The organism is Arthrobacter sp. PAMC25564, assembly GCF_004798705.1.
GTDB lineage: Bacteria > Actinomycetota > Actinomycetes > Actinomycetales > Micrococcaceae > Arthrobacter.
The window spans coordinates 1377717-1434604 of the sequence record NZ_CP039290.1 but is presented as its reverse complement, the minus strand read 5'-3'; the positions used below and the strand labels follow the sequence as shown (position 1 = coordinate 1434604).

Annotated in this window: 48 protein-coding genes (2 of these 48 cut by a window edge); 19 read left to right on the top strand and 29 right to left on the bottom strand. The window is 68.7% G+C overall.

Annotated features, from left to right (window positions below; translation table 11 throughout):
- Window positions 1–1046: the 5' portion of an FAD-dependent oxidoreductase gene (locus tag E5206_RS06485; RefSeq protein WP_136321785.1), read on the bottom strand. The gene continues 412 nt to the left of window position 1, outside the view; only the first 1046 of its 1458 coding nucleotides appear in the window; it begins with the start codon at window positions 1044–1046; its stop codon lies beyond the left edge, outside the window.
- A 132-nt stretch (window positions 1047–1178) separates the two neighbouring features.
- Between E5206_RS06485 and rarD the strand changes: the two genes are divergently transcribed.
- On the top strand, window positions 1179–2198 hold the full coding sequence (gene rarD / locus E5206_RS06480) for an EamA family transporter RarD (RefSeq protein ID WP_136321784.1): 1020 nt from the start codon (window positions 1179–1181) through the stop codon (window positions 2196–2198).
- Window positions 2199–2307: 109 nt separating this feature from the next.
- Entirely contained in the window at window positions 2308–3840 is a 1533-nt protein-coding gene (locus E5206_RS06475) for a bifunctional diguanylate cyclase/phosphodiesterase (protein ID WP_136321783.1), read from the top strand.
- Window positions 3841–3874: 34 nt separating this feature from the next.
- On the opposite strand, the gene E5206_RS06470 is transcribed toward E5206_RS06475, so the two are convergent.
- Entirely contained in the window at window positions 3875–4762 is an 888-nt protein-coding gene (locus E5206_RS06470) for a universal stress protein (RefSeq protein WP_136321782.1), read from the bottom strand.
- Window positions 4763–4951: 189 nt separating this feature from the next.
- On the opposite strand from E5206_RS06470, the gene E5206_RS06465 reads away from it, so the two are divergent.
- On the top strand, window positions 4952–5770 hold the full coding sequence (locus E5206_RS06465) for a hypothetical protein (RefSeq protein WP_136321781.1): 819 nt from the start codon (window positions 4952–4954) through the stop codon (window positions 5768–5770).
- 4 nt (window positions 5771–5774) lie between these two features.
- On the opposite strand, the gene gabT is transcribed toward E5206_RS06465, so the two are convergent.
- Together gabT and E5206_RS06455 are read right to left on the bottom strand one after the other, a co-directional pair.
- A complete protein-coding gene (gene gabT / locus E5206_RS06460; protein WP_136321780.1) occupies window positions 5775–7130 on the bottom strand; it encodes a 4-aminobutyrate--2-oxoglutarate transaminase in 1356 nt (451 codons plus the stop codon).
- Between the two features lie 80 nt (window positions 7131–7210).
- Window positions 7211–8641, bottom strand: coding sequence for a gamma-aminobutyraldehyde dehydrogenase (locus E5206_RS06455; RefSeq protein ID WP_136321779.1), 1431 nt, complete (start codon window positions 8639–8641; stop codon window positions 7211–7213).
- A gap of 141 nt (window positions 8642–8782) precedes the next feature.
- Between E5206_RS06455 and E5206_RS06450 the strand changes: the two genes are divergently transcribed.
- The 4 genes from E5206_RS06450 (at window position 8783) to E5206_RS06435 (ending at window position 13122) form a co-directional block, all read left to right on the top strand.
- Complete coding sequence (locus tag E5206_RS06450; RefSeq protein WP_136321778.1) at window positions 8783–10225, top strand: PucR family transcriptional regulator; 1443 nt, start codon at window positions 8783–8785, stop codon at window positions 10223–10225.
- Window positions 10226–10426: 201 nt separating this feature from the next.
- Window positions 10427–11722, top strand: a complete 1296-nt coding sequence (locus tag E5206_RS06445) for an MFS transporter (protein WP_136321777.1) — start codon at window positions 10427–10429, stop codon at window positions 11720–11722.
- Window positions 11719–12399: a FadR/GntR family transcriptional regulator gene (locus tag E5206_RS06440; RefSeq protein ID WP_136321776.1), complete on the top strand. Its 681-nt coding sequence runs from the start codon at window positions 11719–11721 to the stop codon at window positions 12397–12399. Before E5206_RS06445 ends, E5206_RS06440 begins: the two co-directional genes overlap by 4 nt.
- Before the next feature lie 144 nt (window positions 12400–12543).
- Entirely contained in the window at window positions 12544–13122 is a 579-nt protein-coding gene (locus tag E5206_RS06435) for a hypothetical protein (RefSeq protein WP_136321775.1), read from the top strand.
- 97 nt (window positions 13123–13219) lie between these two features.
- Here the strand turns inward: E5206_RS06435 and E5206_RS06430 are convergent, their stop codons facing one another.
- From E5206_RS06430 to E5206_RS06370, 13 genes are all read right to left on the bottom strand, one after another.
- Window positions 13220–14209 carry a DNA topoisomerase IB gene (locus E5206_RS06430; protein WP_136321774.1) on the bottom strand — a complete coding sequence of 330 codons (990 nt, stop codon included), beginning with the start codon at window positions 14207–14209 and terminating at the stop codon, window positions 13220–13222.
- A 148-nt stretch (window positions 14210–14357) separates the two neighbouring features.
- On the bottom strand, window positions 14358–15824 hold the full coding sequence (locus E5206_RS06425; protein WP_136321773.1) for an FAD-dependent oxidoreductase: 1467 nt from the start codon (window positions 15822–15824) through the stop codon (window positions 14358–14360).
- Between the two features lie 98 nt (window positions 15825–15922).
- Window positions 15923–17194 (bottom strand): uroporphyrinogen-III C-methyltransferase, encoded by a 1272-nt coding sequence (cobA, locus tag E5206_RS06420; protein WP_136321772.1) that lies wholly within the window; start codon window positions 17192–17194, stop codon window positions 15923–15925.
- A 264-nt stretch (window positions 17195–17458) separates the two neighbouring features.
- Window positions 17459–17755 carry an antibiotic biosynthesis monooxygenase gene (locus E5206_RS06415; RefSeq protein WP_136321771.1) on the bottom strand — a complete coding sequence of 99 codons (297 nt, stop codon included), beginning with the start codon at window positions 17753–17755 and terminating at the stop codon, window positions 17459–17461.
- A gap of 196 nt (window positions 17756–17951) precedes the next feature.
- The gene (locus E5206_RS06410) at window positions 17952–18887 is read right to left on the bottom strand and encodes an ABC transporter permease (RefSeq protein ID WP_136321770.1); all 936 of its coding nucleotides are present in this window, start codon (window positions 18885–18887) and stop codon (window positions 17952–17954) included.
- Window positions 18877–19602 carry an ABC transporter ATP-binding protein gene (locus E5206_RS06405; RefSeq protein WP_136323994.1) on the bottom strand — a complete coding sequence of 242 codons (726 nt, stop codon included), beginning with the start codon at window positions 19600–19602 and terminating at the stop codon, window positions 18877–18879. The genes E5206_RS06410 and E5206_RS06405 overlap by 11 nt, the downstream gene beginning before the upstream one ends.
- A gap of 44 nt (window positions 19603–19646) precedes the next feature.
- A complete protein-coding gene (locus tag E5206_RS06400) occupies window positions 19647–20816 on the bottom strand; it encodes an ABC transporter substrate-binding protein (protein ID WP_136321769.1) in 1170 nt (389 codons plus the stop codon).
- A gap of 229 nt (window positions 20817–21045) precedes the next feature.
- Entirely contained in the window at window positions 21046–22053 is a 1008-nt protein-coding gene (locus E5206_RS06395; RefSeq protein WP_168709278.1) for a GTP pyrophosphokinase family protein, read from the bottom strand.
- A gap of 149 nt (window positions 22054–22202) precedes the next feature.
- Window positions 22203–23609, bottom strand: coding sequence for a GTP-binding protein (locus tag E5206_RS06390; RefSeq protein ID WP_136321767.1), 1407 nt, complete (start codon window positions 23607–23609; stop codon window positions 22203–22205).
- The gene (gene cysD / locus E5206_RS06385) at window positions 23610–24572 is read right to left on the bottom strand and encodes a sulfate adenylyltransferase subunit CysD (protein ID WP_240690002.1); all 963 of its coding nucleotides are present in this window, start codon (window positions 24570–24572) and stop codon (window positions 23610–23612) included.
- Window positions 24569–25336, bottom strand: coding sequence for a phosphoadenylyl-sulfate reductase (locus E5206_RS06380; protein WP_136321766.1), 768 nt, complete (start codon window positions 25334–25336; stop codon window positions 24569–24571). The genes cysD and E5206_RS06380 overlap by 4 nt, the downstream gene beginning before the upstream one ends.
- The gene (locus tag E5206_RS06375; protein ID WP_136321765.1) at window positions 25333–27081 is read right to left on the bottom strand and encodes a nitrite/sulfite reductase; all 1749 of its coding nucleotides are present in this window, start codon (window positions 27079–27081) and stop codon (window positions 25333–25335) included. Before E5206_RS06375 ends, E5206_RS06380 begins: the two co-directional genes overlap by 4 nt.
- Before the next feature lie 73 nt (window positions 27082–27154).
- Entirely contained in the window at window positions 27155–27910 is a 756-nt protein-coding gene (locus tag E5206_RS06370) for a CbiX/SirB N-terminal domain-containing protein (RefSeq protein ID WP_136321764.1), read from the bottom strand.
- A gap of 60 nt (window positions 27911–27970) precedes the next feature.
- Here E5206_RS06370 and E5206_RS06365 point away from each other — a divergent pair, with 60 nt between their 5' ends.
- Window positions 27971–28624: a trimeric intracellular cation channel family protein gene (locus tag E5206_RS06365; RefSeq protein WP_136321763.1), complete on the top strand. Its 654-nt coding sequence runs from the start codon at window positions 27971–27973 to the stop codon at window positions 28622–28624.
- A 31-nt stretch (window positions 28625–28655) separates the two neighbouring features.
- Window positions 28656–29084, top strand: coding sequence for a hypothetical protein (locus E5206_RS06360; protein WP_136321762.1), 429 nt, complete (start codon window positions 28656–28658; stop codon window positions 29082–29084).
- Between the two features lie 146 nt (window positions 29085–29230).
- On the opposite strand, the gene E5206_RS06355 is transcribed toward E5206_RS06360, so the two are convergent.
- From E5206_RS06355 to E5206_RS06340, 4 genes are all read right to left on the bottom strand, one after another.
- The gene (locus tag E5206_RS06355) at window positions 29231–30067 is read right to left on the bottom strand and encodes a DUF559 domain-containing protein (protein WP_136321761.1); all 837 of its coding nucleotides are present in this window, start codon (window positions 30065–30067) and stop codon (window positions 29231–29233) included.
- Window positions 30068–30259: 192 nt separating this feature from the next.
- Window positions 30260–31360, bottom strand: coding sequence for a polyprenyl synthetase family protein (locus tag E5206_RS06350; RefSeq protein ID WP_136321760.1), 1101 nt, complete (start codon window positions 31358–31360; stop codon window positions 30260–30262).
- Entirely contained in the window at window positions 31357–32757 is a 1401-nt protein-coding gene (locus tag E5206_RS06345; RefSeq protein ID WP_136321759.1) for a geranylgeranyl reductase family protein, read from the bottom strand. The genes E5206_RS06350 and E5206_RS06345 overlap by 4 nt, the downstream gene beginning before the upstream one ends.
- Before the next feature lie 12 nt (window positions 32758–32769).
- Window positions 32770–33555, bottom strand: coding sequence for a demethylmenaquinone methyltransferase (locus tag E5206_RS06340; protein ID WP_240689999.1), 786 nt, complete (start codon window positions 33553–33555; stop codon window positions 32770–32772).
- A 121-nt stretch (window positions 33556–33676) separates the two neighbouring features.
- On the opposite strand from E5206_RS06340, the gene E5206_RS06335 reads away from it, so the two are divergent.
- The 4 genes from E5206_RS06335 to E5206_RS06320 all read left to right on the top strand — a co-directional run bounded on the left by E5206_RS06335 (window position 33677) and on the right by E5206_RS06320 (window position 38098).
- Window positions 33677–35068, top strand: coding sequence for an isochorismate synthase (locus E5206_RS06335; RefSeq protein WP_136321757.1), 1392 nt, complete (start codon window positions 33677–33679; stop codon window positions 35066–35068).
- Between the two features lie 296 nt (window positions 35069–35364).
- The gene (locus E5206_RS06330; protein ID WP_136321756.1) at window positions 35365–36318 is read left to right on the top strand and encodes an ABC transporter substrate-binding protein; all 954 of its coding nucleotides are present in this window, start codon (window positions 35365–35367) and stop codon (window positions 36316–36318) included.
- Between the two features lie 35 nt (window positions 36319–36353).
- Window positions 36354–37325: an amino acid ABC transporter permease gene (locus E5206_RS06325; RefSeq protein WP_136321755.1), complete on the top strand. Its 972-nt coding sequence runs from the start codon at window positions 36354–36356 to the stop codon at window positions 37323–37325.
- A complete protein-coding gene (locus E5206_RS06320; RefSeq protein WP_136321754.1) occupies window positions 37322–38098 on the top strand; it encodes an amino acid ABC transporter ATP-binding protein in 777 nt (258 codons plus the stop codon). The genes E5206_RS06325 and E5206_RS06320 overlap by 4 nt, the downstream gene beginning before the upstream one ends.
- 380 nt (window positions 38099–38478) lie before the next feature.
- Here the strand turns inward: E5206_RS06320 and E5206_RS06315 are convergent, their stop codons facing one another.
- The 6 genes from E5206_RS06315 to E5206_RS06290 form a co-directional block, all read right to left on the bottom strand.
- Window positions 38479–39432 (bottom strand): type IV toxin-antitoxin system AbiEi family antitoxin domain-containing protein, encoded by a 954-nt coding sequence (locus E5206_RS06315; protein WP_136321753.1) that lies wholly within the window; start codon window positions 39430–39432, stop codon window positions 38479–38481.
- A gap of 770 nt (window positions 39433–40202) precedes the next feature.
- Window positions 40203–41984, bottom strand: a complete 1782-nt coding sequence (menD, locus tag E5206_RS06310) for a 2-succinyl-5-enolpyruvyl-6-hydroxy-3-cyclohexene-1-carboxylic-acid synthase (protein WP_136321752.1) — start codon at window positions 41982–41984, stop codon at window positions 40203–40205.
- Complete coding sequence (gene argS, locus E5206_RS06305) at window positions 41981–43810, bottom strand: arginine--tRNA ligase (RefSeq protein WP_136321751.1); 1830 nt, start codon at window positions 43808–43810, stop codon at window positions 41981–41983. Before argS ends, menD begins: the two co-directional genes overlap by 4 nt.
- Window positions 43811–43984: 174 nt before the next feature.
- Complete coding sequence (locus E5206_RS06300) at window positions 43985–46099, bottom strand: PhoX family phosphatase (RefSeq protein ID WP_136321750.1); 2115 nt, start codon at window positions 46097–46099, stop codon at window positions 43985–43987.
- A 54-nt stretch (window positions 46100–46153) separates the two neighbouring features.
- Window positions 46154–47047: a hypothetical protein gene (locus E5206_RS06295; RefSeq protein WP_136321749.1), complete on the bottom strand. Its 894-nt coding sequence runs from the start codon at window positions 47045–47047 to the stop codon at window positions 46154–46156.
- A 38-nt stretch (window positions 47048–47085) separates the two neighbouring features.
- The gene (locus E5206_RS06290) at window positions 47086–48033 is read right to left on the bottom strand and encodes an o-succinylbenzoate synthase (RefSeq protein WP_240690138.1); all 948 of its coding nucleotides are present in this window, start codon (window positions 48031–48033) and stop codon (window positions 47086–47088) included.
- Between the two features lie 329 nt (window positions 48034–48362).
- Between E5206_RS06290 and E5206_RS06285 the strand changes: the two genes are divergently transcribed.
- Window positions 48363–49211, top strand: a complete 849-nt coding sequence (locus tag E5206_RS06285; protein WP_136321748.1) for a response regulator transcription factor — start codon at window positions 48363–48365, stop codon at window positions 49209–49211.
- 550 nt (window positions 49212–49761) lie between these two features.
- Here the strand turns inward: E5206_RS06285 and E5206_RS06280 are convergent.
- Window positions 49762–51003 (bottom strand): glycoside hydrolase family 32 protein, encoded by a 1242-nt coding sequence (locus tag E5206_RS06280; RefSeq protein ID WP_136321747.1) that lies wholly within the window; start codon window positions 51001–51003, stop codon window positions 49762–49764.
- Window positions 51004–51062: 59 nt separating this feature from the next.
- Here E5206_RS06280 and E5206_RS06275 point away from each other — a divergent pair, with 59 nt between their 5' ends.
- From E5206_RS06275 to E5206_RS06255, 5 genes are all read left to right on the top strand, one after another.
- Window positions 51063–52046 (top strand): phosphatase PAP2 family protein, encoded by a 984-nt coding sequence (locus tag E5206_RS06275; RefSeq protein ID WP_136321746.1) that lies wholly within the window; start codon window positions 51063–51065, stop codon window positions 52044–52046.
- Between the two features lie 147 nt (window positions 52047–52193).
- Window positions 52194–53414: an aminotransferase class I/II-fold pyridoxal phosphate-dependent enzyme gene (locus tag E5206_RS06270; RefSeq protein ID WP_136321745.1), complete on the top strand. Its 1221-nt coding sequence runs from the start codon at window positions 52194–52196 to the stop codon at window positions 53412–53414.
- The gene (locus E5206_RS06265) at window positions 53411–54004 is read left to right on the top strand and encodes a carboxymuconolactone decarboxylase family protein (RefSeq protein ID WP_136321744.1); all 594 of its coding nucleotides are present in this window, start codon (window positions 53411–53413) and stop codon (window positions 54002–54004) included. Before E5206_RS06270 ends, E5206_RS06265 begins: the two co-directional genes overlap by 4 nt.
- Window positions 54005–54271: 267 nt before the next feature.
- Window positions 54272–54976 (top strand): helix-turn-helix domain-containing protein, encoded by a 705-nt coding sequence (locus E5206_RS06260; protein WP_136321743.1) that lies wholly within the window; start codon window positions 54272–54274, stop codon window positions 54974–54976.
- Window positions 54954–55784 (top strand): hypothetical protein, encoded by an 831-nt coding sequence (locus E5206_RS06255; protein ID WP_136321742.1) that lies wholly within the window; start codon window positions 54954–54956, stop codon window positions 55782–55784. Before E5206_RS06260 ends, E5206_RS06255 begins: the two co-directional genes overlap by 23 nt.
- Before the next feature lie 202 nt (window positions 55785–55986).
- On the opposite strand, the gene E5206_RS06250 is transcribed toward E5206_RS06255, so the two are convergent.
- A protein-coding gene (locus E5206_RS06250; RefSeq protein ID WP_136321741.1) for an MFS transporter crosses the window boundary here: on the bottom strand, window positions 55987–56888 show its 3' portion. The gene runs 313 nt beyond the window's last position; the window shows 902 of its 1215 coding nt (coding positions 314–1215); its start codon lies off the right edge, out of view; the stop codon is at window positions 55987–55989.

Genomic DNA, 56888 nt, shown 5'->3' with positions numbered 1-56888 from the left:
AGCTCGTCCAGCGGTGAGCCGTGGTAGCCGATGGCCCGGTAGACGGCCTGCACCGGGTAGTCCAGGAACTCCCCCGTGCCCTTGACATTGCCGGTGCCGTCCAGTTGCATCCGCTCGAACTTGATGCCGGCGACCTTGCCGGAACCGGCGGTGTTGCCCTCGGCGTCGTGAATCTCGACGGGGCTGTGCAGGAAGTGCAGGTGCAGCCGGCGGGAGGACGGCTCCTCGGCCTCGGCGTGTTCCTCCACGAGCCAGTTGGTGAGGGTGTTGACCATGGTCTTGATCTGGTTGTTGCTGCGGATCGCCTCGTCCGAGGCCTCGTCGAACTCGAAGTCCTCCGGGTACAGGACGATGTCCACGTCCCTGGCATGGGACAGTTCGCGCAGCTCCAGCGGGGTGAACTTCACCTGGGCCGGGCCGCGGCGGCCGAACACGTGCACATCCGTGACCGGGGAATCCTTGAGCGCCCGGTAGACGTTGTCCGGAATTTCCGTGACGAGCAGCTCGTCGGCGTGCTTGACCAGCATGCGGGCCACGTCCAGTGCCACATTGCCGTTGCCGATCACCGCGATTTCCTTGGCGTCCAGCGGCCACTCGCGCGCAACGTCAGGGTGCCCGTCATACCAGGAGACGAAGTCAGCCCCGCCGAAGGATCCTTCGAGGCCGATCCCCGGAATGTCCAGGTCCGCGTCCTTGATGGCACCGGTGGAGAAGATCACGGCGTCGTAGAAGGCGCGGAAATCATGCAGGCTCAGGTCCCTGCCGTAGGTGACGTTGCCCAGGAAGCGGATGTCGCCGCGGTCCAGGACCTTGTGCAGGGCGTTCACGATGCCCTTGATCCGGGGGTGGTCGGGGGCCACGCCGTAGCGGATCAGCCCGTACGGGGCCGGGTACGCCTCGAAGAGGTCGATGCTGACCTCGAAATCCCCGTCCTTGACCTCGCTGGACTTGGTCAGGATGTCCGCGGCGTAAACGCCCGCCGGTCCGGCGCCGACAATCGCAACACGGAGGGGACGTCTGGACGTGGATTCGGCCGAGTTGGACACCGGGAGCCCTTCTGGAACGAGGAAATGCGCGGGACAGGTTGCGCACAGTGTCCCATTGTAAATGTCCGGGCCATATACCGGGCCATAGATGGGTGCAGGAATAGTGGCCTCAGGGGTGGTGTTATTGATCTTGTGCGTAAACCCGATGGTTCCCTCTCCCCCGCCCCGCCGCCCACGGTAACCGCGGGAAGTCCCTCGTCCCGGCCCCCGGCTGCGCTCAAGGCCGTTGACAAGGACACGACGGCGGGGATCCTGTTCGGCATCGGGGCCTACGGGCTGTGGGGGCTGCTCCCGCTGTACTTCTTTGTGCTGGCACCGGCCGGCGCCGTCGAGATTGTGGCCAACCGGGTGGTCTGGTCCCTGCTGTTCTGCGTCCTGCTGATCACCATCACCCGCTCCTGGCGGGTGCTCGGCGCCGCGTTCCGGAACCGCACGGTGATCGTCCCGCTCTCCGTCGCGGCCGGATTGATCGCGGTGAACTGGCTGACGTACACCTACGGCGTGACCACCGGCCAGGCCGTGGAAGCCTCGCTGGGCTACTTCATCAACCCGCTGGTCTCGGTGCTGCTGGGCGTCTTCGTCCTGAAGGAGAAGCTGCGGCCGCTGCAGTGGGCCGCCGTCGGAATCGGTTTCATTGCCGTGGGCGTCCTGACCGTCTCCTACGGCAAACTCCCCTGGATTGCCCTGACCCTCGCGCTGAGCTTCGGACTGTACGGCTTCGTCAAGAAGCGCGTCGGCCCCCGCGCGGACGCGGCCACGAGCCTCTCGGTCGAGACGATCGTGCTCGCACCGCTGGCTGCGGCCACCATGATCTTCCTCGGAGCCAGCGGAACAGCCACGCTGGGCGCCAACGGCGCCGGGCACTTCTGGCTGCTGGCGGCGTCCGGCGTCATCACCGCCGTGCCGCTGCTGTTCTTTGGCGCCTCGGCGCGCCGGCTGCCGATGACGACGATCGGCCTGCTGCAGTACGTCGCCCCTGTACTGCAGTTCATTGTGGCGCTGGCCGTGTTCAAGGAAAGCATGACGACAGACCGCTGGATCGGCTTCGGCGTCGTCTGGCTGGCGCTCCTGTTACTGACGGTGGACATGCTCGCCGCCGCGCGGAAGAATTCGGTCATGCGGAAGCTGGCGCGGGCCGGCGCCGGAACCTGACCGGCCAGGCGGCCGGTGGAATAATGACGTGATCGTTGAACCCTGAGTCGGAAACGAGGAATGCCGGTGCCGGATACGGACGTCAGCTCTGCGGGAGGGCCGGCGGGCGATGCCGGGGGCTGACGATGACCGCCGCCTCGAGGAACTCGTGGACGGCATTGTCATTCTCTCCTCCGGCGATCTCTCCCACCGTTTGCAGCTGTCCCCGGCCAGGGATGGCATCGACGCCGTCAGCACCGGAATCAACCTGCTCGCCGAAGAACTCCAAAGCATGTACGAAAGCCTCGAAGTACGGGTGGCCGAACGCACCGCGCTGCTGGAGGCGGCCAAAGCGGAACTCCGGCGGGTCATCGACACCGACGAACTGACCGGCCTGGCCAGCCGCTCGCTGCTGCGCGAAAAAGTGTTCGACGCCGTGGCCTCGGCCGACGCAGGCAGGCAGCCCGCGCTCATTCTCCTGGACCTGGATTCCTTCCGTTTGGTCAACGACAGCCTGGGCTACGCGGCCGGCGACGCCGTCCTGCGCGAGGCGGCCCTGCGGCTGAAGACGGCAGCGGGAGCGCAGCATGTCATCGCCCGGCTAAGCGGCGACGAGTTCGCCGTCCTGGTGGTGGACCAGGAGCCGGATGCCGTACTGCACCTCGCGTCCCGGCTGAGCGAAGCGCTGAAGGACAGGATCCTTGCCGGCGGCATCGCCCTGTCCGTCACGGCTGCAGGCGGTGTACGGTACGGGGAACCTGGCCTTCGTGGCGATGAACTCCTCCGGGACGCCCACATTGCCATGCACGAGGCAAAGAAGCGCGGCCGGGACAACATCCTGGTCTTTTCCAGCGCCATGCACGAGGCTGCCAAACAGCGGGTCCATCTGGTGGCAGAACTCAGGACGGCGCTGGCCTCCGACCAGCTCGAACTGGAATACCAGCCGATCGCGGACCTGCGCACGGGCCGGATCGCCGGGGCCGAGGCCCTGATCCGCTGGCGCCACCCGTCGTTGGGGCTGCTGTCCCCGGATGTGTTCCTGGCCGCCGCCGACGAGGGCGGCCTCACCGTGGAAATCGGCCACTGGGTACTCCGGAACGCCATCGCCCAGACGGGCCGGTGGATGGGCGCCCCCGGGCTTCCCCAGGACTTCAGCACGCACGTCAATCTCGCCCCGGCCGACCTGCACCATCTCGATCTGGCCCCGTACATTCAAGGGCTGCTGCTGCAGCATCGGGTGGCGCCGCGCCAGATCACGATCGAGATCACCGAGACGGCAATCATGAGGGGCGGCCCGGAAGTCGCCGCCACCATGGGCTCGCTCAAGGAATTGGGGGTGCCGATTGACATCGACGACTTCGGTACCGGCTACTCCTCCATCAGCTATCTGCGCGGCCTTCCGGCCAGCCAGGCGAAGATCGACAAGTCACTCATTGACGACCTGGCGACCGACGGCCAGCAGGAACAATTCGTCGCGGCAATCCTGCAGCTGATCCATTCGGCCGGGCTTGGCGCCGTGGCGGAGGGAATCGAACGACGCGAGCAGGCCGAGAAGCTGCGGCAGTTGGACTGCGATTTTGCCCAGGGGTATTACTTCAGCCGGCCGCTGCCGGTACCGGCCATGACGGATCTGCTGGCCCTGCACCGCAGCAGCGCTGCTTGAGATCGTCCCTGCTCCGGCGCCGGTCCGGCCGGCGTCAGTCCGCCGGATAGGTATCCAGGGGCTCGTAGTCACGCGGGACCACGACCATGGGAACGGGAAGGGCACGGAGCATCTTGTTGGCGGTGCTGCCGATGAACAGCTTGTTCTTCTCGGCCAGGCGGGACGAGCCCACGATCATGATCTCCCCCTCATCCCATTCGAGGTCGTCGATCGCTTCCTCGAAGGTCCGGCCGTGCGCGACTTCAACACTGACCTTGTGCCCCGCCGGGAGCCGGTGGGCGGCGGCGGTCAGCACGGTGTTGGCGTGGATGTGGGCGGCGTTGACCGCCTCTCCGCCGTCCCCTTCGGCATCCAGTTCCACGAGGGAGACGAGCCGCAGCGGCACGCCCTGGCGTTTGGCGGCGTCGATGGCCGCGTCGATGGCCGCGTCGGCGCCTACGCGTTGGCCCACGGCGAGGGTCAGGCGTGTGATCGGCTCCGTGCGCCGGTAACCGCGCGGGGCAAGGGCAACCGGGGCCGGGGCGGCGTGCAGCAGGGCGGTGGCCACGCTGCCCACGGTGTGCCGCTTGAACAGTCCGTTGCTGGCGGCGCCAACCACGATCAGTCCGGCCTGGTAGTCCATTGCCGCGTCGATCAGCCCGCCCGCGTGCGAGTCTGCGTGGCGGACGTGGAATCGTGCCTCGACGTCCTTGGGCACGAGGGCAAGGCCTTGCCGTTCGGCGCTGAGCAGTTCCTGCTCCGCGGCGCTCAGGGGTCTTGCCTCCTGATCCGAAGCCACCGGGTTCAAAGCAACGTAGGGCGCGTGACGGTCCACCACGTAGACCAGGTCAAGGTGTGCGTGCTGGGCGCGGGCCAAGGCGGACGCCAGTGCGACCGCGTCGGCGCCGCACTCGTTCGTTGTGTAGCCAACTACGTATCGCATCTACGAACCTCTTATGGGTCTGGGCAGATCCCGGCGTTGCTCCGGAGGTTCCGGGCGACGACGGCCGGTCTGCGTTCCTGCAGTGGTAGGAAGACTCTAACCCAGCGCGGCCTTGAATAGTTCGTGACTTTTGGCCCTGAGCTGGGCAGTCTTCCCCGTTTAGGCTGGGACCGTCGAGGGGAGCTCATCATGGGCGCGGTCACCAGCCAAAAAACCAGCCAAAAAACCGGCCGCAACGCCTGCCGGAGCATCGGGACACGGACCACCGGGTTGGGGTTGCTCACGGCGCTGCTCCTCACGGGCTGCATTCCATCCACCCCGCAGCCCGGTTCGAGCAGCCAGGCCACGGCTCCGGGCTCCGCTTCGGCAACGTCCACGTCGTCTGCAACGCCGGCTGCCACGGTGCCCGCGGATTCGGACGAGACGGCACCCCCGCTGTCAGGCGACACGGTGATTTCCTCCACGATCACCCACGACTGGTCCTGGCCGGGGCAGGGCACACCGTTCCGGACGGCGCACCAGAACCCGGTGCCGATCGCTCCCCCGCCGTCCACTCCCCTGCCGGCGCTCTACACCATCGGGGCGGGCCGGCACCCCTCCGACAGCCCACCCTATGACCAGCTCAGCTTCCGGTTCGTCGGCGGCTTCCCCAGCTACGACGTCGAGTTCGTCCCCGAACTTCTCGCCGACGGCAGCGGGCTGCCCGTTCCGCTGCCCGGCAGCGGAAGCATCCTGAAAGTGGCGTTCCACGGCGCCCAGGCCCACACGGCCGACGGCATGGCAAGCTCCATCAAGAGCTCGCCCGCGGCGTCGATCGGCTACCCGGCCCTCACGGGCTACGCCCCGGCCGGCGACTTCGAGGGTGTGCTCACCTTCGGGATCGGCGTCGGCCGTCCGATGGGCAGCGTTCCGCAGACGAAGGTGCGCGTGTACGAGGTCGAGAAGATCGAGCAGGGCCAGCACCTGTACGTCGTCGCGGTCCAGCTCGACAGCACAGCGTGGAAGTAGGCCCTCAGGCGTTGGCCTTGACGGCCGCGGCGAGGACCTCGAGGCCATCCAGCAGCAGCTCGTCGCTGATCACCAGCGGCGGCAGCAGCCGGATGACATTGCCGTAGGTGCCGCAGGTCAGGATGATGACGCCCTCCTTGAGGCAGGCGGCGGCGACGGCCTTGGTCAGCTCGGGGTTGGGTTCCTTCGAGCCGGCCTTGACCAGTTCGATGGCGAGCATGGCACCGCGGCCGCGGACATCCCCCACCTCGGGGGCGTCGGCAGCGAGTTCGCGCAGCTTCTCAAGGGCGATGTCCCCGAGGTGCCGGGCGCGGGCGTTGAGCTCGTACTGTTCCATCGAGCCGATGGCGGCCAGGGCCGCGGCACAGGCAACCGGGTTGCCGCCGTAGGTGCCGCCGAGGCCGCCCGGGTGGACGGCGTCGAGCAGTTCGGCGCGGCCGGTGATGGCGGAGAGCGGCATGCCGCCGGCGATCCCCTTGGCCATCGTGATGATGTCCGGGACAACGCCCTCGTGGTTCACGGCGAACCATTCACCCGTGCGGCAGAACCCGGACTGGACTTCATCGGCGATGAAGACGATGCCCTTGTCCTTGGCCCAGGCGGCAAGCGCCGGCAGGAAGCCCTGGGCCGGGACGATGAAGCCGCCCTCGCCCTGGATCGGTTCGATGATGATCGCGGCAACCTGATCGCCGCCGATCTGCTTTTCGATCATGCTGATGGCACGGCTGGCGGCCTCGGCACCGGTGATCTGCGGGTTTTCCTCACGGAAGGGGTAGCTCATCGGCATGCGGTAGACCTCGGGCGCGAACGGGCCGAAATTGGTCTTGTATGGCATCGCCTTGGCGGTCAGCGCCATGGTCAGGTTGGTGCGGCCGTGGTAGGCGTGGTCAAAGGCGACGACGGCGTCGCGGCCGGTGGCCAGGCGTGCCACCTTGACGGCATTTTCCACCGCCTCGGCGCCGGAGTTGAAGAGCACCGTGCGCTTCTCGTGGTCACCCGGGGTGAGGCGGTTCAGCTGCTCGGCGACGGCGACGTAGCCTTCGTAGGGCGTGACCATGAAGCAGGTGTGCGTGAAGTGCTCCACGGCTTCCTTCACGGCGCCGACGACGGCCGGGTCTGAGGCGCCGACGCTCGTCACGGCGATGCCTGAGCCGAGGTCGATGAAGGAGTTGCCGTCGACGTCCTGGATGATGCCGCCGTCGGCGTCGGCGACGAACACCGGGACGCTGGAGGCAACGCCGGAGGCGACCACGGCCTTGCGGCGTTCGGTCAGGGCGAGGGACTTGGGGCCCGGGAAGTCGGCCTGGACCCGGCGCTTCTGCTCAAGCCGGTAAACGATGTCATTTGCGGTGGTGGTCATGGGAAAGCCTTTCTAAGCGTGAAGTGGACGGCGAAGCCAGGTCAGGCGGCAGCGTTATGCGGCAGCGCCATGCATCTGCGTCAGGCGTCCAGCGCACTCATAACGTGCTTGATGCGGGTGTAGTCCTCGACGCCGTACATGGACAGGTCCTTGCCGTAGCCGGACTGTTTGAAGCCTCCGTGCGGCATTTCGGCGGTGAGCAGGATGTGGGTGTTGATCCAGACGGCCCCGAAGTCCAGGTCGCGGCTCAGGCGCATGGCGGTGCCGTGGTTGGAGGTCCAGACGCTGGAGGCGAGGGCGTAGTCGACGTCGTTCGCCATCTCCACTGCCTCTTCCTCGGTGCTGAACTTCTGCACCGTGATGACCGGGCCGAAGGCTTCCTTCTGCACGATGTCGTCGCTCTGTTTGGCTCCGGTGACGATCGTGGGCTCGAAGAAGAAGCCCTTGTCGCCGGCCTGGTGGCCGCCGGTCTCGATCCTGCAGTTCTCCGGGAGGGACTCCACCAGGGCCTTGACCGTGTTGAAGTGGTTGACGTTGTTCAGCGGGCCGAAATAGTTGTCCTCGTCATTCTGCGAGCCGGTGCGGAGGGTCTTGGTGTGTTCCACGAGGGCCGCCACGAGATCGTCGTAGGCGGAGTCCTGGACCAGCACACGGGCGATGGCGGTGCAGTCCTGGCCGGCGTTGAAGAAGGCGAATTCGGCGATGGCCGCTGCGCTCTTCTTGATGTCGGCGTCGGCAAAAACGACCGCCGGGGCCTTGCCGCCGAGCTCCAGGTGGGCGCGCTTGAGGCCCTTCGCCGCTCCCGAGGCGACGGCGATGCCGGCCCGGACGGAGCCGGTGATGGAGACCAGGCCGGGGACCTTGTGTTCCACCATCAGGGCGCCGGTCTCGCCGGTGCCGAGCACGACGTTCAGCACGCCGGCCGGGAAGATCTCCCCGGCGAGGCGGGCCAGGACGAGGGTGGATTCCGGGGTGGTATCCGAAGGCTTGAGCACCACGGTGTTGCCGGCGGCGAGCGCGGGGCCGATCTTCCAGATCGCCATCAGGAAGGGGTAGTTCCACGGCGCGACCTGGGCGACGACGCCGATCGGTTCGCGCCGCACGTAGGAGGTGTGGCCTTCGAAGTACTCGCCGGCGGACTTGCCCTCCATGATGCGGGCGGCCCCGGCGAAGAAACGCAGCTGGTCGGCCCCGGCGGCGACTTCCTCGGAGGCGATCAGCGAGCGGACCTGGCCGGTGTTGCGGTGCTGCGCCTCGACGAGCTCCTCGCTGTGCGCCTCGACGGCGTCGGCGAGCTTGAGCAGCATCAGCTGCCGCTGCCCCGGCGTCGTGTGCTTCCAGCTCCTGAAGGCGTCCTTGGCGGCGGCCATGGCGGCGTCGACGTCGGCCAGCACCGAGACGGGTGACTTCGCCACCACGTCACCGTTCGTGGGATTGACGATGTCCAGCATTCGGGTGCCGGCCGGCGTGACAAACTCGCCGTTGATGAAGTTCTGCAAGGTTTGAACCACGGTGTACAACCTCTTTCGCGCTGGGGGCCCAACTGGACTGCTCCGAGCCTATTCCAGCGGCCAGCCCCAGGGAATAGGCACCTGCACACCGTTGCCGTCATTCTTTAGTGCGCTTGACCAGCGTCCGGCTATCCTGAATCCATGCCCATTTCACTCGCCGCCCTGCTGGGGGTCCCCTCCCTCAAGCTCACCAAGGCCGGCCTCGCCGAGACCACCTGGCACCAGGACATCCTGTGGGTCGCCGTCGCCGAGCAGGAGGACCCGCAGCGCTTCCTGAACGGCGGGGAACTGGTCCTCACCACGGGCATGCGGCTCAGGAGCGCCCCGGAACAGCGCCGCTTTGTCCGCCAGGTCCAGCGGGCCGGCGCCGTAGGGATCGGCTTCGGGACCGGGCTGACGCACGACGCTGTGCCGCCGGCCCTGGTGGCCGAGGCCAACCGCTGGGGCCTGCCGATCGTGGAGGTGCCCTACGAGACCCCCTTCATCGCCATCAGCAAGCTCGTGGCGGACGCCCAGGCCGCGGATCACGTCGGCAAGCTCGAACGCCTCATCGCCGGGCACCAGATCCTGGCCCGCGCCCTGCTCACCGGCGGCGGCCTCGCCGAGCTCCTGAAACACCTGGGCTCCATGCTCCGCACCCAGATCGTGCTGACCCAGTTCACCGCCCAGCTTTACAACAGCGTGCCCGGCCATCCTGCCCCCACGGCCCAGGGCTGGGCGTCCTACCCGATCCCCACCGGGCGCCGCGATGCCTGCACACTGTGGGTGCAACAGCCGTTCGAGGACTCCGGGATCGTGGGCTACGCGCAGAACCTGATCAGCGTCGAGCTGAACAACATGGTCAAGCAGCGCCAGGCCCAGCGCGCCCTCGCCGGGCAGGTCCTGGAGGACGTGATCCACGGGACGCTCGAGCCCAGCGAGGCCACCCGGCGGCTCGCGGGCGTCGGCATCAACAGCACCCGCAAGAACGTGGTCCTGCTGGCCGAGTCCGCGGCACACCACAAGCAGCTGGCAACGTCCTCGCTGCCGCAGCCACTGGAGGCGGCGGTGAGTGCCGCCGTCGGGAAGGACCTGATCTGCGTGATCCACGACGACGGCAGCGGCGCGGGCGTCCTCGCCAAGGGCCTCAGCGACCATCTGGCCGAGGCCGGAATCCACGCCACGATCGGCATCGGCGGGGCCTACACGAAGCCCAACGGGCTGCGCTGGAGCTACTTCGAAGCCCGCGACGCGGCCAGCCACGGACTGCCGGTCAACGAACCCGAGCGGCTCAGCCTGACGTCACTGCTGCTGGCCAGCGAGGATGTGCCGCTCGCGGACATGGCCAATGAGTCGCTGAACCCGCTCCGCAGCTTCGACGCCCTGCACGGGGCCGAACTCATGGCCACGCTGGAGAGCTATCTGAACAACAACGGCTCGGTGGCCGCCGTCGCCGAGGACCTCACGCTGCACCGCAACACGGTCCGCTACCGGCTGGCGCAGATCACCGAGCTCACCGGATACGATCCGGCCCAGACCCCGGACCGGGTGCAGCTCTGGCTGGCGCTGGCCGTGCAGCGGCTGGGGACGCGCCACCCGGGCTGACCCTCCGCCGCCCCCTCCGGACCGAAGCAACGCGGGGTCACGTACGGCCCATGCCGGGCCCCGGGATGGGCGCTATCTGACCCCGCGTTGCCGTTCTGTCTCCGTTCTGTCGCCGTTCTGTTGCCATCCAGCGGCGGTCTTGCCGGGAGACATCTGTCACCAAAACGTGCCGATCAAACATCAAACGTCTAACCTTTAGGCATGACAGGCACGACGGCGGCTTCCGCCCACCCCGACTCAGCAGCCCCCTCCGCCCCGCTGCGGATCCGCACGCGCACCGTCGCCGTATTCGGAACGATTGCAATTGTGCTGATCGGCCTCAACCTGCGGGCCGGCATCAGCGGGGCCTCCGCACTGTTCCACGACCTCCAGCAGGTCCTCGGCTACGGAGCCTTTGTCGCCGCCGTCGTCCCATCGATTCCCACGCTCTGTTTCGCGGTTGCCGGGGCCGCCACATCCTGGCTGACCAGGCTTCTCGGCGTCGAAAAGGCGATCCTGCTCTCGCTCGTTATGCTCGCCGGCGGCCTGCTGCTCCGCGGCCTGCCCTCGACCGGCATGCTGGTGGCAGGCACGGTGGTCGGCATGTCCGGGCTGGCAGTGTGCAATGTGGCCATGCCCTCCTTCATCCGCGAGTATTTCGCGGACCGGACGTCGCTGATGACGGGTCTGTACACGATGACGATGACCACCGGAGCCACCGTCACCTCCGTCCTGATCGTGCCGATGGCCCAGCAGCTCGGCTCGCCCTCGGCCGGGCTGGGTTCCATCGGCATCCTGGCCCTCGCCGCCTGCCTGGGCTTCCTGCCGATTGCGCTGCACGCGCACCGCCATGCGCCGGCGGTGAAGGCCACGCATGTGTCACCGTGGCCGCTGCTGCGGACCCGCACCGGGCTCATGATCACCGCCGGCTTCACCCTGCAGGCCCTCCTGGCCTACTCCGTACTGAGCTGGTTTCCGTACATGCTGGCCACGGAAGGAGTCAGCGCCTCCGAAAGCGGCCTCATGTTCGGCCTCATGCAGCTCGTCTCGGTCCCGGCCGGAATGGTGCTGATCGCTATCGGTTCGCGCCCCAGGATGCTGCGCCCCGCGTTCTACCTGGCGTCCGTCGCCACCGTGCTGGGTGTCACCGGCATGCTCCTGCTGCCGGCCAGCATGGCTGCCCTGACCGCGGTTCTCCTCGGCGTCGGGCTTGGCATCTTCCCGCTCATCATGGTGATGATCAGCCGCAGCGGCCGAAACACCACCGAGACCACCGCACTGTCCACGCTCGCCCAGTCGGCGGGTTACCTGCTGGCGACTGTCGGGCCGTTCGGCATGGGCCTGCTGCACAGCGCTACCGGCAACTGGACCCTGCCGCTGGTCCTGCTGCTGGCCGTGGCCGTGGGCCAGGTCGCCGTGGGGCATCTGCTGACGGTCCGGGCGAAGAAGCCGCAGGCCGGCAGCCACCAGGTCCAGGGCCGGCCCGAAGCCCAGCCGCTGGGAGGAGTGCGGCGATGACACTCTCGACTTCACACCGGCCGCCGCTGGTGGAGGAAATCACGGCCAAGCTCCGGGAACTGATCCATTCCGGGGAATGGCCGCTGCAACGGCGCATCCCGGCCGAACCCGAACTGATGGCAGCCCTCGGCGTCTCCCGCGGCACGCTCCGCGAGGCAATCAAGGCGCTGGCGCACAGCGGAATGCTGGAGGTCCGCCGCGGCGACGGGACCTATGTCCGGGCCACGAGCGAGATCTCCGGCGCCGCCCAGCGGATGTACCTGGACCACACCCAGGGGCACATCCTTGAAGTCCGGGTGGGCCTGGATACCCAGGCGGCCCGGCTGGCCGCCCGCCATGCCACGGCCCAGGACATCGCCGCCATGCGCGGGCTGCTCGCCGCACGCCGCACAGCGTGGCTGTCCGAGGACTTTGCCGGCTGGGCCCGCGCCGACTGGGACTTCCACGTGCTGGTGGCCCAGGCATCGGGAAACCCGCTCCTGCATGAGCTGTACCTCAGCTTCGGCGCTGTCTTCCACAACGACCTCCTCCGCCAGCAACGCCGCGGCGGCTTCGACGGCCTCCCCGCCGCAGGCCACGGCCAGCTGGCCGACGCCATCGAGGCACACGACGAGCTTGCCGCCGTCGACAGCGTCAACCGGAACCTGAACTCCTGCGCGGAGTGGATCCAGTACTGACGGCCTTCCGGGGGAACCCGGGGGGGTCCTTGTCTGCGTCCTTGTCGACGCACAGCGTTGGAGCTATCGTTATTTAGCCCCGGCAATGCTTCAGCAGCCCGCTCGTCCAGGGTGGTCCAGGGTTCAGGCCCACAGAGGTAAGCCATGAGTTACATCGCAGTAAGCAGGCGTACAGCCAGACGACTCGAATCGGAAAAAGCCACCAGGCGCCTCGTTGTCATCCTGTGCGTCGCCGCGGCGGCGGCCTGGCTGACCTCGGTGCTGATGGCCGCGTCAATGCACGTCGTCGGCCTCCCCCACACTTATGCACTGATCGCCCACATCCTGGCCATGGTCGTCTCCTTCGGGGCCATCCTCCTGGTGGACTGGCACGGCTTCCTGTGGCTCATCGGCAGGCGCGAGCTGGCCGAGACGATCCGGCTCGACGGGGCCGCCACCCCGCTGATCTGGGGCGGACTGGCCGGCATGCTGGCCAGCGGAATCTTCCTGAATCCGCATCTGACCAGCGCCATGACCGACGTCAAGCTGGCCGCCGTGCTGGTCCTGACCCTCAACGGCATCATGCTCATCCCGCTCATGAGGCGGCTGGCCCATCTGCCGCCGACTGCATCCTTCCTGGACCTCACCCCCGGCCAGAGGTTCCATATGCTCTCCTGCCTGACCATCTCGCAGGTCTGCTGGTGGACGGCCATTGTCATCGGGTTCATCAACGCGGAGTTCTGAATTCCCCGGCCCGCACCGTCATCCCCGGACCGGCACGTCATCCCGGGACCCGCACCGCCATCCCCGGACCGGGCCGCTCCGCGCAGCCCAGCACAGCTCAGCGCAGGGGGACGACCCCGCCTTCGCGGTACAGCAGCGCCCGCAGCTCGGATTCCGCCGAGTCCAGGCGCTTCGGGTCGATGGTCTCGCCGGCCGCGAAGTGGTCCAGCAGACGGGGATCCACGTAGCTCTTCCGGGCGATCGACGGCGTGTTGCCCAGCATCGCGGCCGCATCCTGCATCGCCCGGCTGATGGCGCGTTTCCGGGCCGAGACCTGTCGCTGCGGGCCGCTCTGCGCCAGGCTGACGGCCGCGGCCACGGTGCCGCGCAGGGTGCGGAAATCCTTGGCGGTGAAGTCCTCCCCGGTCCGTTCCTTCACATAGGCGTTGATCTCCGCGCTGGAGACCGGGTACCAGGCCCGGCCGTCCTTATAGGCCAGCAGCCGGGCGTTGCCGCCGCGTCGCTTGAGCAGCCGCACGATGGCGGCCAGGTCGGCGTCGTCGATCCGCGACTCCCAGGTCTTGCCGCTCTTGGCCGGGAAGCTGAGGCGCAGTGCGTCCTTGCGCACCGCCACGTGGGCGCAGAGCAGGGTGGCCAGGCCGTGGCTGCCGTTCTCGTTCGTGTACCGCTCGGAGCCCACGCGCAGGGACCCGCTGTCCAGCATCCTGAACGCGGCGGCCAGCACCCGCTCGCGCGTCAGCCCCTCCGAACGCAGGTCCATCGTGACGAGCCGGCGCGCGGCCGGCAGGGTTTCGGCGAGCCGGAGGGCACGGCTGAACTTCAGCCGGTCCATCCGTTCCCGCCAGCTCGGGTGGTAGATGTACTGGCGCCTCCCGACGGCGTCGAGCCCGGTGGCCTGGATGTGCCCGTTGTCGTAGGGGGCAATCCAGACGTCCGTCCAGGCCGGCGGGATGCCGATGCCCTCCAGCCGGTCCCGGACCGGCCCGGGCGGCAGGGTGGACCCGTCCAGGTCCTTGTAGCTGAACCCGGTCCCGGACGGAACCCGCCGGCAGCCGCGGCCGGACGCGTTGCTGTGACGGAGTTTCATGACGGTAAGCCTACTGACTACAGCCCTGCTTTGCGCCAGGACCCAAGCAACGCGGGGTCACCTACGGCCCATAAACCCCTGTGGGATGGGCGCGGAGTGACCCCGCGTTGCGGTGGGTTGAAGGGGGCGTTGCGGTGGATTGCGGGGGTCAGAGCTGCGCTGCCACGCCGCTGCGGGAAATCCCGACCATGTCCTCGCGCGGCACCACCTTGATGCGTTCGCGGGCGACCTCAACGCCGTGCGAGCCGCCGCCGGCGGTGGCCTTCTCGCCGAGGGCCCGCTCGTGCGCGTCCAGTGCCAGCCAGCCTTCCCAGCTGGTGTACTGCACGCCGCGGGACGCCAGGAGCTCGACGATCGTCTCCGGCGCCGGTGCCGCGGCGGGCGGCAGGTTTTCGCGGTCCTCCAGCAGGTACGTCACGGTTTCCAGGGCGTCGCCCTTGGTGTGCCCGATCAGGCCCACCGGTCCGCGCTTGATCCAGCCGGTGGCGTAGATGCCCGGCACATGGGTGCCGGCGGCGTCCATGACGCGGCCGCCGTCGTTCGGCACAACCCCCTTGCTGTGGTCGAACTCGACCTCGGGCAGCGAGGATCCGAAGTACCCGATCGCGCGGTAGACGGCCTGGACGGGGTAGTCCACCAGTTCGCCGGTGCCGCGGGCGTTGCCCGTGCCGTCCAGTTCGGTGCGCTCGAACCTGATGCCGGCGACGCGGCCGGGGGCGTCGGCGTCGTCGTATACCTCGACCGGGCTGTGCAGGAAGTGCAGGTGCAGGCGGCGTGAGGCCGTCAGCTCGGAGAGGTCCTCGGGCTGTTCGGCGATCCAGTTGGTGAGCGTGCCCACCATGGTCTTGGTCTGGTTGTTGCTCTGGATCTGGCGGTCGGATTCGGCGTCGAACTCGAAGTCCTCGGCGTAGAGGATGATGTCCACGTCCTTGGAGTGGGAGAGTTCGCGCAGCTCGAGCGGGGTGAACTTGACCTGGGCCGGCCCGCGGCGGCCGAAGACGTGGACGTCGGTGACCGGGGAGGCTTTCAGCCCGGCGTAGACGTTGTCCGGGATTTCGGAGACGAGGAGGTCGTCGGCGTGCTTGGAGAGCATGCGCGCCACGTCCAGGGCCACGTTGCCGTTGCCGATCACCGCGACTTCCTTGGCGTCCAGCGGCCAGTCGCGGGACACATCCGGGTGTCCGTCGTACCAGGAGACGAAGTCGGCGCCGCCGTAGGACCCCTCAAGCTCGATGCCCGGGATGTTCAGGTCCGCGTCCTTGATGGCGCCGGTGGCGAAGATGACGGCGTCGTAGTGGGTGCGGAGATCCTCGAGCGAGAGGTCCGTGCCGTAGTCCACGTTGCCGAAGAAACGGATGTCGCCGCGGTCCAGGACCTTGTGCAGGGCGTTGACGATGCCCTTGATGCGCGGGTGGTCGGGGGCGACGCCGTAGCGGATCAGTCCATAGGGTGCCGGGTAGCGGTCGAAGAGGTCGATGCTCACGGTGAGCTCGCCGCTCTTGACGGCCTCGCTCTTGGTCAGGATGTCCGCGGCGTAGACGCCGGCCGGGCCGGAGCCGACGACGGCGACGCGCAGCGGGCGGGCGGCTGTTCCTACGGGGGTGTTTGTTGACACGGCTGTGTTCCTTTTTTCTGTCACGGCCCGACTGACTCGCAGTTGTTGTCGTTATGAGGGCTCATAAGGACAACAACTGCGAGCCAGTTGGGTGGGGGCTACGGGGTCAGGACGCGGGTACTTGCGGTGCGCGGGCTGTTCGGGGAGGTCGTGCTGTAGTCGGCGGTCTTGAAGTGCGACGGCGCGAACGGGCTGACGCGGACGACGTCGCCGATCACGATCACGGCGGGATTCGCGACGCCGAGGGCCTCCGCCTGGTCCGCTATGGTCCCGAGCGTTCCGATGGTCACCCGCTGGTTCGGCAGATAACCATTCTCTACGATGCCAACCGGCGTCGCCGCTGGCAAACCGGCACGGCCCAGGGCGGCCGCGGAATCGCGCAACTGCCCCACGCCCATGAGCAGGATCACGGTGTGGTCCGCCCGGGCCGGGACCTCGGAGAGCTCCTCGTGGCCGGTGACCACGCTGAATCCCTTGGCCAGCCCGCGGTGCGTGACCGGGATGCCGGCGGCGGCGGGGACCGAGATCGCCGAGGTGACGCCGGGCACCACTTCAACATCGACGCCGTGCCGGCGGCAGAATTCCGCTTCCTCGCCTCCCCTGCCCAGGACGTACGGGTCCCCGCCCTTGAGCCGGACCACGCGGTGTCCGGCGAGGGCTTCCTCGACCAGGATCCCATTGATCTCGGACTGCGGCACCGGGTGGTGGCCCGGGGTCTTGCCGACCTCGATCACGCGGACGTCCGGGGCGAGTTCGCGCAGGAGTCCGCGCGGGCCGAGGCGGTCGGCCACCACGACGTCGGCCTGGCCCAGAAGCCGCCGGCCGCGCACGGTGATGAGTCCGGTGTCGCCGGGTCCGCCGCCCACGAGGGCTACACTTCCGGCGGCGGGCCGCCGCCGGCGCAGCGGCAGGTCGCCGGTTTCCAGGGCGGTGGCGACGGCGTCGCGAAGGGCCATCGCGCGGCGCGGGTCTCCCCCGGCGTTCACGGCGATCTGGACGTCGTCGACGACGGCGACGGCGGGCGTCCAGGCGGCGGAGGATTCGTGGTCGGAGGCGTTGACGCACCAGATCCGCTGCGCCTCGGCGTCGGCCGCCACCCGGGTGTCCACCGCGGGATCGCCGGTGGCGGTCTGGATGAACCAGGCGTCGTCGACGTCCGAGGGTCGGTAGCCGCGCGGCTCCCAAGCGAGGAGCCCGGCGTCGGCAAGGTCCTGGAGCGCGGCGGAGGCCACCGGGGCCACCACGGTGACCCGGGCCCCGGCGTCGAGCAGTCCCCTGGCGCGGCGCGTGGCGACCGGCCCGCCGCCGACCACCAGCACGGGTCGGCCGAGGAGGCGCAGTGCCGTGGGGTAAATGTCCTGAATTGCCATGAATCGACGATAGGGCCGCGTCACAGAGCGGAACAACGGTTGGGAAACACCAGTTCACGCAAGGTAACGCCACGTCACATAGTTGTCGCGGGTCCGGGAGGGGTTTGGGGGCAGTTCCTGGGCACCGGGGAACACCGGCCGCCGTGGGGTACGGGGAGCGGTCCGGGGGCATTTTGACGGCCGCGGCAGCTAATTCGGAGTCAAATACCGGCGTGTCGGTGTCAAAGTGCCCCCGCTCCGCCACCGTCTCCGCCGCTCCTGTGCCTACTTCACGGCGATGAGTTCAATCAGCTTGATGTCCGGGTCCTTGGCGAGCATGGCGGGACCGTGTTCGCCGAGGGCGGCGGGGATGGCGCCGTGCAGGTGGGCCTGCCGGTCCTCCTCGGTATCGAAGGTGTCGAAGATGCCGAAGGTGTTCTCATTGACCCGGAAGGCGTACCAGGTCCGGGTACCGGGTTCGTTGAGCACAATCTCGCGCCCCCCGTTCAGGAAGTCCCAGACCTCCTGCTCCTTCCCCGGCTTGGCTTCGACCAGGGCCAGCACACCAAATTTTGCTGCCACAGCTATCTCCTCGGAATCGGGCTGGATCGGCCGCACACCGGCCTATAGGCGTGAGTGTAGGCCGGTACCGGGACCCGGACAAGGAGCCGTGGCAAAAGCAACGCGGGGTCATCTACGGCCCATAAACCCGGGGTTTATGGGCCGTAGATGACCCCGCGTTGCTTGGGGAAGGAGGACGGTTAGCGGGTGGCCGAGCTTACCGGGTGCTGCCGGCCAGGAGGCCGCGGCGCCGGAGCAGGCGCTTTTCGATCGGCGCGAAGACGATCAGTTCGATCAGGATGCCGACGGCGAGGATCAGCAGGATGGCGGCCATCACGGTGGTCATCTCGGAGAGGACACGGCCCTGGTCCAGGAGCGAGCCGAGGCCGAAGCCGATCGACCCGCCGACCGCGATGATCTCGGCGGCCATGAGCGAACGCCAGGAGAAGGCCCAGCCCTGTTTGAGGCCACTCAGGTAGCCGGGGAGGGCCGCCGGGAGGATGATCTGCAGCGCGAGCTGCAGCCGCGACGCGCCCAGGACCTTTCCGACGCTGCGGTATTGCGGCGGGATCTGGTCCACCCCGGATATCAGGCCGTTGATGATGGACGGAATGGCACCCATGAACACCACGAAGTACACGGTGGCGTCGGTCAGTCCGAACCAGATGATGGCGGCCGGCACCCACGCCACGGAGGGCAGCACCTGCAATCCGGAGATCAGCGGACCGAAGGCCCGCCGCAGCGGTGCGACCTGGGCCAGCAGCAGCCCGACGGGAGTGGCGATGGCCACGCTGATCAGGAAGCCCACCACCCCGCGTTGCAGCGAGGTCCAGATGGCTTCCTGGGTCTTCCCCTCCCCCCAGAGTGTTCCGAGCTGGCCAAGGACGTCCAGCGGGCCCGGTACGAGGTCGCGCCGCTTGATTCCCAGCGACACATAGACCTGCCAGGCCACCAGCAGGACGGCCAGGGCGGCGACCGGCAGCAGGATCCGGCTCCAGTCGATCCGCGCCTTGCGGGCGGCGTCGGACTGCAGCGAGTCCAGGCCGGATTCGAGTTCGCGGAGGTCCGCCGAACCAGTGGAGGAACGGGTCAGCGCCGCGGTGACATGGCGGGTCTCCGTAGGTTCCATCAGGGGAGTTTGCTTACTTGGCATGGCGTCGGATCTCCTCGCGTAGCCGGGCGGTGATGATGCCCGTCAGCTGGCCGGCAAGCCCGGCATCGGTGCGGTGCTCCTCGCTGACGTTCCATTCCTGCACCACGCGGCCGGGCCGCGAGGAGAGCAGCAGCACACGCTGGCCCAGCCGGACGGCTTCGCGGACGTTGTGGGTGACAAAGACGATGGTGCGGCCGGTTTCCTTCCAGATCCGCTCCAGCTCGTCGTGCAGCAGGTCGCGGGTGATCGCGTCCAGGGCGGCGAACGGCTCGTCCATGAGGAGCAGCTGGCGGTCCTGGGCCAGGGACCGTGCCAGGGCCACGCGCTGGCGCATCCCGCCGGAGAGCTCGTGCGGGCGCTTGTCCCCCGCCCCGCCCAGGTGCACGAGGTCCAGGAGTTCATCGGCCTTGAGCCGCCGCCCGGCCTTCCCGACGCCGCGCAGTTTCAGGGCTAGCTCGATGTTTTCCCGGGCAGTCAGCCAGGGAAAGAGGGCTGCGTCCTGGAACATAAAGGCGGCGCCGTCGCTGGGCACTTCCAGGGCTCCCGACGTCGGGGCCTCCAGCCCCGCCATGATGTTCAGCAGGGTCGACTTGCCGCAGCCGGACGCACCGAGCAGGGCCACGAATTCGCCCTGCCCGATGCTGGCGTTGACGTCGTCCAGCACCGGGGCGCCGTCGCCGAAGCGCTTGCCCAGGTGTTCCAGTACGACTGGCATGGTCACGTCCTAACTGTTGTGGCGGATTGCTGGAGGTCAAGGAGCTAGTCCTTGCCGAGCCCCTGCGCGGAGGTCTTCTTGCCGGTGACCGCGTTCAGGGCCGTGAGGTCGAAGATGCCGTTGATGTCGGCCTGCTTGGTGGTGCCGGCGTCGACGCCGTCCTGGAGCAGTTTCTTGTAGGTTCCGGCGAGCGGATCAACCGTGAAGACGATGTTCTTCAGCGAGCGGTCGATGACGTCGGCCGGCAGGGTGGCCCCGGCGGATTCCTTGAGTGCGGCGTTCAGGACGCTGGCCTTCTCGGCGGCGGGGGCGGTGTTGAGCCAGTCCACGGATTCGGCGTGGCCCTTGAGCAGCGCCTTCACGGTGGCCGGGTGTTCGGCCGCGAACTTCTTGTTGACGATCAGGACGGTGGTGATGAATTCGCCCTTGTCCCACAGGTCTTTTTCGTCGACGAGGACCTTGGCGCCGGCCTGGAGCACCAGGCGGGAGGCCCAGGGCTCCGGCAGCCACGCGCCGTCGAGCTTTCCGTCCTGGAACAGCTTCAGCGTCTGGGCGTTCTCGGTGGGGTTGATGGCGACGTCGCCGCTGCCGTCCGTTGCGGTCTTGTAGCCCTGCTTGCCGAGCCAGGCGCGGAGGGCGACGTCCTGGGTACCGCCGAGCTGCGGCGTCGCCAGCGTCTTGCCCTTGAGGTCCGCCGCCGAGTTGATGCCGGGCTTGACCACCAGTTGCGCCCCGCCGGACGCGGCGCCGGCGATGATGCTGATCGATTCGCCATTGCTCTTGACATAGGAGTTGATCGCCGGGTTGGGGCCGATGTAGGTGGCGTCGATGGCGCCGGCGTTGAGGGCCTCGATCGCGGCGGGGCCGGCGTTGAAGACCTGGGTGCTGAGCTTGGTCCCGCCGAGTTCCTTGGCGATGAATCCTTTGCTGACGCCGACGAGGGCCGGGGCGTGCGTGATGTTGCCGAAGTAGCCGAGCTTGAGTTCAGCGGCCGGATTGGCGTCGGCAGTGGCCGGGGCGGGAGCCGCCGCGGCTTCATTGTTACGGGACACGCTGGAGGCCACGGCGGCGCCGATGCCGATCAGCAGGACGAGCCCGGCTGCGAGGGAAATCTCAAGGGTGCGTTTGCGTTTCGGCTTGCCGGACCCGCCGGCGACGATGCGGGTGGTGCCCGGTGTGGGCTCGTTGGGCGTGGGGTTCTCGGGGGATGACATTCGTGAAGTCCTGTTCTGGGGTGTGCGAGGGCCGGGTGGAGGTTCAATTCCGGCGACATCGCCCCTGGAATTCCTGGCGGGGGCCGCTGGAGGGCCGTTCCGTTCTAGTCATTGACCCACCATAGGGAGTGTCATAAACGCGGATCAATGGCCCGGAAACCCGGGGTCATGCGGGTTCATGCAGCGTCATATTCGTCAAGCTCCGGGCTGGCAAGCCTGCGGCGACGGATCAGTCCCGCATGCGCTCCAGCCGGTACGTCAGCTTCGCTTCCCGTTTGGAGTCGTCCCCCAGGGATTTGGTGCGGGAAATGTAGTCGACGCCCCAGGTCTTCAACAGAAAGTCGTCGGCAATCCGGACGTGGCCGGGGGGAAATTTGTAGTCCATTCTCTTGGCCACGCCGGACCAGTCGGCGGCGCCGAAGAGCTCCTCGGCGTCGGCCACGGTCCGCACGCCGTTGGCGGCCAGCAGGTCCCCCAGCCAGTCATACTGGCGGGCCTGGCTTCTGGGGTGTTCCGGCAGCAGCCGCGCGAGCATGTCAAGAAGGATTTCCCCGGTGAGCTCGGTGGCGGGGTTCGCGGCGAAGTCAGCCGCGCCCTCGGCTTGACGGCGTTTGACGATGTCGTTGATCGCCGAGAACTGGGCGTCGGCGAGTTCAATGAGCGTTGACGCCATGGTGAACGCGCGGTCGACTTCCGCGTTGGCCTCGGTGAGGCCCTTGTAGCGGATGTCATGTTCGAAGGCGGCCCACGCATGCTGCAGCATGGTCCGGATCTGGACTTCGAAGCGCTCCCCGATGAACGTCTGGCAGCCGACGGGAACGTTCTCGGCCGGGACTTCGAGGATGAGGTGCCTGCCGGCGTAGCCAATCTGGCCGTTTCGCCGCTGGGAGCTTGTCTTGTCGTCGTCCTCGCGGCACCTGAATTGCCCCTTCAGGGCCGTTGCAACGTCCGCGATGTCGGGTTCCAGGAACATGATGACCCGGACACCAATGAGGTCGTTGAGCTGCTCGAGGCCGCGTTCATACTTGAATCTGCCGTCGGCAGTGAGCCGGTCGAGTTTTCCCTTGACGGAACCGGGGTCCTTGACCCGGGCCTGCACGGTGTGATGGTTCAGGCCGTCGTCCCTGAGCCGGGCGCGGATAGCGTGCCCGATTGCTTCGGAAGCTTCATTCAGCCGCGGCAGCAGCGCACCATACTGCTCCAGGGAGCTGGCAACAACTGACTCATGATCTTCCAACAGATCCCCCTCGGATCACCGTGCCGATCCTGTACCCAGCAGGGTATCCGAGGCCGCCGGTTTCAGCTACTGCCGGAAGGCTCCGGTCCGGAAGGCTCCGGTCCGGAGCCTTCCGGCGCGGAGCCTTCCGGCGCCGAGCATCCCACGGGTCAGATCGAGTAGCGCTCGTCCTCATGGTCGCCCGGGTGGTCGCCGACGAGGCCGGCGGCGAGGGTGTTGCCGTCCAGCGGGTCGATCACCAGGAATGCCCCGGTGCGGCGGTGATGCAGGTAGTTCTCCAGCGGGAGCGGAGCCGCGAGCCGCAACTGGGCGTGGCCGATGTCGTTCAGTTCCAGCGTGGTCGTGGGCTCCAGCTGGAAACTGGCGAGGTCCAGCTTGCCCGTCACGTTCCGGACCAGCGCCTGCACGGTCCTGGTGCCGTGCTTGACCAGCACCTTGGCGCCCTCGCGGAGCGGCTTGGGCGAAAGCCAGCACAGCGCGGCGTACAGATCGGCCGAGGCCTGGCGGATTGTCCCGGCCGCCGCGATCGTGTCACCGCGCGCGACGTCGAACTCATCGGCCAGGCGCAGCGCCACTGACTGCGGCGCCACGGCTTCGCTGAGCTCGGCGCCCGCGAAATCGATCCCGGTCACCGTGGTGGTGCGCGGGGCCTGGCCGGGCGTCAGGACGCTGACGGTATCCCCCAGCTTCACCGAACCTTCGGTGATCTGGCCCGCGTAGGCACGGTAATCCCGGTACGCCCCGGCATCGAGTCCGCCGGCGAGGGCGTCGGGCGCCAGCGCGCCCTGCGGCCGGATAACCAGCTGCACCGGGAAGCGGAAGCTCTCCAGCTCGCTCTCGAGTTCGTCCGCGGCCGGCAGCGCCTCGAGGACTTCGAGCAGGGCCGGCCCGCCGTACCAGGGCGTCCGGGCCGAGCGGTCCACGACGTTGTCGCCGTCGAGCGCGGACACTGGAATGACGAGGAGGTCCGTGACGCCATCGGACCCGAGCCCGAGTTCGCGGCCGACCCGCTGCACGTCCGCCTCGATCCCGCGGAACACGGCCTCGCTGAAGTCCACCAGGTCGATCTTGTTCACGGCCACGATCACGTGCGCCACGCGCAGCAGCTGCAGCACGGACAGGTGCCGGCGCGTCTGCTCCAGGACACCCTTGCGGGCGTCGATGAGCACGACGACGGCATCCGCCGTGGACGCGCCGGTCACCGTGTTCTTGGTGTACTGCACGTGCCCGGGGCAGTCCGCGAGGATGAAGCTGCGGCGGTCCGTGGCGAAGTAGCGGTAGGCGACGTCGATGGTGATGCCCTGTTCCCGCTCGGCGCGCAGGCCGTCGGTGAGCAGTGCCAGGTCGATGCCGCCCTTCTCGCCGCCAAAGCCGCGGTCGGACGAGGTGCGGGCAACGGCGTCGAGCTGGTCCGCCAGGATCGCCTTGGAATCGTGCAGGAGGCGGCCCACCAAAGTGGACTTCCCGTCGTCGACCGATCCTGCGGTGGCGAAGCGGAAAAGAGTTGTGGGCAGGACTGTTTCCAGGTCCGCCGGGAGAACTGCTTCGGTGGTCATTTAGAAGTACCCGTCCTTCTTGCGGTCTTCCATGGCGGCCTCGGAGATGCGGTCATCTGCCCGGGTGGCGCCACGTTCGGTGATGGTGGAGGCGGCAACTTCAATGACGACGTCGCGCACGGTGGCGGCATCCGATTCGACGGCGCCGGTGCAGGACATGTCCCCGACGGTGCGGTAGCGGACGGTCTTGGTGATGACCTGCTCATCCTCGCGCGGCTGGGAGACCTCGCCGACCGCGCGCCACATGCCGTCGCGGGCAAAGACTTCGCGGTCATGCGCGTAGTAGAGGCCCGGCAGGTCGATGCCTTCACGCTCGATGTAGCGCCACACATCCAGCTCGGTCCAGTTGCTGATCGGGAAAGCCCGGACGTGCTGGCCCACGGTGTGGCGGCCGTTGTACAGGTTCCACAGCTCGGGCCGCTGGTTGCGCGGGTCCCACTGGCCGAACTCGTCCCGCAGGCTCAGGATCCGCTCCTTGGCCCGGGCCTTGTCCTCGTCCCGGCGGCCGCCGCCGAAGACAGCGTCGAACTTGTTGCGCTGGATCGCGTCCAGCAGCGGCACGGTCTGCAGCGGGTTGCGGGTGCCGTCGGCACGCTCGGCCAGCTCGCCGGAGTCGATGAACTCCTGGACGCTGCCGACGACGAGCTTCAGTCCCAGCCGCTCGACCGTGCGGTCGCGGAATTCGATGACCTCGGGGAAGTTGTGGCCGGTGTCCACGTGCAGCACGGGGAACGGCACCTTGCCCGGCCAGAAGGCCTTCGTGGCCAGGTGCAGCATCACCACGGAGTCCTTGCCGCCGGAGAACAGCAGCGCCGGCTTCTCGAACTCGGCCACGACCTCCCGGATGATGTGGATGGCCTCGGACTCAAGGGTGTCCAGGCTGGAGAGTCTTGCCGGGGCTTCGCCGCCGATTGCCGCGGAGGCGTAGCCAACCGCCGTCGTCGTTGTGCTCAAGTTGCTCATACGTGTAGTCCGCATTCTGTCTTGTCGGTTCCTGCCCAGCGTCCGGCGCGGGGGTCATCGCCCGGCGCCACCTTGCGGGTGCAGGGCTGGCAGCCAATGGACGGATAGCCCTGCGAAAGCAGCGGGTTGACGGGAAGGAGGTTGTCGTCGGAGTACTGCACCAGCTGGTCGAAGCTCCAGGCCGCCAGCGGGTTGACCTTGACCAGGCCGTTGGCTTCATCCCAGGTGACGAGCGGGGTGTTGGTGCGGGTGGGGGCCTCGTCGCGGCGGACTCCGGTGAACCAGAGCTCGTAGCCGGCGAGGGTGCGGCGCAGCGGCGCCACCTTGCGCAGCGCGCAGCACTGGGCGGCGTCGCGGGCGAAGAGGTCCTTGCCCAGTAGCCTGTCCTGCTGTTCCACCGTGTTCTCGGGGAGGACATCGACGACGTTGACGCGCAGGTTGGCGGCGACCTCGTCGCGCGTGGCGTAGGTTTCCGGGAAGTGGTAGCCGGTCTCGAGGAACAGCACGTCGACGCCGGGGAGCTGGTCCGCGACGAGCGCCGGCAGCACGGCGTCCGCCATGGAGCAGGCGACGGCGACGGCGGGCAGTTCGAAGTTCCGCTCCACCCAGGCGATGACGTCCCGGGCCGGGGCATCCCAGCCGAGCTCGGCGGCGCCGGCCTCGGCAAGTGCCTTGAGCTCGTCATGGGAGCGTCGGCCCGAGGGGCCACGGCCACCGGGGTCCCCGGCCGAGCTTGCGAGGTTGGGGAGTGGCTGGGGATTCATTGCAGGTCCCCCTCATCGGCGGCGAAGGCCCATTCGGCGAAGGTCTGGCCCTCGCTGTGCTCGGCCACGAATTTGCGGACCACGCGCTCGACGTAGCCGGGCAGTTCCCCGGCCGTGACCTTGAGGCCGCGGACGGTGCGCCCGAGGCCTGCCTCCTCGCGGCTGCTGGAAGCCAGCCCGCCGCCCAGGTGGACCTGGAAACCCGGGGTGGGGTCGCCGTCGGGCGTGGGAAGCATCATGCCCTTGAGCCCGATGTCCGCCGTCTGGATGCGGGCGCAGGAGTTGGGGCAGCCGTTGATGTGCAGGGACAGTGCCTGGGGCAGTTGCTTGTTCTCGACGAGGTCGGCCAGGCGGCGTTCCAGTTCGGCGACGGCGGTGGCCGCGGTGTCCTTGGTTTCAACGATGGCCAGCTTGCAGTATTCGATGCCGGTGCAGGCGATGGTGCCGCGGCGGAACACGGACGGGCGGGCGGAGAGGCCCAGGGCGTCGAGCTCGGCCACGAGCGGTTCCACCTGGTCCTTGGGCACGTCGAGGACGACGATCTTCTGGTGCGGTGTGGTGCGCAGGCGCCGGGAGCCGCAGGCTTCCAGGGTATCCGCGAGCCTGACCAGCTGGCTGCCGGAGAGGCGGCCGGCCAGCGGGGTGGCACCGATGAAGAACTTGCCGTCCTTCTGTTCGTGCACACCGATGTGGTCGCCGGGGGCGGAGGGCTTGGGCGCTGCGGGGCCGTCGTTGAGTTTGTAGCCGAGGTATTCGTCCTCGAGGACCTGGCGGAATTTCTCCGTGCCCCAGTCGGCGAGCAGGAACTTCAGCCGGGCCTTGGTACGCATGCGCCGGTAGCCGTAGTCGCGGAAGATGCTGGTCACGCCGAGCCAGACGTCGGCGGCCTGGTCCGGCTTGACGAACGCGCCGAGCCGCTTGCCCAGCATGGGGTTGGTGGAGAGCGCGCCGCCCACCCAGAGGTCATAGCCGATCCCGAGCTCGGGGTGGACCATGCCCACCAGGCCGATGTCGTTGATCTCGTGGACCACGTCCTGGCTCGGGTGGCCGGTGATGGCGGTCTTGAATTTGCGCGGCAGGTTGGCCAGTTCGGGGTCGCCGATGAACCGTTCGGCGAGTTCGTGGATCAGCGGCGTGGGGTCGATGATCTCGTCCTTGGCGATGCCGGCCACCGGGGAGCCCAGGATGACGCGCGGGACGTCGCCGCAGGCTTCCGTGGTGGACAGGTCCACGGCCTCGAGGCGGCGCCAGATTTCCGGCACGTCCTCGACCCGGATCCAGTGCAGCTGGATGTTCTGGCGGTCGGTGAGGTCGGCCGAGTCGCGGGCGAAGTCGACGGAGATCTGGCCGATGACGCGCAGCTGCTCGGTAGTGAGGGCGCCGCCGTCGATCCGGACCCGCAGCATGAAGTACTTGTCCTCCAGCTCGTGCGGCTCGAGCGTGGCGGTCTTGCCGCCGTCGATCCCGGGCTTGCGCTGGGTGTAGAGGCCCCACCAGCGGAAGCGGCCGTGCAGGTCCGTCCCGTCGATGGAGTCGAAGCCGTGCTTGGAGTAGACGGACTCGATACGCTCGCGGACGTTGAGCCCGTTGTCCTCCTGCTTCCAGGTTTCGTTGGCGTTCAGCGGCGCGGTGCCGTCCACTTTCCACTGCCCGTGCGGCTTTGCGGCGGGGCGGGAGGCGGGGCGTTTGCTGCGGCCTGCGGCAGCCTGGTCCGGGGACGCTCCGGCTAGAGCTGTATCAGTCATGGATCGACTTTAGGCGGCCCGTAATGCCGTCACAAAGGGCCTGAAACGGGGAGTCACCTAGGGAAATATTTCGTCACGAACCCCCCGAGGGCCTTGAACTGGAGGGGCGGGCGTGCATCGCGAGGGCCGCGTCGTAACGTTCCAGGGCGATCTCCGCGAGCACCGGCGAGGGCAGCAGCGGCGCCGTGACCATGTCCGCTCCCGCCTTGGCCAGCTGGTCGTGGAAGAAACCCGGGGCGAGCAGGTAGGAGGCGATGACCACGCGGCGCCGGCCCGCGGTGCCCTCCGTATCGCCCGCTGCACCGTCCGCTGTGCGGAGCGCCGCGACGGCCTCGGGAACCGAGGGCTTGGCCGAGGCGCCATAGCCGGCCACGATCCGGTTGGGCCGCAGCGCCCGCAACTGGGCGGCGAGTTCCTCGACGTTCTGCGCGGCGGAGGGGTCGGAGGAACCGGCAGCAGCGAGGACGACGGCGTCGTCGTCCGTGACGCCGGCCTCCCGGAGGCGCGCATCCAGCAGGGCCGCCAGCCGCGGGTCCGGCCCCAGCGGGGCTGCCGCGAGCGTGTCCGGGCGGCTCCTGACGGCCCGGGCGATGTCCACCTTGACGTGGTACCCGACGCTGAGCAGAAGCGGGACAACGACGGCCGTCTCCCCCGCCGGGAGGCCCGCCACCACGGCCGGCAGTCCGGGATCCTGCACATCGACGTAGGCTTCGCGGACGTCGAGGCCCGGGCGCAGGACGGCGATGCCGTCCCGGAGGGCATTGACCTCCGCCGCGCCGGGGACGCTGGAGGTGCCATGGGCGCAGGCGATCAGGATGGGCCTATTCATAGCCGTTAGCGTAACCTTGGAGCCGCCCCATCCGCCCCCTGCTATCGACCGGGACGTCCCATGAGCTTCTCCTTCAGCGTTGTCCTGGTCTGGCTGGACCTGGCCGGCGTGTTCTTCTTCGCGGTCTCGGGTTCGCTGCTCGCGGCGAAGAAGCAGTTCGACATCGTCGGCTCGCTGATGCTGGCCTCGGTGGTCAGCCTGGGCGGCGGCGTGATCAGGGACATCATCATCAACGCCGGCCCGCCCGCAGCCCTCACCAACCCGGTCTACCTGGCGCCGCCGCTCGTCGCCACGGTCCTGGTGTACTTCCTGTTCTCCGGCCTCCAGCGCTTCACCTCGCTGCTGATCCTGTTCGACGCCGGCGGCCTGGCACTGTTCTGCATCACCGGGACCCTGAAGGCGCTGGCCGAGGGGATGCAGCCCATTGCCGCGGCCCTGCTGGGGATCGCGACCGCGGTGGGCGGTGGCCTGCTGCGGGACATCACCGCCAACGAGGTGCCCCGGCTCTTCGACCCCAAGGACATCTATGCCCTGCCGGCGTTCGCGGGGGCGGGCCTGACGGTGCTGCTGTCCGTCTCCGGGACCTTCAACGCGGTGACGGGGAGTGCCGTGGCCGCCGTCGTTTTCGCCTTCCGCATCATCGCCTGGCGGCGTCATTGGCATGTTCCGCTGGCGGTCCGCGGCTGGCACCGGCTCGGCCCGGACGCGTCCTGATGCACGGCCCGGGATTGGCTAGGATAAGAGCATGACTGACATGTTCCTCGAGAAGTTCCGCGCGCTTGTCCCGAAGTATCTCGAAGACGAATGGCAGGAAGAGGATGGCCTCCAGGCCGAAGAGCTGGACGCCGCCCTGGCAGAACACCAGTTCCAGGTGCCGCTGGTCCTGAAGGAGTTCTACCAGGCCGTCGGCGGCTGCGATGACCTCATGGAGGCCTACCACTACTTCTGGGACCCCGAAGAGCTCGAAGTCGATGACGAAGGCTTCCTGATGTTCCTCGAGGACGAGGAGGAACAGTTCACCTGGGGATTCCGCGTGGGCGACCTCAGCGTCCCGGACCCGATTGTGTACCGCCGCAACAACGCCCGCGGCCAGTGGAAGAGCGAGGAAGGCACCTTCTCCGAGTTCGTCTTCGACATGTTCGAGTGGGCCTTCAACGACGAGGACGAGGACTAGGGTCCCGTCCGGGCTGCTTCCTCCGGCTGCTTCCTCCGGGCGGCGCGTGCGGTGCGGGGGCACTTCGACGGAGACACGCCGCCTCCTGGCCGGGATCTGGCGGCTGAGGGCTTCAAAGTAGCCCCGGACGGCAGCTGCGAGCATGATCAGGGATGGAATGCACCCCTGCGCCACAGCTCCAGCACCGCCAAGACTTCCGCGACCATCCGCTCAGGGTGATGGACGACGTCGGCGTAGCCGAACCTCAGCACGAGGTACCCGCCGACGACGCTCGCATTGTTCCGCCACCGGTCTTTCTTCACCTGCAGCGGCTCGAGATGTGTCTCCCCGTCAGTTTCCACCACAAGGCAATCCTCGATCAGGAAGTCCACCTCCCCCACACCCGGAATCTGCACATGCCTCCGAAGGTGCAGCCCGGCCCGGCGGAATGCGGTGTTGGCCAGGACCTCCAGCAGGGAATCGGCCCGCGGGATGACCAGGTCCAGCACGGATCGGGCCCGGCCGTTCCGGTTGCCGCCAAGCTTGCCGCGGAGGAACTCAAGGCTGATGTCGCCCCGGCCGACAGCGCACTGGACCATCACGAGGGCCTGCAGTTCCGGCAGGCAATGCAGGGCATGCAGGAGGACATCCGCCAATCCCGCAACGGGCAGCCAGTCGTGGCGGGCGTGGCGGCACCTGCCATGGACAACGGCACCCGCGGGTACGGCGCGATGCCCGAGGCAAAGATGCAAGGTCTGGGCCGGGACCAAAGTCCACAAACCATAGCTTGGTGCCGCCGAGATGCAGGTCAGCAGGCCCTTTAGCTCGCGCGCGGCCCGGTAGGTACTCGGGTCCTGCGGCAGCCCGTAGTGCCCGCGGCGGAACCTCACGATGGCCCCGGCCGCGAGGGCACGGTCAATGTCGCGGCGGCTGAACCCGGCACGCAGGATTCCTGCGGTGGCGGCTGTTCCGCCCCGCGCGGACAGGAAAGAGGTGAGCTTCATTCCCCCAAAATGCCTCGTCGACCGCGCGGCGTGAGGGCTCTACCCAGGCCATGTGGATAACTCGGCACAACCGCCGTCGCGGTCAGGGGGCACTTTGGCCCGGACACGCCGTCGTCCTGCCGCAGTAGAGCCCGAATCGGGCCCAAAGTGCCCCCGGATCGCAGCCGAAAAGCACACCCTCCGGCCGGGAAACTAGCTGGCGCGGTCCACCACGGCCAGCGCGAAGCTCGTCAGCGACGCCTTCACCACGCCTTCGGGCAACGGGGCGAGGGCGGCAATGGCCTCGTCGGCCCAGGCCCGGGCCACCACCCAGGACTCGGCGGTGACGGGGTGTTCGCGGAGCCCGGCCACGGCCGCGGCCAGGGCCTCGTCCGAGCTGAGGTCCCCGTCGATCAGTTTCAGGAGTTCGACGGCGGACCGGTCACCGTTTTCGGCGGCCTTGCGCAGCAGCAGGACCGGCAGCGTCGGCACACCCTCGCGCAGGTCCGTGCCCGGGGACTTGCCTGACTTGACCTTGATGCCGGTGACGTCGATGACGTCGTCGGCCAGCTGGAACGCCACGCCCACCTTCTCGCCGTACTCGACCAGCAGCGGTTCGTAGGACTCGTCGGCGCCCGAGAAGATCGCGCCGAGCTGGCCGGAGGCCGCCACGAGCGAGCCGGTCTTGTCCGCGATAACGGAGAGGTAGTGCGCCAGCGGATCCTCGTCCGGGCGCGGGCCCACCGTCTCGTGCAGCTGGCCCAGGCACAGCCGCTCGAAGGTGCGGGCCTGGATGCCGAGCGCGCGGGAACCGAGTTCGGAGACCAGGATCGAGGCCCGGGCGAAGATCAAGTCGCCGGTCAGCACGGCCACGGAGTTGCCCCAGACCTCATGGGCCGTGGGGGCGCCGCGGCGGAACGGGGCGGAGTCCATCACGTCGTCGTGGTACAGCGTGGCCAGGTGCGTCAGCTCCATCACGACGGCGGCCTGCACCACGGCGGGCCGCGAGGCGTCACCGAGGTGGGCGCACAGCAGCGTGAGCAGGGGCCGGATGCGCTTGCCGCCGGCTTCCACCAGGTGACGCGACGTTGCGTCGGCCAGCGGGTCCGAATTGGCGATGGCTTCGCGGAGTTTCTTCTCCACGCGGGCCAGGTTGGTGGTGAGCGCCGGGCCCAGTTCAGGGTCCCCCGCGATGGCAGCGAATCCCGCCGGGAGCTGGAGTCCGGTGGCGATGGCCGTGGTGTTCAGGTCGGGCTCAGAGCTCGGCAGGCCGTGTCCGGCGTGCGTCCAGCTGTGGTCTGCAGAGTTGGTCACGGGTTAACCCTAACTTCTGTTGCGGAAACCGCGGAGTTGGCGCCGGGCTGCGGGCTGGTGGCGGTGTTCGACGTGGCCGGAACCAACGATTCGAGGACCCGGATGGCACGGTCCTCGAAGCCCTTGGCCGCGGGATCGGTAAGGTTGGCCAGCAGCCGCACCACAAAGCGCATCAGCACCGGAATGGGCATGCCCGTCCGGAGCGCGAGCTTCATGATGGCGGGTTTGCCGATCAGCGCGGCGAAGGCCCTGCCCAGGGTGAAGTGCGAGCCCCACTGTCCGCGCACGTGGTCCGCGTAGCGCGCGAGGTGGGCATCGGTGTCGGCCCGGGTCCAGCCGGCCGAGGCGGAGCGGGCGGCGCCGTCGATGATGAACTCGGCGGCGAAACGGGCGGACTCCATGGCGTAGGAGATGCCCTCGCCGTTGAACGGGGAGACCATGCCGCCGGCGTCGCCGAGGAGCAGCAGCCCCGGCGAATAGTGCGGGGTGCGGTTGAATCCCATCGGCAGCGCCGCTCCGCGGATCTCGCCGACCTGGTTCTCCGGGGTGAAGCCCCACTCGGCGGGCATGCCGGCGGTCCATTCGCGGAGCACCTGCTTGTAGTCGATCTTGCCGAATTCCTTGGAGGAGTTCAGGATGCCCAGGCCCACGTTGGAGGTTCCGTCGCCGACGCCGAAGACCCAGCCGTAGCCGGGGAGCAGTTTCCCGTCGCGGCCAAGAGAGCCGGCGCGGGCCCCGCGCCGGGCTTGCGAGGCGTGGGAAGCCGGGGAACGCAGCTCCAGCCAGCCTTCCATCCAGTCGTCGTCGTGGCGCGGGCTGGTGAAGTAGGTGCGCACGGCGACGCCGAGCGGCCGGTCGTCCCGTTTCCGGATGCCGAGGGACACCGCCGTGCGCGAAGAGTTGCCGTCCGCGGCGAGGACGACGTCGGCAGGGAAGTCGCGCGTCTGCCCGGTCTTGCGGCCGGATCCGTCCAGCAGGGCTGCGCGGACACCGGTCACGCGGCCGTCCTCGGAGCGCAGCGCCCCGGTGACGCTGTGCCGTTCGAGCACGACGGCGCCCGCGGCCTGGGCGTGCCGGGCCAGCTCCTCGTCGAAGCCGAGCCTGGTCCGGATCAGCCCGTACTGCGGGAAATCGGAGACCTCCGGCCAGGGAAGTTCGATCGTGCGGCCGCCCGCGATCAGGCGCAGGCCCTTGTTGCGGCGCCAGCCTTCGGTTTCAGGGTGCGGAAGGCCCAGCTTCTGGATCTCGCGGACGGCGCGCGGGGTGAGTCCGTCGCCGCAGACCTTTTCGCGGGGGAAGCTGGTCTTCTCGAGCACCGTGACGTCGATGCCCGCCTGTGCGAGGTAGTAGGCGGCAGTGGACCCGGCCGGGCCTGCCCCGACGATCAGTACATTCACAACAGCTCTCGGCTAACGCGCCGGGCGGGTGATATTGCGGCGCAGCTTAGCGACCGGGCCGGTGTGGTTGGCGATGGCGGCAGCGCCGCCGTCCGGCGTTGAAGCAAGGGGTTTCTGGGCGCGGTGGATGGCCACGATGCCGCCGCTGAGGTTCCGGTAGGTGACCTTCTCCCAGCCGGCTTCCTGCAGCCACGCGGCCAGGTGGTCCTGGTCCGGCCAGGCGCGGATGGACTCGGCGAGGTAGACGTAGGCGTCCGGGTTGGAGGAGACCTTCACGGCGATGGCCGGCAGGGCCCGCATGAGGTACTCCGTATACATGGTGCGCCACAGCGGCACGACGGGCTGGGAGAACTCGGCGATGACGAGCCTGCCGCCGGGCTTGGTGACCCGCAGCATCTCGGCGAGGGCCTTCTTCGGCTCGTTGACGTTGCGCAGGCCGAAGGAGATGGTGCTGGCGTCAAAGGTGTTGTCGGCGAAGGGCAGCCGGGTGGCGTCGCCGGCGATGAAGTCGATGTCCGGGCGGCGGCGCTTGCCGACCTTGAGCATGCCGAGGGAGAAATCGCAGGCGATCACGTCGATCCCGGCGTCGGCATAGGGCTCGCTGGAGGTGCCCGTTCCGGCGGCAAGGTCCAGCACCCGCTGGCCGGCTTTCACATCCATGGCCTCGACCACGATCCGCCGCCAGCGGCGCGTCTGTCCCATGGACAGGACATCATTCACGACGTCGTATTTGGGGGCCACATCGTCAAACATTGTGGCTACTTCGTCCGGACGCTTATCCAAGGATGCTCGGTTCACCCTGACATTGTCTCAAATGATCAGCACAGCCACGAACCACCGCCGCTTTCACCTGCGGGAACGCCGGGAAGGGCCAGGCCTGCACCCTCCAAAGGGTACTTCCGAGTAGTGTTGTCCCATCATGACGAGCGCGTTCCGTACCCTGACAGTCCCCCTCGATGCAGAATCTTTCCCCGGGGGGCTGCCGTCGTTTCTGGTCCGCGACGACCTTCTCTGCTGGACCCGCCGCGAGGCCGGCCTGGTGGGCTTCGGCGAGATCGCCAGGTTCACGGCCACCGGCCCGGAGCGCTTCCTCGAGGCGGACATCTGGTGGCGCCATCTGGTCCTCGAGGCGGACATCGAGGATGCCGTGGACTGCCCCGGCACCGGCCCGGTGGCGTTCGGCTCCTTCGCCTTCTCCAAGGTTTCCCCGCACGGCTCGCGGCTGATCGTCCCCGAAATTGTCGTGGGGCTCCGCGACGGCCGGGGCTGGCTCACCCAGCTGACGTTCGACGACGGCGAACTCACCGAAGCGGGCGCCCGCGCCGCGCTGCAGCGCTGGCTGGACGCACCTGCCGCCGGGGACGGTGCGGCGGCCGGAGCCGACGTCGTACTCCCCGCCGTCTCCGCCGGCAACGGCGCGACCCCGGACCCGGTCCCGGCACTTGCTTCGGCACCGGCTCCGCGGGCAGCGACGCTGAGTACCGGCTCGCTGAGCGAGGCGGACTGGATGGCCGCCGTGGCCGCGGGCGTGGCCGAGATCCGCACGGGGGCCCTGGAGAAGCTGGTGCTGGCCCGCGACATCGTCGCCACGGTGCCGGACGGCGTGAACGCCGCGGAGATCCTGCGCCAGCTGGCCGTCCGCTACCGCGAATGCTGGACCTACGGGGTGGACGGACTGGTCGGATCCACCCCCGAGATGCTGATCCAGGTCGAAGGGCGCACGGCCCAGGCCCGCGTGCTGGCCGGGACCCTGGACCGCCGCGACGCCGAGGGCATGGCCGGATCGCCGCTGGAATTCGCCGAACGCGTCCTGGCCGGATCCGAGAAGCAGCGGCACGAACACGACATCGCGATCCAGTCCCTGACCACGCAGCTGGCCCCGTTCTCCGAGGCCATGAACGCGCACAGCGAACCCTTCATCCTGGAGCTGCCGAATGTGTGGCATCTGGCCTCGGATGTGAAGGCCGAGCTGACCGAGGTCGAGGGCCACGTACCCACCTGCCTCGCCCTGATCAACGCGCTCCACCCCACCGCGGCGGTCTGCGGCACCCCCACCACGGTGGCCGGCGCGCTCATCCGCAAGCTCGAGCATCTGGACCGCGGGCCGTACGCCGGCCCGGTCGGCTGGCTGGACGCGGCCGGCAACGGCGAATGGGGCATCGCGCTGCGCGGCGCGGTCATCGAATCGCCGCAGACCGTCCGGCTGTACGCGGGCTGCGGAATCGTGGAGGGTTCGGCGCCCGAAGCCGAGCTGGCGGAGACCTGGGCCAAGTTCCGGCCGATGCTGGAATCCCTCGGCATCAGCAGCTAGTCCGGGTGGCGCGGGGGCGCATTCTCTTGCCCGGCGGGTGCTGACTCTTGTCCCGCGGGGGCTGCGCGACAGCTCCACTGCGGCCGCACCACAGGTGCGCCACGGCCGCACGACAGGTGCGCCACGGCCGCACGAATCCGGGATTCCAGACACCCCGGCGCGGGGAAGTCTTGCATTCCACCTCCGAATAGTTATCCAATAGTGAAACTTAGTTTTCTGTGACGTACATCTCTTGTTCGGCGATACACTATCAACCGACTTAGTTATGCATCCCTCCTGCAACAAAAGGTAAGAAAATGCAGATTTCCCGTTCGCTTCTGAGCAACCCCAGGCTCAAGGCAGCCACCGTCCTCGCCATTGGCGCACTGGCCCTGACCGCCTGCACCAACGCCTCCCAGAACGCCGCCCCTGGCTCGGCCTCGCCGTCCGGCAGCGCCAACGCCAGCTTTGACCCCTCCACCGTCCAGAAGGACGATGCCTTGGCGGCCATGGTTCCTGCAGCCATCAAGTCCAAGGGCACCCTTAACGTGGGATCGGACACCAGCTACGCCCCGGCGGAATTCCTGGGCCCCGACGGCCAGACCCCGGTGGGGTACGACGTCGACATCGCCAAGGCGATCGGTGCCACGCTGGGTCTGAAGGTCCAGGTGCAAACGGCAGAATTCACCGGGATCCTTCCGGCCCTCGGCCCGAAGTACGACCTGGGGATTTCCTCGTTCACGATCAACCCGGAGCGGCTCGGCGCGGTGAACATGGTCAGCTACTTCAACGCCGGCACCGCCTGGGCCGTGCAGAAGGGCAACCCGAAGAAGTTCTCCCTGGATGACGTCTGCGGCAAGTCCATCGGCGTACAGACCGGGACCGTCCAGGAGGATCCCGACCTGGCCGGACGCAACAAGAAGTGCGCCGCGGACGGCAAGCAGCCGATTAACATCGTGACGCTGAAGAACCAGACGGACATCACCACCCGGCTGGTCAACGGCAGCATCGACGCCATGGCGGCCGATTCCCCGATCATTGGCTACGCCGTGACCCAGACCAACGGCCAGGTCGAAAAGCTCGGCGACGTCTACGACGCCGCACCCCAGGGTATCGCCGTGGCCAAGTCTGACACCGCGTGGGCCGACGTCATCCAGAAGACCGTCACCAAGCTCATGGAGAACGGTTCCTACAAGAAGATCCTGCAGGGCTGGGGCAACGCCGATGGCGCCATCACCAAGTCCGAGATCAACCCGGCGGCCGGATCTTGAGTCTTCCCGCAACCGGACACAGATCAGGGACCCAGATGGACACCCATCAGCCAGACCACGCCGCACCGGTGCTGAACAACGCGGTACCGGTGCGGCACCCGGGCCGCTGGGTCAGCGCCATCATCATTCTCGGTGCCTTGGCCCTCCTGCTGCAGAGCCTGGTCACGAACCCCAACTTCCGCTGGGACGTCGTCGGGACCTACATCCTTGACACCAAGGTGGTCCAGGGCGTCGGGTGGACGTTGATCCTGACCGTATCGTCGATGGTCCTGGCCATCGTCCTTGCCATCCTGCTGGCGTTCATGCGCCAGTCGGAGAACCCGGTGTTCCGCTGGTCCAGCTGGACCTGGGTGTGGTTCTTCCGCGGTACCCCGGTGTACACCCAGTTGATCTTTTGGGGCCTGATCTCGGTCCTGTATCCCAAGATCACTGCCGGCGTCCCCTTCGGCCCGGACTTCTTCAGCGTGGACACCAGCGTGGTCATTACGGCCACGGCCGCGGCCATCCTGGGCCTTGGCCTGAACGAGTCCGCCTACCTGGCCGAAATCTTCCGGGCAGGCCTCAAGTCCGTGGACCGCGGACAGATGGAAGCCGCCGAGGCCCTCGGCATGGGCAAGACCAAGATCATGTGGCGGATCATCCTGCCCCAGGCCATGCGGGTGATCGTGCCCCCGACCGGCAACGAGACCATCGGCATGCTGAAGACCACGTCGCTGGTCCTGGCCGTGCCGTTCACCCTGGACCTGACGTTTGCCACGAACACCCTGGCCAACCGGACCTACCTTCCCGTGCCGCTGCTGATCGTGGCGGCCATCTGGTATCTCGTCATCACGAGCCTGCTGATGGTGGGCCAGCACTTCATCGAGGCATACTACGGCAAGGGCGTGGACAACCTGGCTCCTGCCGCGATCAACCCGGCTGCCGCCAAGGCAGCCGCCGCCGTGGCTCCAAGCGCCGCAGCGGAGCCGGCCCTGAAGATGGACTTTCCCGAGGAGGAGGCAAAATGACGATCACCACTGAGAAGCCGCTGGTGCGGATCGAAGGCCTCCACAAGTACTACGGCCAGCACCACGTGCTGCGCGGCATCGACCTTGAGGTCAACCAGGGCGAGGTGTCCGTGGTAATCGGGCCGTCCGGTTCGGGCAAGTCCACCATGCTGCGCTGCGTGAACCTGCTTGAGAGCATCAGCGCGGGACGCATTTCCGTGGGCGGGCACCTGATCGGCTACCGCGAGGTCAACGGCCGGCTCCATGACCTCAAGACCAGGGAAATCGCCGCCCAGCGCCGCGAGATCGGCATGGTGTTCCAGCGGTTCAACCTGTTCCCGCACAAGACCGCCCTGTACAACATCATGGAGGCGCCGGTCCAGGTCAAGGGACAGTCGCGCGACGCAGCCCGGAAGAGGGCCATGGAACTGCTGGACCGCGTGGGGCTGGCATCCCGCGCCGACCACTACCCCTCGCAGCTTTCCGGCGGCCAGCAGCAGCGCGTCGCGATTGCCCGGGCCCTGGCCATGGACCCGGCGCTCATGCTCTTCGATGAGCCCACCTCCGCACTGGACCCGGAACTCGTGGGCGACGTCCTGAACGTCATGAAGGACCTCGCCAAGTCCGGCATGACCATGATTGTGGTGACCCACGAGATCGGCTTTGCCCGGGAAGTGGGCGACCGGCTGACCTTCATGGACGGCGGCGTCGTGGTGGAGTCCGGCGATCCACGTGAGATCCTCGCCAACCCGCAGCAGGCCCGCACCAAGGAGTTCCTCAGCCGCGTGCTGTAGGTCTCCAGCCCTCAAGGTACGGCCTCCCGCGCAGCATGACCGTCGACGCGGCCCCCGCCTGCCGCTGCGCCAATGCCCTGCCGCTACCGGAATTCCGGCAGCGGCAGGGCATTTGCGCGTCGCGGGGTGGAATGTGCGTCGCGGGGTGGAATGCGCGTCGCGGGGCGGGGCAGGGCATTTGCGCGTCGCGGGGCGGGGCGGGGCGGCTGCGCGTCGCGGGGCGGGGCGGCTGCGCGTCGCGGGGCGGGGCGGCTGCGCGTCGCGGGGCGGGGCGGCTGCGCGTCGCGGGGCGGGGCGGCTGCGCGTCGCGGGGCGGGGCGGCTGCGCGTCGCGGGGCGGGGCGGCTGCGCGTCGCGGGGCGGGGCGGCTGCGCGTCGCGGCTATCCGGCGGAGCGGGCTCGACGGCGGGGCACACCGGCCGCTACCAGCTTCCTCTCCAGCCGCCCGGCTGCCATGAGGTCGGCCCAGGTCCACCTGACCACTCCGTTCCCTACGGCGCGGATCCTGTCCTCCCTCAGCTTTTCGTCCACGACGGCCTGCGAGGCGGTTCTTCCCTTCAGATATTCGGGCTTCAGGTACTTCTCGATGCCGTCGAACTCGCCCGCCACGCGTACCTTGTCCCAGTAGTAGTCCGTGAAACCGACGAGCCCGGAGCCGTCGCGGATCTCCCGTTGAAGGTCCGGAGGCTCAAATCCGGCAACGGCGATGAGTGCCCGGCTGAAGGACTCCCCCGCGGAGCCGGACCGAGGGTCGGCGAACTCCACGGCAGCCAGGATCCGACGCCTGGCAGCCCCGCTGTAGCTGCCGTCAATTCCGGCAACAAGGGCGTCTTTCGTCAAGGCCTGCAGACCGTGCGCAGTGTCCGCCCTCAGTACATGGTCCACGGGCACCACCGCCTCGGCAAACGGAGTGAAGGCGGCAAGGTCCAGCACGGTGCGCACCCTCCCGGTGACCAGGAGCCCTTCCCGCCTGACTGCCGTCACCCCCGAGGGTGGAGCGTAGTGCCGCAGCACCCCGGCACGCGAGCGTCCGCCGTCGTTCTGGAGCGTCAGGGCATGGACGGGATTCCACAGACCGATGGTGGGGATCCCCCACACGGACGCGGCGGAGTGCCTCGCGAAGATCGTCGTCGTAGAGAACGCCTCGGCCGCCGCGCTCACCCGCAGACGGTATTGTTCCCAGAACCTCAGTGCCCGCCACGCGTTCCCGTCAACATAGATTCCCTGCCGCACGCGGACCAGCGCGCCGGACTTACAGCGGCGGGCGAGCTCCTTGGGCGTGACGCCCTGTTGCAAGTGGTCGCGGGTGAGGATCAGCCTGGGCAATTCGTTCATGAGACGACGGTCCCAGCCCCTGGTCGGCGGCACCATCCCCCGGATCCTCTATGTGGAAAACCCCAGCCGGGCCGCCGCTGGCGACACGCACCATGACCCGCGCGGCGCAAAATACCGGACGCGGCGGGTATTCCGGTGTCGCCGGGAAATGACCGCCGCGCAGGGTAATTCGCGCATCGAAGGGGTGCCGCGGCGGAGGATCCGGGAAGGCGGCGAAGAACCAGTGGCACCCAGGCGGACAACCCCAGCCGGGCCGTTAGCGACGCGCGCCATGACCCGCGCGGCGCAAAATACCGGACGCGGCGGGTATTCCGGTGTCGCGGGGAAATGTCCGCCGCGCAGGGTAATTCGCGCATCGAAGGGGTGCCGCGGCGGAGGATCCGGGAAGGCGGCGAAGAACCAGTGGCACCCAGGCGGACAACCCCAGCCGGGCCGCTGGCGACGCGCACCATGTCCCGCGCGGCGCAAATTACCTGACGCTGCGGGTATTCAGGTGTCGCCAGGAAATGACCGCCGCGCAGGGTAATTTGCGCGTCGAAGGGGTGCCGCGGCGGAGGATCAGAGAAGGCAGAGAAGAACGAGTGGCCCCCAGGCGGACAACCCCAGCCGGGCCGCCGCTGGCGACGCGCACCATGACCCGCGCGGCGCAAAATACCGGACGCTGCGCGTATTCGGGTGTCGCCAGGAAATGTCCGCCGCGCAGGGTAATTCGCGCATCGAAGGCGGCGGAGCCGGAAGCGCGGCCGCCCAGGCGGCGCCTGCCGTGCAGGCTAATCCGTTGCCGGTACCCCCGCCACGGCGGCGTCCACTGCGGAGCGGATGCGCGCGTGCAGCTCGCGGAGCCCGTGCCGGTCCGTGCGGACCTCGATGATGCTGCGGCCGGACAGCGGCGCGGAGAGCGCCTCGGCCAGTTCCGCCGTCGTGCTGACCGGGCGGTGTGCGACGCCGTAGGCCGCGGCGAGTGCCGCGATGTCCACGCTGTGCGGGGTGCCGAAGAGGCGTTCGACGGCGTTCCCGTAGCGGCCCGCCGCCTCGACGGTGCCGTGCTCCAGGAGCCCGAAGATCGCTCCGCCGGCATCGTTGAGCACCACGATCCGGAGCGCGGGCTCGGCTTCCCCGGCGCCCAGCAGCAGTCCGCCGGCGTCGTGCAGGAAGGTGACATCGCCCATCAGCACGGTGGTCTCCTGCCGGCCGCCGACGGCGATTCCGGTGGCGGTGGAGATGGTGCCGTCGATCCCGGCGAGGCCGCGGTTGGCGAACACTGTGGCCTGGGGTTCCGCGGCGGGGGCAGCGGCGAGATCGGCGTCGCGGATCCCGTTGGAGGACCCGAGCATCAGCTGTCCGCGCGAGTTCTCCCAGACCAGCGCGGCCACCGACGGCCCGCTGGCCGCGGCCAAACCCGCGGACCCGGCGGCGGACCCCGCGGCCCCCGCGGCCGACCCCGCGGCCCCCGCGGACCCCCCGGCGGAACCGGAGAGCACCAGGTCCACGGCGTGCTGGGCGGCGGCGCCGGCCAGCAGCCAGGCATCGAGCCACGCGGAGGAGCCGCGGCCCGCGAAGTCGCCCAGCTCCGCCAGGTTCTGCAGCGGCAGTTCCGTGCGGCGGCCGGGCTCGTACCAGGCCACGGGAACCGGCTGGTACAGGGCCGAGGGGACGTCGGCGCGCGCCAGCAGCTCACTGACCGGCCGGGAGAGCGTGGGCCGGCCGAACAGCACCACGCGCTCGATCGGCTGCTCCGACTCCGGTCCGAAGTGTTCCAGCAGCAGCCGGTAGGGCCCCACCGCGTTGGGCCCGAACCGGGCGTTGGAGGAGGGCTCGGCGAGCAGCGGCAGGCCGTGGGCGCGGGCAAACGCCTCGGCCACCGGACCGGCGTCGTGCCCGGCCAGCACCACGGTGCGCAGCTCCGGCAGGGCCTCGGAGGCGGGCGGGAAATCCAGGGCCAGCGGGCCGTGGGCGGCCCGGTACACCCGGTTCCCGCCCCCGGCGGGAAGCGCGTCGCCGGGGGCGGGAACCAGCGGGTCGCGGAATGCCAGGTTCAGCTGCACCGGCCCGGGCGGGGTGTCCTCGAACGCCCCGGTCGCCGCGCTGAGTGCCGTCTCGACGGCACGCCGCGGGTCGGCCCCGGCGGGCACGTCGACGGCGAAGCGGACGTGGTCGCCGAACAGATCCAGCTGCATGGTGGTCTGGTTGGCGCCGGTCCCCCGGAGCTCCTCGGGCCGGTCCGCCGAGATGACCACGAGCGGCACCGCGGCGTGGTTTGCTTCCATGACCGCTGGCATGAGGTTCCCGACGGCGGTCCCGGAGGTGGTGAGCACGGCCGCGGGCGCCCCGGTGGCCAGGGCCAGGCCGAGGGCGGTGAAACCGGCGGAGCGTTCATCGATCCGGACCAGCAGCTCCACCCGTCCGGCGGCATCGGCCTCGGCCAGGGCGTAGGCCATCGGCGCGGACCGTGAGCCGGGAGCCACCACGACGTAGCGCACCCCGGCGTCCAGCAGCGTGGCGACGGCGATGCGTGCGGCAGCGATCGCGGCCAGCCCGCGCGCCGGGCTCACATGTTCTCCGGCGTCTCGATGCCCAGCAGTTCCAGGCCGCCGGAAAGCCGGCGCAGCACCAGCGAGCACAGGGCGAGCCGCGATTCCCGGACGGATTCCTCGGCCTTCAGCACGGGGCACTGGTCGTAGAAGGAGGTGAAGAGCTGGGCGAGCTCGAACAGGTAGGTGCACAGCCGGTGCGGTTCGAGCAGCTCCCCCACCTTCTGCAGGGTGGCGCCGTATTCGAGCAGGTGCAGGGCGAGCGCGCGTTCCGCGGGTTCGACGACGGCGATCGCCGCCGCGGGCGCCGTTCCCTGCGCCGCCGTTCCCCCGGCCGCTGTTTCATGCCCGGCCATTCCCGCCGCGGCGGCCGCCGTCGGGCCGCTCCCGGTCCCGAGGTGCTGTTCCAGCACGCCGGCCTTGCGCAGGATGGAGCGGATCCTGGCCGCCGCGTACTGGACATAGGGTCCGGTGTTGCCGGTCAGGGCCAGCATCCGGTCGAAGTCGAAGACGTATTCGGTGTCGTGCCCCACGGAGAGGTCGGCGTACTTGACGGCGCCGATGCCCACCTGGCGGGCCGTCACGGCGCGTTCCTCATCGGTGAGCTCGGGACGGCTGGCGTCGATGACGGCGCGGGCGCGGTCCACCGCCTCCTCCAGGAGGGCCATGAGTTTGACCGGGGTGCCGGAGCGGGACTTGAGGATCTTCCCGTCCTCGCCCAGGACGTTGCCGATCTGCACGTGCACGGCCTCCACGGTGTCCGGCAGCCAGCCGGCGTCGCGGGCGCTGGCCATGACCATGCGCAGGTGGACGTTCTGCGGCGCGCCGACGACGTACAGGACGCGGTCCGCCTCCAGTTCGCGGACCCGGTAGCGGATGGTGGCGAGGTCGGTGGTGCCGTAGCCGTAGCCGCCGTCGGACTTGCGGATGATGAGCGGCAGCGGCGCCCCGTCGCGGCCGGTGAAGCCGGCGGGGAAGGTGCAGAGGGCGCCGTCGCTGATCCGCGCGATGCCGCGTTCCTCAAGTTCCTGGCACAGCTGTGCCAAATGCGCGTCGTAGGAACTCTCGCCGGCGATGTGGTCATCGGTGAGGCTGATGCCCAGGACGGCATAGATGGCATTGAAGTAGCGCTTGGACTGCGCCACGAGCCGCTGCCAGACGGCGAAGGTCTCCGCATCGCCGCCCTGCAGCGCCACCACGCGGAGCCGGGCCCGGGTGGCAAAGCCGTCCTCGTCGGTGGCGGACGCGTCGAACTTGGCCCGGGCCGCCTGGTAGAAGGCGCTGGGGTCCTCCACCAGCAGGGCCGCCTCCGGGGAGTCCTCGCCGATCTCGAGCCAGTGTTCGATCAGCATGCCGAACGGGGTGCCCCAGTCGCCGATGTGGTTCTGCCGGATGACGGTGTCCCCCAGCGCCTCAAGGACCTTGACGAGGCTGTCGCCCACCACCGTGGTGCGCAGGTGGCCGACGTGCATTTCCTTCGCGACGTTCGGGGAGGAATAGTCGACGACGACGCGCTGCGGTTCCGCCGTCGGCTCGTCCGCCGCGGTGGCACCGGCGGCCGTGGACGCCTGCGCGTTGAGCAGTTCCTCGATCCAGGTGCCGTCAAAGGTGAGGTTGATGAAGCCCGGCCCGGAGATTTCCACGGTGGTGCAGACGCCGTCCAGGTCCAGGGCGTCCACGATCCTCGCGGCGGCCTCCCGCGGCGGCAGTCCGACCTTCTTGGCGAGTGCCATGGCGGCGTTGATCTGGATGTCCGCGAACTGTGAGGGCCGGATCACCGGGTCCGTCCCGCGGAACTCCTCGCCGAACGCGCTGGCAATAGCTGCCTGGACTCTGGGGGTAACCATTTCGGCCGGATTGTTCACCCTCCCAAATTATCAGTTCGTCCACACCCCGGCGCTCCCCCGCCATCAGAAGCAACGCGGGGTCAGATCGCGCCCATCCCGGGCCTCGGGATGGGCGCGATCTGACCCCGCGTCGCTGTGCCGGAGCCCGTGCGGAAGGGGCGGGAGGGTCAGCGCTTAGGCGTCGCCGCGGAAGACCTGGACCACGGACGGACGCGGGGCGCGCGCCTGGCCGCGCTTCGGCGTCGTACCTGCCTTGACGTAGTCCGGGAAGTAGGAGTGCTGGTCCGCGAAGGAACCTTCCTCGCCCGGGTGCTGCACGGCCACGAAGACGGTGCGTTCCTCGTCGTGGATGATCGGGCCGCAGGTTTCGGCATCGCGCGGGACGGCCAGGAACTGCTCCACCTTGCCGCGTTCGGCACCGTCCAGGGTGACCTTGAAGAGTCCGTCCGCGTAGCCGATGCTCGAGGGGGCGCCGTCGGTGGAGATCCACAGGTTGCCCACGGAGTCGAAGGCCACGTTGTCCGGGCAGGAGATCGGCGAGACTTTGTCCGCCGGGAAGCCGCTGAAATACGTGGAGGTGTTCTTCGCGGGATCGCCGCAGACCATCAGCAGGTTCCAGTTGAACTTCGTGGAGTCCTGGCCGCCCGTCTCGGTGATTTCCACGATGTGGCCGTCGCGGTTTTCGTTGCGCGGGTTGACCTCGGTGGGGCCCTCCTTGAGGTAGGCGCCGGCGGCGTCCGTCTTGCCGCGGTCCGAGTTGTTCGTGCAGACGACGTAGACCTTGCCGGTGTGCAGGCTGGGCTGGACGTCTTCGCAGCGGTCCATCTTGGTGGGGCCCACCTTGTCCGCGGCCAGGCGGGTGTAGACGAGGACTTCCTCGACCGACATGCCGTCCACCGCGGATTTCCCGCCGACCACGAGGGGCAACCACTCGCCGGAACCGTCGAAGGCGCCGTCGGAAGGGAGGGCGCCGTTGCCGGTGATTTCCGACGCCGGGGAGTCACCGGTGAACCTGGCCACGAAGAGGTCGCCCTCGGTGAGCAGGTCCATGTTGTTGCGGCGGGCGGCCTTCGAGTCGCCGGCCTGGTACGTGCCCTTGGAGACGAACTTGTAGAGGTAGTCGAAGCGCTCGTCGTCGCCCATGTAGGCCACCACGTGCCCGGAGTCGGCGACGATCACGTTGGCGCCCTCATGCTTGAAGCGGCCCATCGCGGAGTGCTTCCGCGGGGTGGAGGTGGGGTCGAACGGGTCCACTTCGACGATCCAGCCGAAGCGGTTGGTCTCGTTGGCGTAGCCGGCGTTCCGGGTGTCGAAGCGCGGATCGTCCAGTTCCCAGCGGCGCGCGGTGGGCTTGCTGCCCAGTCCGTAGCGCTTATCCGACGCGGAGGTGCCCGGCGAGACGAAGTAGCCGTTGAAGTTCTCTTCACCGGAGAGGATGGTGCCCCACGGGGTGGTGCCGCCGGCGCAGTTGCCAAGGGTGCCCTTGATGGCGCGGCCGGAGGGGTCCTCCACGGTGCTGACCAGGGCGGAACCGGCGGCCGGTCCGGTGAGTTCATACGTGGTGTCGGTCAGGAAGCGGCGGTTCAGCGGGGCGCCCTTGACGTAGCTCCACGGCTTGTTCTTGTTCTTCCGTTCGAGCTCGACAACCGTCAGCCCGTGCGCTGCGCGGCCGATTCCCCGCGCCGCGGCGGCATCGAAGCCGGCCGGGAACATGATGGCCTCGTTGGTGTATTCGTGGTTGGCGAACAGCACCGCGCGCCGGTCCTTGGAACCGTCGACCGGCAGGATGTCCGTGTAGTCATTGTTGTAGCCGAACTGCCGGGCCTGGGCGGCGGCGGTCTGCTTGTCCACGTCGAAGTCCGGGGCATCGTTGAACAGCGGATCGCCCCAGCGGATGACCGGCTGCCAGGCAAAGCCTTCGGGCACGGTGAGGGCGTCCACGGTGGCGGCGACGGGCGCGATGGCGGTGAACTGAAGCTTGGACTTCGCGAAGCCCTCCTTCGCGGCGGCCGCAAGGCCGGGACCGGCGTCGGCCACGGCCGTCGGGGCGGAGGCCACCGCATTGCCGAGGACGACGGCGAGCGCGCCGGCGGCGCCGAAGCCCAGGGCGGCGCGGCGGGACATCGTGGCGGAGGCGATGTCGCGGAAGTAGCTGTTGGAGCTGGTGTTGCAGACCTCGCCGGTGCAGGCGTTGTCGCACTTCAGCGCGCAGGTGATGGGGCTGCGCTTGCCCTTGGTGTGGCCGAGCATGGGGAGCAGGCTGAACCGGCGGGCGGAGGTTTCAGGCATGGGGAGACCTTCCAGGAGGGTGGGATGCGGTCCGCCCACCCTGCCAGCCGCGGGCTACGCGGAACTCTCCACCGGGTGAAGATCCGGTGAACTCGCCGGCGGCACGTCCTCGCGTTGGACATCCTTGCCGGTGATGGCCAGGTAGCCGACGAATCCGAGGATGGCAACGGCCCACCCGAGGCTGACGGGTCCGGAACCCCAGTCGAGTCCGCCGCGGGCCGGGGAGACTGCCATCCAGTCGGCCACCGAAGCCCCGAGGGGCCGTGTGGTGACGTAGGCAAACCAGAACCCGAGAACGGCGTTCAGCCCCAGCCGCCGGTAGCCAATCGCCGGAATCGCGATGATCACCGCAAACAGCACCGCCGAGGGAAGATACCCGAGCTGCAGCGTCATGGCCGTGAGGTCGCCCGCGGCGGTTCCGAGGGCGAAGGTGGTCATAACGGCGGCCCAGTAGAAGAACTCCCGCCGCGGTGTGTGGATGCTGTGGATGGACAGCGTCCGTTCGGTGCGGTGCCACACCAGGAAGACGACGGCCAGCACCACCGCGAAGAGCGCGGTCGATGCCGCGTACGGCACGTCCAGCCCCACGTGGAGGACATCGGCGGCCATCGTGCCGAAGACGCTGACCATCACCACGGCAGACCAGTAAACCCACGGAATGTACCGGCGGACGGCGAACTGCAACACCAGCGTGATCACCAGTCCTGCCGCCCCGAGCCCGACGGCGATCACCGGATCGAGCCGCGTCACCAGGAAGTCCGAGGTCGTCTCGCCCATCCCGGTGGTGAGGACCTTGGTGATCCAGAAATACACCGAGACTTCCGGGACCTTGCTGGCGGCATACCTGGCACCGTACCTGCCGCCGCGAACCCCGGCACCGCGGCGGATGCCTCCGGGGCGACGGGAAGCGGGGTTGCTGTCATGGACTACTTGAACCGGCTCAGTCATGGACGGATTGTCGCAGATGAACCTTGGCGTTCCCGGCCCTATGACAGGGAGTTGCCACCCGCGGCCAGCACCGCATGGACCCGCCGCAGCCGGTCCAGCCACCAGTCCCGGCGCTCCGGGGACGCGGCGTGCTCCGCCAGCAGCTCCGGGTCGGCCGCCACATCGCGGAGGCGGATGGCGCCGTCGTCGGGCACCAGCGAATCCCGCGTGACGTCGGCGGCGAGCAGGGAAACGGTCCCCAGCCCGCAGGCGTACGGCAGCTCGGGCAGCGCCGCGGCGAGCGCCAGCCCCGCACGGATCCCCACCGAGGTGTCCAGGGCCGAGCTGACGACGGCGGGGAGCCCGGCCTGCGCCACGATGTCCAGGGCACGCCGCACGCCCCCGAGCGGGGCCACCTTCACGACGATCAGGTCCGCAGCGCCGGCGCGGGCCACCCTGAGCGGGTCGTCCTCCTTGCGCACACTCTCGTCCGCGGCGATGAGGACCGGGGTGCCGGCCGCGCGCAGCCGGCGGCGCACCTCGGCGAGGCCGGCGATGTCCGGCACCGGCTGTTCGGCGTATTCGAGCCCGACGGCGGAGAGCCGGGTGAGTGCTTCGACCGCCGCCCGGACGTCCCAGCCGCCGTTCGCGTCCACCCGGATTGCGGCATCCGGGCAGGTCTCGCGGACGGCCGCAACGCGGGCGGCGTCGTCGTCGAGGCTCTGGCCGCGCTCGGCCACCTTGACCTTGACGGCGTCCACCCGGCCGAAGCGGGCGAGGATTTCGGGAACGCGGTCTGCCGCAATGGCCGGGACGGTGGCGTTGACCGGGATGGCCTCCCGCAGGGGCGCGGGGAAGCCGCGCCAGCCGGCCTCGATCGCGGCGGCAAGCCAGCGGGAGGCTTCGGCGTCGCCGTACTCCGGGAACGGGCAGAATTCCCCCCAGCCCAGCGGGCCCTTCAGCAGCAGGGCTTCGCGCTGCAGGATCCCGCGGAATTTTACGCGCATCGGCAGGCTCACCACGTAGGCGCCGGCCAGAAGCTCGTCCAGCCCGGGGAGATGCCCTGCACGGGGGTAAGGGTGATGTCCCGGCACGTCCAGCGGGGCGGCGTCGGCGTCGGAGGCGGCGTCGGAGGGCATGCTCTCACTCTACCGGCGGCAGGGGTGAACTGCTTTCCCGGACGAGTGGTCCGCCGCTGAAGCTCGCCCGCACCGGCCGCCACGGCGAAAAATCTCAAGATTTGCGCTGGACAGATGCGCCCTCCTGCTAACGTGGGAGCGATGTTACACGTGAGGTACGTGTGAGAGTGAACATTTTGATCTAAGAAGCTGGGGCAATGGTTGGACCACTGACTCAACTCCGCGCCGTCGTTATCGATGATGACAGCAATACCCGCATGCTGATCCGCCGCTCGCTGGAAATGCGGGGCTTCGCGGTGCGCGAAAGTGCCACCGGGGCTGAGGGCCTCCTGCAAATCAAGGAATACCATCCGGACGTGGTGACGCTGGACCTCGACCTTCCCGATTTGGACGGCGTGGAAGTGTGCCGGCGGCTGCGGAAATTCTCCGAAGCCTACGTCTTCATAATCACTGGACGTGCAGACGAGATCGACGAAATTATCGGACTCGAGGCCGGCGCGGATGATTACATCAGCAAGCCGTTCAGCCGGCGTGTGGTCCAGGCCCGTGTAGCCGCAGCGCTCCGCCGGCACCGCCCCACCCCGCAACGGCCCACCCCGCAACGCCGGGCCAGCGATGTCGTGCCCATGACGGAAGAAGAAGTCGCCGCTGCGCGCAATGGCCACCAACGCCGCGCCACCGACGCCGCACCCGCCACCCGCCAACGCCGCGCGACCGACGCCGCACCCGCCACCGTGCTGCGGCACGGGCCGCTGGCGGTCGAGGTCGAAGGCCGGACAGCCTCCCTGGCTGGCGTTGAGCTGGAGCTGACCCGGACCGAGTTCGATCTCCTGGCAGCGCTAACCGGCGCACCGAGACTCGTGTGGACCCGGGAAGCCCTCCTGCGGAAAGTGTGGGGCAACGAGTGGGCCTCGGATGAGCATCTGGTCGAGGTACACATCGGCAACCTGCGCAAGAAGTTGGGCGACAAGGGACGGGAACCACGCTTCATCCGCACCGTACGCGGCGTCGGGTACCGGATGGCCCCCGCGGAAGCCGCCGCTTAAGAGGCCGTTGCAGGCACCGCCGTGAATCCGGCTGCAGAGTGCCCGGATGGCTGCGTTGCTCGGATGACTGCGGTGCCCGGCATGGTGCCGCTCTACGGGGCAGGCCATGACCGGGCGCCGGGCTTGACGAGGCTTGAAGGGGAGGCCCTTGAATGGGCCGGCGGCGACTGGGGGTGAGTCCCCGGGCGAGGAACTCGTCGGCGCCGGCCCCGCTCAAGGAGCGTCATCACGGTGAAGAACTTCACCGGTAGGAACGAGTCTAGGAACCGAGTTTCGGACCGGCACGCGTACCGGCTACCTGAGTTTCAGGTGGGTGTTACCCGGCTCCGGAACATGCCCCACCCCGGGCTCGGCGCGTGGACATATTCCCGTTATGCCCGGGCCTGGGCGCGAAAAATGAGCATGTCCTCCCGGGGGATCAGCCCGATCCCGCAGCGGGGCCGCCGCGCATACGCCCGGATCCGGAGCATGCCCCACCCCGGGCTCGGCGCGTGGACATGTTCCCGTTTTGCCCGGGCCTGGGCGCGAAGAATGGGCATGTCCCCCGGTGCTACCCACCGGGCTGGTGCAGTTCCCAGGCGTCGGCCGCGGCGCCGTGGGGCAGTTCGAGCTGCCAGTCCTCCCCCGCGGCGGGGTAGGCGCGCACGGTGGCGGGAACGGAACCGTGCCGGTAGACCTCCACGATCGAGGAATCGATGAAGATCCGGAGTTCGTCGCCGCCGGCCACGGTGTCGGCGAAGACCGTCCGGCGCCCTCCCGCTGAGGCAAGGACCAGCCGGATCCCGCCCTCCCCGCCGGTGACCAGGGCTTCGGCATGGCGGGGAAGGTGCAGCGTTCCGGCGGCGTTCTTCAGGCACCGTCTCCCCCGGTAGGCGGTGATTTCCGCTGCCGGTTCGACGGCGAGCGCACCGCCGTGCACGAAGAGCCGGCGCGGGAAGGTGAGCACGCCGGCCCAGCCCGCCTCATCAATTTCCGCCTGGCTGCGGCCGGCCCGGCGGGCGGCGCCCGCCACCTCGTTGCCCGCCACCTCGTTGCCCGCCGCCTCGTTGCCCGCCACCTCGTTGGACCAGCCCCAGAGCAGTGCCCGGTCCGGCAGCGGGAGGATCTGCGCGGCATGGAAATCCGGGCCCAGATCGGCCTTCCCTCCGGCCACGGGGACAAAGACCGGCAGGCCCGTGACGGCGTCGGCGGCAAGGGAACCCAGCAGGTAGCCGACCCCGCCGGGGTGGTCATCGTTCCCGGAGTTCGACAGCGAGGCCATGAACAGCCAGGTCTCCGCGCCGGAGGAATCCGGCACCCGGACCAGTTGCGGGCACTCCCAGATCGCCGCGGGAAGGTGCGCGGCCGCGAGCGGATCCTCGGTGCTGAGCCAGATGCCTTCGCAGTTCCAGACCCGGAGATCGTCGACGCTGTAGAGCAGCACCGCCGCGTGGCCGGAGGCCAGCCCGGCCCCCTGCAGGGCGAAGCGGAGGCCCTGGAACCGGAAGAGGAACGGGTCCCGCACGGCAGTGACCCGCGGGTCCGCGGGCATGGTCAAGGAGCCGAGCTCATCCGGGCCGGCGGGCTGCGGCCGCAGCGCGACGGATTCTTCCGTCCAGCGGAGAAGATCCGGCGAGCTCAGATGGCCCCAGCAGATCCCCTCCTGCCGCGCCGAGTCCGGGTTGAACTGGAAGAACACGTGGAACCGGCCGTCCCGGTGGCCCAGGCCGCAGGGACCACCGATCCAGCCCTTCGCGGGCCGGGGATGGAACAGCGGGAAGGCCGGGTCCGGATGGTTCACAGCATCGTCCATGGGCACAGACTACGCGCCCCCTCAGGCGGCTCGCAGGGTTGTGTGCGAACCTGTTAGCGATGATTTTTCGGCAGGAACGCACCAGCAACCACCCGTCGGCGGAGTACCCGGCATACCCACCGCGCCCGTCGGCACGCCCCGCTCCCGCGCAGCGGCACCCCGGAACGGCCACGGGGATCCTGTTCCTGCTGGCCACCCTCGGCTGCGTGGCCGCGCTCGCCGCAACCTACTTCTTCTTCGTCCGCACCACCACGGGCCAGTTCATCGACGAATCGGCGCTGGTGGAAGCCGTGGCGCTGAGCGGAACGGCGGGCAAGGCCGCCACCGGGTTCCTGGACTGGCTGCCCGCCCTGTCCGTGGTGATCGCCACAGTCGTGGTCCTCTTCGTCACCATCGTCCGGCGGCGCTGGGCCGCCGCCGGGATTGCGGTGGCGGCCTGCGTCGGCGCCAACGTGGCCACCCAGATCCTCAAGGACCTGGTCCCGGTGCGGCCCTACCGCGGGGTCGAGACGCTGGAGCTGAACTCCCTGCCCTCCGGCCACACCACGATGGCAGCCTCGGCCGCGGCCGCGGTGTTCCTCATGGTCTCGCCGCGCTGGCGCCCGCTGGCCGGCTTCCTGGGCGGCAGCTTCGCCGTCGCCACCGGGGTGTCCACGCTCGTCAACCAGTGGCACCGTCCGGCCGACGTCGTGGCCGCGTTCCTGGTGGTGGCGGCGTTTATGCTCCCGGCCGGCTGGCTGATCATCCGCACCGGGCCACGCTGGAACGTCTGGAGCGGTTACGGGGAACATTGGGCCGCGTCACGGTGGTGGGTGGCGCTGCCGGTGATCCTGGGCCTCGCCGCGGCCGGGCTGGCCGGCTATTCGCTGCTGAAGGTCGCACCGGGGCAGGAAGCCAGCATCACGAGTTACTTCTGGGCCGGAACCTCACTGATCGTCATCGCCGGGTACCTCGCCACGGTGGCCGGCGTCTGGCTGTTCGGCCACGCGGCACGCCGCACGGCACGCCATGACGCACGACGGCGGGACGCCACGGATCGCTGAGGGCGCGGCAGCGCACGGGATTCTTGCAGCCCGTTTACATCCGTGCGGCCGGGGTCCAGAATGGTCCCTGCACCGCATCCACTGGCTCAGCAGCGCGTTGACTTAACACACTCGTACTTACACGCCGCATAGTCTCGAGGTACCGTCATGGGCATCATCGGTGAGTCTCCGGTTTCAGGGCGCTCCATCACCCTCGCGTCAGTTCCTTCACAACGACGGATAGATACTTTTCTCCGCGACTCGGTCTACGCCTGGCGCCAGAACGAGCCGGACATCTGCGACTTTGCCTTCGGCAACCCCCACGAGATGCCCCAGGCCGCCTATGTCGAAGCCCTCAGTGATGCGCTGGCGCCCCGGAATGAGCAGTGGTTTGCCTACAAAACGAACGAGCCGGAGGCGCAGGCCGCCGCTGCGGCGTCCCTGCAGCGCCTGCTGGGCCTGCCCTTCGAACCGGCGGACATCCACCTCACCACAGGAGGCTTCACCGCGATTCCGCTTGCCCTGAAGGCCGTCGCCGACCCCGGCGACGAGGTCATCTTCACTCTGCCGCCCTGGTTCTTCTATGAGCCGCTTCTCCTCGAGGCCGGGCTGGTGCCGGTCAAAATCCGCTGCGACGCCGAGACGTTCGACGTCGATCTGGCGGCACTGGGGGCGGCCATCACGCCGCGCACCCGGGTGGTGATCGTCAATACGCCCAACAACCCGACCGGCAGGATCTATCCGCCCTCGCTCCTGAAGGACCTGGCCGACATGCTGGAAGGGGCGTCGCGCAGCAACGGCAGGCGCGTCTATCTGCTCTCCGACGAGGCCTACAACCGGATTGTCTACGACGGCGCCCGCTTCCACAGCCCCGCCGAATACTACCCGTACACCCTCCTCGCCTACACCTACGGCAAAACGCATCTGGCGCCCGGGCAACGGATCGGCTACGTCGCCCTGCCGCCGGCCATGCCGGACCGCGGAGCGTTGCGGGAGGCCCTCGCGGCCCTCCAGATGGCGCTGGGCTGGATCTACCCCAACGCGCTCATGCAATACGCCCTGCCCAGGCTGGAGCAGTTTTCCATCGACATCGGCGAACTGCAACGCAAGCGGGATCTTCTGGTGGATGCGCTCACCGGGATGGGATACCGGCTGCAGTCGCCGGAGGGATCGTTCTACTTGTTCGCGCATGCCCCGATCGCCGACGACGAGGCCTTCGTCGATGCACTCGCGCAACGCGGGGTCTTCGTACTCCCAGGCGTCCTGTTTGAAACACCCGGTTACTTCCGCATGTCCCTGACGGCCAGCGAAGAGATGATCCAGCGCAGCCTCCCGGTGTTCGCGGAGGCCATCGCCGGCAGCGGGCAAGCGAAGGAGAAGGCAACATGAGCATCCTGGACCTTCCGTCCGACGCCGAAGCCACCGGCCTGACGGCTGAAATCTACGCGGAGGATATCCGCTCGATGGGCCAGGTGCCCAGCCACACCAGGGCCGTCAGCCTCAATCCGGAGGCCTACCTCGCCTGGGAGTCCCTGACCAAGGCGATCAGCTCCTCTTTGGGCGTGCGCCGTTACGAACTGGTGACCCTTGCCGCGGCCCAGGCCATCGGGTCGGACCATTGCCGGCTGGCCCACGGCAAGAAGACCCTCAACATCCTGGGCGAAGACCAGTTGCTGGCCGTCGCCCGGGATTTCCACGACGCCGGCCTGTCCCCCGCCGAGGTGGCCATGATGGACTACGCCGTGAAGCTCAGCACCGATGCCGCCGCCATGACCGACGGCGATTCGCGGGCCCTGCGTGAGCTGGGCTTCACCGACCGGGAGATTGTGGACGTCACGCTGGCGGCCGGCGCGCGGAATTACTTCAGCCGGGTGCTGCTCGCACTGGCGGTGGATCTTGACATCCCGGAAGGCCTGAGCCCGGAACTGCGTGAGGCGTTGCTGGCACCGCTCCCTGTGCGCCCAGCCAACTCGGATTAGCCGCCGTTACAGGCGCCCGGAACGGCCGTGGTGCCTCCCGCGCGGCGCCTTGTGCCTGGCACTGCGCGCATTTCCTGTCGCTACCGGAATTCCGGCCGCGACAGGAAATGCGCGCAGCGAGAGGCAGGATGCGCGTCGAGGGGCGGCTTGTGCATCGCCAGCTGGCGCATGGCAAGACAACCCTCACGGTCGATCATTGACACTTACCGTCCCACACGCAACGGTTAGTGCATTGACACTACCCGTTAGATCCATAACTATTAGTGCATGGGAACGGATAGGGGAATCACCGTCGCCGAAGCCGCGGAACGCCTCGACCGCAGCAAGATGTCGGTCCACCGCCTGCTGCGCTCCGGCCAGCTGACTGCGGCCGGCACGGTCGGCAAGACCATCCTCATCGACCGGTCCACCGTTGAGCGCGTCGCTGTCGGCGGCACGCGTCATGGCCGAGCGTGGACCGCAAAGACCGCCTGGGCAGCCCTGGCGCTGCTCTCCGGCCAGAACCCCACCTGGATTTCCTCCTCAGAGAAGTCGCGGCTGAGGAGCAGGCTGCGCGAGCTGGACGCCAATGCCGTGTGCCTCCTGGCCCGGAAGAAGGATACGACACGACGATTCCGCGTCAGCCCGGACGGGCTGGCGGCCCTAAACGATCATCTCGTCGCCAGCGGGGCAGCCGCGATGCGCGACGGAGCCATGGCGGCAACCTTCGGGTTGTCCGGTGGCGGAGGGATCGCCGAAGGCTACGTCATGGCCGGGGATGCCCAGGCCCTCGCTGACGCATTCGGCATGGTCGAAGACCCCGACGGCAACGCCATCCTGCACGAAGTGGACATCGCCGAACCCTTCGCCGACGGCCGGGCCCTGGTCGCGGCCATCGCCGTGGACCTGATGGGTTCCCTCGCCACCCGTGAGCGCAGCGCCGGCCAGCGGGTCATCACCGGACTTCTCCATGTCGGAGCCAGCCATCGCTGAAGGCTCGGTCCCGCCGGATGACACGCCCGATGACTGGCCCATGTGGGATGTCCCCGTACCGCCGGGCGGCTGGGGTATCCCGTGGCCGCAGTGCGTCGAGCTGGCACGGGCACTGCCCTCGACCCAGTGGACCCTCGTCGGCGGGCTCATGGTGCAGCTGCACTCGGCCGCCGCCGGACTCGCCGTATCCCGGCCCACGGCGGACGTCGACATCGTGCTGCACATTGAGACGGGCGCGGCGACGACGATGTCTGTCGCGGCCGTCCTCCGGTCGCTGGGCTACGAGCTTGAGCCTTCCATCGACGCGTCGGCGCCGGCGCACCGGTTCGTCCGCGGTGACCAGCAGATCGATGTGATGGTCGCCGACCACCTGGCTCCGAAGATGCTCCCGACCCTCGGCGGCCGTAGGCCTTTCCAGGTCCCCGGCGGCACCCAGGCCCTGCGGCGGACAGTCAACTGCCGGATGACCGCCGACGACGACGGCCCGGTGCTCATCAGCATCCCCAATGCCCTCGGCGCACTGGTTCTGAAAGGCGCCGCCTATCGGGAAGACTCCCGGGACAAGGACCGTCACCTCGACGACGCCGTCGTGTTGTGCGCGACCATCAGGAACCCGCTGATCACGGCACGGCAGATGAAAGGCAGTGACAAATCCCGCGTCCTGACTCTGCACGAAGAACTCTCGGACCCCGGTCACCGCTCCTGGCTGCTCCTGGAGTCCGCCGACAGAATCCCCGCAATGGACGCGCTCCGGATCCTGGCCGCCAACCACAGCCTGCCGCCGGCCAACCGGCTCAAGCGCAGCTGACGGCGACGACGGCGGGACGCGCCGGGGCGCTGAGGGCGCGGAGCCTCCCGCCGCTCCCACGCTGCGCCTTGTGCCTGGCGCTGCGCACATTCCCTGTCGCTACCGGAATTCCGGCCGCGACAGGGAATGTGCGCAGCGGAGGGCAGGTTGCGCAGCGAGGGCCAGGATGCGCGTCCCGGGCTCCCAGGCCCAGGGGCAGGCCTCAGTAGTTCCGGCGGTGCTTCAGCCGGGGAATGGTGATGCCGAAGACGACGGCGGCAGCGAAGCCGAGCACCCCGGTGGCGCCCACCCCGGCGCCGAGCGAGGCCGCAGCGGTCACGGCTGAGAGCAGCACCGGGCCGCCGGTGGATCCGGCGTCGGCCATGAACCGCCAGATGCCGAGGAACTGGCCGCGGCCGTTGTCCGGTGAGAAATCGGCCCCGAGCGTCATGTTCAGGCCGGAGCTGATGCCGTTGCCGAAGCCGATCAGCAGCGCCGCCAGCATCAGGCCCACGAAGCCGGTGCTGAGCGGAATCAGCAGCATCGCCGTCCCCATGATCAGGGTGGACGGCACCGCGACCCATTGCCTGCCCTTGCGGTCCATCAGCTTGCCCGCCGGGTAGAAGACGAGCATGTCGATGGCTCCGGAGATCCCGTAGATGAGCGAGGCCTGCGTGGCATCCATGCCCAGGTGGTCGGCCCAGAGCGGGATGACGACCTGCCGGGAGGCCCGCAGCGCGCTGAGCAGCAACACCCCCACCCCGACGGTCAGGAACACGCCGGCGTGGGACACAGCCACGCTGCGCAGCGTGGGCTGCCGGACGGGGACGCCGTCCGCCGCGGCCGGCGCCGCCACGAGGTCCGGAATGGTCACGGACAGGACGGCGGCGGCGGCCATGGCGACGACGCCGGCCCAGTAGGCGCCGGTGATCCCGGAGAACTGCATCACCCCGGCGCCGATGAACGGCCCGATGAAGATGCCGATCCTGGTGACGCCGCCGAGCGTGGACAGGGCCCGGGCCCGGAAGATCACCGGGACCGCCTCGGTCAGGTACTTCTGCCGGGCCAGGCTGAAGACGCTCGCGGCCATCCCGACGACGACCATCGCCGCCGCGAGCAGCCAGA

What these genes read in the sequence shown, in the direction of transcription:
- E5206_RS06360 (WP_136321762.1), top strand. Translation starts at nt 28,656, where the DNA reads ATGACTGACATGTTCCTCGAGAAGTTCCGCGCGCTTGTCCCGAAGTAT.
- E5206_RS06470 (WP_136321782.1), bottom strand. Translation starts at nt 4,762, where the DNA reads ATGCGATACGTAGTTGGCTACACAACGAACGAGTGCGGCGCCGACGCG.
- E5206_RS06270 (WP_136321745.1), top strand. Translation starts at nt 52,194, where the DNA reads ATGGGCATCATCGGTGAGTCTCCGGTTTCAGGGCGCTCCATCACCCTC.
- argS (WP_136321751.1), bottom strand. Translation starts at nt 43,810, where the DNA reads ATGGTTACCCCCAGAGTCCAGGCAGCTATTGCCAGCGCGTTCGGCGAG.
- E5206_RS06320 (WP_136321754.1), top strand. Translation starts at nt 37,322, where the DNA reads ATGACGATCACCACTGAGAAGCCGCTGGTGCGGATCGAAGGCCTCCAC.
- E5206_RS06280 (WP_136321747.1), bottom strand. Translation starts at nt 51,003, where the DNA reads ATGGACGATGCTGTGAACCATCCGGACCCGGCCTTCCCGCTGTTCCAT.
- E5206_RS06410 (WP_136321770.1), bottom strand. Translation starts at nt 18,887, where the DNA reads ATGCCAAGTAAGCAAACTCCCCTGATGGAACCTACGGAGACCCGCCAT.
- E5206_RS06295 (WP_136321749.1), bottom strand. Translation starts at nt 47,047, where the DNA reads ATGACTGAGCCGGTTCAAGTAGTCCATGACAGCAACCCCGCTTCCCGT.
- E5206_RS06465 (WP_136321781.1), top strand. Translation starts at nt 4,952, where the DNA reads ATGGGCGCGGTCACCAGCCAAAAAACCAGCCAAAAAACCGGCCGCAAC.
- E5206_RS06355 (WP_136321761.1), bottom strand. Translation starts at nt 30,067, where the DNA reads ATGAAGCTCACCTCTTTCCTGTCCGCGCGGGGCGGAACAGCCGCCACC.
- E5206_RS06260 (WP_136321743.1), top strand. Translation starts at nt 54,272, where the DNA reads ATGGGAACGGATAGGGGAATCACCGTCGCCGAAGCCGCGGAACGCCTC.
- E5206_RS06330 (WP_136321756.1), top strand. Translation starts at nt 35,365, where the DNA reads ATGCAGATTTCCCGTTCGCTTCTGAGCAACCCCAGGCTCAAGGCAGCC.
- E5206_RS06315 (WP_136321753.1), bottom strand. Translation starts at nt 39,432, where the DNA reads ATGAACGAATTGCCCAGGCTGATCCTCACCCGCGACCACTTGCAACAG.
- E5206_RS06335 (WP_136321757.1), top strand. Translation starts at nt 33,677, where the DNA reads ATGACGAGCGCGTTCCGTACCCTGACAGTCCCCCTCGATGCAGAATCT.
- E5206_RS06380 (WP_136321766.1), bottom strand. Translation starts at nt 25,336, where the DNA reads ATGAATCCCCAGCCACTCCCCAACCTCGCAAGCTCGGCCGGGGACCCC.
- E5206_RS06375 (WP_136321765.1), bottom strand. Translation starts at nt 27,081, where the DNA reads ATGACTGATACAGCTCTAGCCGGAGCGTCCCCGGACCAGGCTGCCGCA.
- E5206_RS06370 (WP_136321764.1), bottom strand. Translation starts at nt 27,910, where the DNA reads ATGAATAGGCCCATCCTGATCGCCTGCGCCCATGGCACCTCCAGCGTC.
- E5206_RS06475 (WP_136321783.1), top strand. Translation starts at nt 2,308, where the DNA reads ATGCCGGGGGCTGACGATGACCGCCGCCTCGAGGAACTCGTGGACGGC.
- E5206_RS06255 (WP_136321742.1), top strand. Translation starts at nt 54,954, where the DNA reads ATGTCGGAGCCAGCCATCGCTGAAGGCTCGGTCCCGCCGGATGACACG.
- cobA (WP_136321772.1), bottom strand. Translation starts at nt 17,194, where the DNA reads ATGGCAATTCAGGACATTTACCCCACGGCACTGCGCCTCCTCGGCCGA.
- E5206_RS06440 (WP_136321776.1), top strand. Translation starts at nt 11,719, where the DNA reads ATGACACTCTCGACTTCACACCGGCCGCCGCTGGTGGAGGAAATCACG.
- cysD (WP_240690002.1), bottom strand. Translation starts at nt 24,572, where the DNA reads ATGAGCAACTTGAGCACAACGACGACGGCGGTTGGCTACGCCTCCGCG.
- E5206_RS06400 (WP_136321769.1), bottom strand. Translation starts at nt 20,816, where the DNA reads ATGTCATCCCCCGAGAACCCCACGCCCAACGAGCCCACACCGGGCACC.
- E5206_RS06275 (WP_136321746.1), top strand. Translation starts at nt 51,063, where the DNA reads ATGATTTTTCGGCAGGAACGCACCAGCAACCACCCGTCGGCGGAGTAC.
- E5206_RS06265 (WP_136321744.1), top strand. Translation starts at nt 53,411, where the DNA reads ATGAGCATCCTGGACCTTCCGTCCGACGCCGAAGCCACCGGCCTGACG.
- E5206_RS06430 (WP_136321774.1), bottom strand. Translation starts at nt 14,209, where the DNA reads ATGAAACTCCGTCACAGCAACGCGTCCGGCCGCGGCTGCCGGCGGGTT.
- gabT (WP_136321780.1), bottom strand. Translation starts at nt 7,130, where the DNA reads ATGACCACCACCGCAAATGACATCGTTTACCGGCTTGAGCAGAAGCGC.
- E5206_RS06390 (WP_136321767.1), bottom strand. Translation starts at nt 23,609, where the DNA reads ATGACCACCGAAGCAGTTCTCCCGGCGGACCTGGAAACAGTCCTGCCC.
- E5206_RS06290 (WP_240690138.1), bottom strand. Translation starts at nt 48,033, where the DNA reads ATGCGCGTAAAATTCCGCGGGATCCTGCAGCGCGAAGCCCTGCTGCTG.
- E5206_RS06450 (WP_136321778.1), top strand. Translation starts at nt 8,783, where the DNA reads ATGCCCATTTCACTCGCCGCCCTGCTGGGGGTCCCCTCCCTCAAGCTC.
- E5206_RS06405 (WP_136323994.1), bottom strand. Translation starts at nt 19,602, where the DNA reads ATGCCAGTCGTACTGGAACACCTGGGCAAGCGCTTCGGCGACGGCGCC.
- E5206_RS06300 (WP_136321750.1), bottom strand. Translation starts at nt 46,099, where the DNA reads ATGCCTGAAACCTCCGCCCGCCGGTTCAGCCTGCTCCCCATGCTCGGC.
- E5206_RS06435 (WP_136321775.1), top strand. Translation starts at nt 12,544, where the DNA reads ATGAGTTACATCGCAGTAAGCAGGCGTACAGCCAGACGACTCGAATCG.
- E5206_RS06285 (WP_136321748.1), top strand. Translation starts at nt 48,363, where the DNA reads ATGGTTGGACCACTGACTCAACTCCGCGCCGTCGTTATCGATGATGAC.
- E5206_RS06365 (WP_136321763.1), top strand. Translation starts at nt 27,971, where the DNA reads ATGAGCTTCTCCTTCAGCGTTGTCCTGGTCTGGCTGGACCTGGCCGGC.
- E5206_RS06445 (WP_136321777.1), top strand. Translation starts at nt 10,427, where the DNA reads ATGACAGGCACGACGGCGGCTTCCGCCCACCCCGACTCAGCAGCCCCC.
- E5206_RS06325 (WP_136321755.1), top strand. Translation starts at nt 36,354, where the DNA reads ATGGACACCCATCAGCCAGACCACGCCGCACCGGTGCTGAACAACGCG.